The 55,964-nt window shown below is 62.4% G+C and carries 52 protein-coding genes (2 of these 52 cut by a window edge); 23 read left to right on the plus strand and 29 right to left on the minus strand.

The genetic code is table 11. The features are described 5' to 3' along the window. The 4 genes from Q8O69_RS00905 to Q8O69_RS00920 all read right to left on the minus strand — a co-directional run. A protein-coding gene (locus Q8O69_RS00905; protein ID WP_305589018.1) for a GNAT family N-acetyltransferase crosses the window boundary here: on the minus strand, positions 1-278 show its beginning. The gene continues 337 nt to the left of window position 1, outside the view; only the first 278 of its 615 coding nucleotides appear in the window; it begins with the start codon at positions 276-278; its stop codon lies off the left edge, out of view. Beyond that, positions 275-724: an NfeD family protein gene (locus tag Q8O69_RS00910; protein WP_305589019.1), complete on the minus strand. Its 450-nt coding sequence runs from the start codon at positions 722-724 to the stop codon at positions 275-277. Before Q8O69_RS00910 ends, Q8O69_RS00905 begins: the two co-directional genes overlap by 4 nt. A gap of 3 nt (positions 725-727) precedes the next feature. Continuing rightward, a complete protein-coding gene (locus Q8O69_RS00915; RefSeq protein WP_275960318.1) occupies positions 728-1,648 on the minus strand; it encodes an SPFH domain-containing protein in 921 nt (306 codons plus the stop codon). A 123-nt stretch (positions 1,649-1,771) separates the two neighbouring features. After that, a complete protein-coding gene (locus tag Q8O69_RS00920; RefSeq protein WP_305589020.1) occupies positions 1,772-3,358 on the minus strand; it encodes a murein L,D-transpeptidase in 1,587 nt (528 codons plus the stop codon). Between the two features lie 109 nt (positions 3,359-3,467). Here Q8O69_RS00920 and Q8O69_RS00925 point away from each other — a divergent pair, with 109 nt between their 5' ends. Further along, a complete protein-coding gene (locus Q8O69_RS00925) occupies positions 3,468-4,175 on the plus strand; it encodes a murein L,D-transpeptidase catalytic domain family protein (RefSeq protein WP_371136029.1) in 708 nt (235 codons plus the stop codon). A 134-nt stretch (positions 4,176-4,309) separates the two neighbouring features. Here Q8O69_RS00925 and Q8O69_RS00930 read toward each other — a convergent pair whose 3' ends face one another. Both Q8O69_RS00930 and rpiA read right to left on the minus strand, forming a co-directional pair. Further along, positions 4,310-6,094: a GspE/PulE family protein gene (locus tag Q8O69_RS00930; protein WP_305589022.1), complete on the minus strand. Its 1,785-nt coding sequence runs from the start codon at positions 6,092-6,094 to the stop codon at positions 4,310-4,312. Between the two features lie 132 nt (positions 6,095-6,226). Continuing rightward, entirely contained in the window at positions 6,227-6,901 is a 675-nt protein-coding gene (rpiA, locus tag Q8O69_RS00935) for a ribose-5-phosphate isomerase RpiA (RefSeq protein ID WP_305589023.1), read from the minus strand. A 288-nt stretch (positions 6,902-7,189) separates the two neighbouring features. Here rpiA and ilvA point away from each other — a divergent pair, with 288 nt between their 5' ends. Next, positions 7,190-8,704: a threonine ammonia-lyase, biosynthetic gene (ilvA, locus tag Q8O69_RS00940; protein WP_305589024.1), complete on the plus strand. Its 1,515-nt coding sequence runs from the start codon at positions 7,190-7,192 to the stop codon at positions 8,702-8,704. A gap of 26 nt (positions 8,705-8,730) precedes the next feature. After that, entirely contained in the window at positions 8,731-9,171 is a 441-nt protein-coding gene (locus Q8O69_RS00945; RefSeq protein ID WP_305589025.1) for a DUF2269 family protein, read from the plus strand. A gap of 57 nt (positions 9,172-9,228) precedes the next feature. Here the strand turns inward: Q8O69_RS00945 and Q8O69_RS00950 are convergent, their stop codons facing one another. Then, on the minus strand, positions 9,229-9,882 hold the full coding sequence (locus Q8O69_RS00950; RefSeq protein WP_305589026.1) for an HAD family phosphatase: 654 nt from the start codon (positions 9,880-9,882) through the stop codon (positions 9,229-9,231). 155 nt (positions 9,883-10,037) lie between these two features. Here Q8O69_RS00950 and Q8O69_RS00955 point away from each other — a divergent pair, with 155 nt between their 5' ends. Genes Q8O69_RS00955 through Q8O69_RS00965 form a run of 3 tightly spaced genes read left to right on the plus strand, consistent with a single transcriptional unit; the run spans position 10,038 to position 13,698 of the window. Then, on the plus strand, positions 10,038-10,517 hold the full coding sequence (locus Q8O69_RS00955; protein WP_305589027.1) for an RNA pyrophosphohydrolase: 480 nt from the start codon (positions 10,038-10,040) through the stop codon (positions 10,515-10,517). An 18-nt stretch (positions 10,518-10,535) separates the two neighbouring features. Continuing rightward, on the plus strand, positions 10,536-12,815 hold the full coding sequence (gene ptsP, locus Q8O69_RS00960) for a phosphoenolpyruvate--protein phosphotransferase (protein ID WP_275960325.1): 2,280 nt from the start codon (positions 10,536-10,538) through the stop codon (positions 12,813-12,815). Positions 12,816-12,828: 13 nt separating this feature from the next. After that, positions 12,829-13,698 (plus strand): hypothetical protein, encoded by an 870-nt coding sequence (locus tag Q8O69_RS00965; protein ID WP_305589028.1) that lies wholly within the window; start codon positions 12,829-12,831, stop codon positions 13,696-13,698. A gap of 6 nt (positions 13,699-13,704) precedes the next feature. Here the strand turns inward: Q8O69_RS00965 and Q8O69_RS00970 are convergent, their stop codons facing one another. Together Q8O69_RS00970 and Q8O69_RS00975 are read right to left on the minus strand one after the other, a co-directional pair. After that, the gene (locus Q8O69_RS00970) at positions 13,705-14,451 is read right to left on the minus strand and encodes an NRDE family protein (protein WP_305589030.1); all 747 of its coding nucleotides are present in this window, start codon (positions 14,449-14,451) and stop codon (positions 13,705-13,707) included. Between the two features lie 3 nt (positions 14,452-14,454). Next, positions 14,455-14,823: a hypothetical protein gene (locus Q8O69_RS00975; RefSeq protein WP_305589031.1), complete on the minus strand. Its 369-nt coding sequence runs from the start codon at positions 14,821-14,823 to the stop codon at positions 14,455-14,457. Between the two features lie 121 nt (positions 14,824-14,944). Here Q8O69_RS00975 and Q8O69_RS00980 point away from each other — a divergent pair, with 121 nt between their 5' ends. The 3 genes from Q8O69_RS00980 to Q8O69_RS00990 are packed head-to-tail and all read left to right on the plus strand — an operon-like array spanning position 14,945 to position 17,331. Continuing rightward, positions 14,945-15,727, plus strand: coding sequence for a sulfite exporter TauE/SafE family protein (locus tag Q8O69_RS00980; protein ID WP_305589032.1), 783 nt, complete (start codon positions 14,945-14,947; stop codon positions 15,725-15,727). A gap of 9 nt (positions 15,728-15,736) precedes the next feature. Further along, positions 15,737-16,540 carry a prolipoprotein diacylglyceryl transferase gene (gene lgt, locus Q8O69_RS00985; RefSeq protein WP_305589033.1) on the plus strand — a complete coding sequence of 268 codons (804 nt, stop codon included), beginning with the start codon at positions 15,737-15,739 and terminating at the stop codon, positions 16,538-16,540. Next, the gene (locus Q8O69_RS00990) at positions 16,537-17,331 is read left to right on the plus strand and encodes a thymidylate synthase (protein ID WP_305589034.1); all 795 of its coding nucleotides are present in this window, start codon (positions 16,537-16,539) and stop codon (positions 17,329-17,331) included. The genes lgt and Q8O69_RS00990 overlap by 4 nt, the downstream gene beginning before the upstream one ends. A 74-nt stretch (positions 17,332-17,405) precedes the next feature. On the opposite strand, the gene Q8O69_RS00995 is transcribed toward Q8O69_RS00990, so the two are convergent. Together Q8O69_RS00995 and Q8O69_RS01000 are read right to left on the minus strand one after the other, a co-directional pair. Continuing rightward, complete coding sequence (locus tag Q8O69_RS00995) at positions 17,406-18,773, minus strand: GTPase/DUF3482 domain-containing protein (RefSeq protein ID WP_305589035.1); 1,368 nt, start codon at positions 18,771-18,773, stop codon at positions 17,406-17,408. Positions 18,774-18,869: 96 nt separating this feature from the next. Then, complete coding sequence (locus tag Q8O69_RS01000) at positions 18,870-20,264, minus strand: DUF2868 domain-containing protein (protein ID WP_305589036.1); 1,395 nt, start codon at positions 20,262-20,264, stop codon at positions 18,870-18,872. 171 nt (positions 20,265-20,435) lie between these two features. On the opposite strand from Q8O69_RS01000, the gene Q8O69_RS01005 reads away from it, so the two are divergent. The 3 genes from Q8O69_RS01005 (at position 20,436) to Q8O69_RS01015 (ending at position 22,993) form a co-directional block, all read left to right on the plus strand. Continuing rightward, a complete protein-coding gene (locus tag Q8O69_RS01005) occupies positions 20,436-21,611 on the plus strand; it encodes a diguanylate cyclase (RefSeq protein ID WP_305589037.1) in 1,176 nt (391 codons plus the stop codon). Positions 21,612-21,675: 64 nt separating this feature from the next. Beyond that, the gene (locus Q8O69_RS01010) at positions 21,676-22,188 is read left to right on the plus strand and encodes a dihydrofolate reductase (RefSeq protein WP_305589038.1); all 513 of its coding nucleotides are present in this window, start codon (positions 21,676-21,678) and stop codon (positions 22,186-22,188) included. A 157-nt stretch (positions 22,189-22,345) separates the two neighbouring features. After that, entirely contained in the window at positions 22,346-22,993 is a 648-nt protein-coding gene (locus tag Q8O69_RS01015; protein ID WP_305589039.1) for a YitT family protein, read from the plus strand. 49 nt (positions 22,994-23,042) lie between these two features. Here the strand turns inward: Q8O69_RS01015 and ilvD are convergent, their stop codons facing one another. The 7 genes from ilvD to Q8O69_RS01050 all read right to left on the minus strand — a co-directional run bounded on the left by ilvD (position 23,043) and on the right by Q8O69_RS01050 (position 32,617). Continuing rightward, positions 23,043-24,890 carry a dihydroxy-acid dehydratase gene (ilvD, locus tag Q8O69_RS01020; protein ID WP_305589040.1) on the minus strand — a complete coding sequence of 616 codons (1,848 nt, stop codon included), beginning with the start codon at positions 24,888-24,890 and terminating at the stop codon, positions 23,043-23,045. Between the two features lie 265 nt (positions 24,891-25,155). Beyond that, a complete protein-coding gene (mgtE, locus tag Q8O69_RS01025; RefSeq protein WP_305589041.1) occupies positions 25,156-26,502 on the minus strand; it encodes a magnesium transporter in 1,347 nt (448 codons plus the stop codon). A gap of 278 nt (positions 26,503-26,780) precedes the next feature. After that, positions 26,781-27,635 carry an ABC transporter permease gene (locus tag Q8O69_RS01030; RefSeq protein WP_305589042.1) on the minus strand — a complete coding sequence of 285 codons (855 nt, stop codon included), beginning with the start codon at positions 27,633-27,635 and terminating at the stop codon, positions 26,781-26,783. A 10-nt stretch (positions 27,636-27,645) separates the two neighbouring features. Then, on the minus strand, positions 27,646-28,878 hold the full coding sequence (locus tag Q8O69_RS01035) for an ABC transporter permease (RefSeq protein ID WP_305589043.1): 1,233 nt from the start codon (positions 28,876-28,878) through the stop codon (positions 27,646-27,648). 54 nt (positions 28,879-28,932) lie between these two features. Beyond that, the gene (locus tag Q8O69_RS01040) at positions 28,933-30,006 is read right to left on the minus strand and encodes an ABC transporter substrate-binding protein (RefSeq protein WP_305589044.1); all 1,074 of its coding nucleotides are present in this window, start codon (positions 30,004-30,006) and stop codon (positions 28,933-28,935) included. A 26-nt stretch (positions 30,007-30,032) separates the two neighbouring features. Continuing rightward, a complete protein-coding gene (locus Q8O69_RS01045) occupies positions 30,033-31,145 on the minus strand; it encodes an ABC transporter ATP-binding protein (RefSeq protein WP_275960344.1) in 1,113 nt (370 codons plus the stop codon). 275 nt (positions 31,146-31,420) lie between these two features. Further along, positions 31,421-32,617, minus strand: a complete 1,197-nt coding sequence (locus Q8O69_RS01050) for a class I SAM-dependent rRNA methyltransferase (protein ID WP_275960345.1) — start codon at positions 32,615-32,617, stop codon at positions 31,421-31,423. A 185-nt stretch (positions 32,618-32,802) separates the two neighbouring features. Here Q8O69_RS01050 and Q8O69_RS01055 point away from each other — a divergent pair, with 185 nt between their 5' ends. From Q8O69_RS01055 to Q8O69_RS01070, 4 genes are all read left to right on the plus strand, one after another. After that, on the plus strand, positions 32,803-33,615 hold the full coding sequence (locus Q8O69_RS01055; protein ID WP_305589116.1) for an HDOD domain-containing protein: 813 nt from the start codon (positions 32,803-32,805) through the stop codon (positions 33,613-33,615). A gap of 74 nt (positions 33,616-33,689) precedes the next feature. Then, positions 33,690-34,502, plus strand: a complete 813-nt coding sequence (gene mutM / locus Q8O69_RS01060) for a bifunctional DNA-formamidopyrimidine glycosylase/DNA-(apurinic or apyrimidinic site) lyase (RefSeq protein WP_305589046.1) — start codon at positions 33,690-33,692, stop codon at positions 34,500-34,502. 77 nt (positions 34,503-34,579) lie between these two features. Then, positions 34,580-35,158 carry a lysophospholipid acyltransferase family protein gene (locus Q8O69_RS01065; protein ID WP_305589118.1) on the plus strand — a complete coding sequence of 193 codons (579 nt, stop codon included), beginning with the start codon at positions 34,580-34,582 and terminating at the stop codon, positions 35,156-35,158. Between the two features lie 76 nt (positions 35,159-35,234). Further along, positions 35,235-35,573, plus strand: a complete 339-nt coding sequence (locus Q8O69_RS01070) for a multidrug transporter (protein WP_090380255.1) — start codon at positions 35,235-35,237, stop codon at positions 35,571-35,573. Positions 35,574-35,655: 82 nt separating this feature from the next. On the opposite strand, the gene ggt is transcribed toward Q8O69_RS01070, so the two are convergent. The 6 genes from ggt to Q8O69_RS01100 all read right to left on the minus strand — a co-directional run bounded on the left by ggt (position 35,656) and on the right by Q8O69_RS01100 (position 42,169). Further along, positions 35,656-37,368 (minus strand): gamma-glutamyltransferase, encoded by a 1,713-nt coding sequence (ggt, locus tag Q8O69_RS01075; protein ID WP_371136030.1) that lies wholly within the window; start codon positions 37,366-37,368, stop codon positions 35,656-35,658. After that, the gene (locus Q8O69_RS01080) at positions 37,365-37,616 is read right to left on the minus strand and encodes a YfhL family 4Fe-4S dicluster ferredoxin (protein ID WP_090250215.1); all 252 of its coding nucleotides are present in this window, start codon (positions 37,614-37,616) and stop codon (positions 37,365-37,367) included. Before Q8O69_RS01080 ends, ggt begins: the two co-directional genes overlap by 4 nt. A gap of 108 nt (positions 37,617-37,724) precedes the next feature. Beyond that, positions 37,725-38,204: a pantetheine-phosphate adenylyltransferase gene (coaD, locus tag Q8O69_RS01085; protein WP_160013623.1), complete on the minus strand. Its 480-nt coding sequence runs from the start codon at positions 38,202-38,204 to the stop codon at positions 37,725-37,727. Between the two features lie 122 nt (positions 38,205-38,326). Further along, positions 38,327-39,922 (minus strand): GMC family oxidoreductase, encoded by a 1,596-nt coding sequence (locus Q8O69_RS01090; protein ID WP_305589047.1) that lies wholly within the window; start codon positions 39,920-39,922, stop codon positions 38,327-38,329. Positions 39,923-40,136: 214 nt separating this feature from the next. Next, entirely contained in the window at positions 40,137-40,682 is a 546-nt protein-coding gene (locus Q8O69_RS01095; protein WP_305589049.1) for a twin-arginine translocation pathway signal protein, read from the minus strand. A gap of 32 nt (positions 40,683-40,714) precedes the next feature. Next, positions 40,715-42,169, minus strand: a complete 1,455-nt coding sequence (locus tag Q8O69_RS01100; RefSeq protein ID WP_305589051.1) for a coniferyl aldehyde dehydrogenase — start codon at positions 42,167-42,169, stop codon at positions 40,715-40,717. 236 nt (positions 42,170-42,405) lie between these two features. On the opposite strand from Q8O69_RS01100, the gene Q8O69_RS01105 reads away from it, so the two are divergent. After that, positions 42,406-43,065: a TetR/AcrR family transcriptional regulator gene (locus Q8O69_RS01105; RefSeq protein ID WP_305589052.1), complete on the plus strand. Its 660-nt coding sequence runs from the start codon at positions 42,406-42,408 to the stop codon at positions 43,063-43,065. Positions 43,066-43,268: 203 nt separating this feature from the next. Here Q8O69_RS01105 and Q8O69_RS01110 read toward each other — a convergent pair whose 3' ends face one another. From Q8O69_RS01110 to Q8O69_RS01130, 5 genes are all read right to left on the minus strand, one after another. Then, positions 43,269-44,264, minus strand: coding sequence for a hydrolase (locus Q8O69_RS01110; RefSeq protein ID WP_305589054.1), 996 nt, complete (start codon positions 44,262-44,264; stop codon positions 43,269-43,271). Positions 44,265-44,384: 120 nt separating this feature from the next. After that, positions 44,385-44,993, minus strand: a complete 609-nt coding sequence (gene rsmD / locus Q8O69_RS01115) for a 16S rRNA (guanine(966)-N(2))-methyltransferase RsmD (protein WP_305589055.1) — start codon at positions 44,991-44,993, stop codon at positions 44,385-44,387. After that, on the minus strand, positions 44,993-46,474 hold the full coding sequence (locus Q8O69_RS01120; RefSeq protein ID WP_305589056.1) for a pitrilysin family protein: 1,482 nt from the start codon (positions 46,472-46,474) through the stop codon (positions 44,993-44,995). Before Q8O69_RS01120 ends, rsmD begins: the two co-directional genes overlap by 1 nt. Then, on the minus strand, positions 46,467-47,822 hold the full coding sequence (locus Q8O69_RS01125) for a pitrilysin family protein (protein ID WP_305589057.1): 1,356 nt from the start codon (positions 47,820-47,822) through the stop codon (positions 46,467-46,469). The genes Q8O69_RS01120 and Q8O69_RS01125 overlap by 8 nt, the downstream gene beginning before the upstream one ends. A 266-nt stretch (positions 47,823-48,088) precedes the next feature. Further along, on the minus strand, positions 48,089-49,024 hold the full coding sequence (locus tag Q8O69_RS01130; protein WP_305589058.1) for a LysR family transcriptional regulator: 936 nt from the start codon (positions 49,022-49,024) through the stop codon (positions 48,089-48,091). A gap of 108 nt (positions 49,025-49,132) precedes the next feature. On the opposite strand from Q8O69_RS01130, the gene Q8O69_RS01135 reads away from it, so the two are divergent. The 6 genes from Q8O69_RS01135 to rpoH form a co-directional block, all read left to right on the plus strand. Beyond that, complete coding sequence (locus tag Q8O69_RS01135) at positions 49,133-50,875, plus strand: amidohydrolase (protein ID WP_305589059.1); 1,743 nt, start codon at positions 49,133-49,135, stop codon at positions 50,873-50,875. Positions 50,876-50,993: 118 nt separating this feature from the next. Then, positions 50,994-51,770, plus strand: a complete 777-nt coding sequence (locus Q8O69_RS01140) for a TorF family putative porin (protein WP_305589060.1) — start codon at positions 50,994-50,996, stop codon at positions 51,768-51,770. Positions 51,771-51,978: 208 nt separating this feature from the next. Next, positions 51,979-53,412, plus strand: a complete 1,434-nt coding sequence (ftsY, locus tag Q8O69_RS01145; protein ID WP_305589062.1) for a signal recognition particle-docking protein FtsY — start codon at positions 51,979-51,981, stop codon at positions 53,410-53,412. A gap of 1 nt (position 53,413) precedes the next feature. Continuing rightward, positions 53,414-54,082 (plus strand): cell division ATP-binding protein FtsE, encoded by a 669-nt coding sequence (gene ftsE, locus Q8O69_RS01150; protein WP_090250172.1) that lies wholly within the window; start codon positions 53,414-53,416, stop codon positions 54,080-54,082. Then, a complete protein-coding gene (gene ftsX, locus Q8O69_RS01155; RefSeq protein ID WP_275960362.1) occupies positions 54,079-55,098 on the plus strand; it encodes a permease-like cell division protein FtsX in 1,020 nt (339 codons plus the stop codon). The genes ftsE and ftsX overlap by 4 nt, the downstream gene beginning before the upstream one ends. Before the next feature lie 112 nt (positions 55,099-55,210). Further along, positions 55,211-55,964: the 5' portion of an RNA polymerase sigma factor RpoH gene (gene rpoH, locus Q8O69_RS01160; protein WP_167143438.1), read on the plus strand. The gene runs 101 nt beyond the window's last position; only the first 754 of its 855 coding nucleotides appear in the window; its start codon is at positions 55,211-55,213; its stop codon lies off the right edge, out of view.

Genomic DNA, 55,964 nt, shown 5'->3' on the forward strand with positions numbered 1-55,964 from the left:
TGCTGCAGGCTGTGCGGATCGATCTCGTGATGCCCCGGGTTGTAGTAACTCACTCCCAGCAATTGTCCGGCTTGCCAGGCCGCGAGGATAGGCAGCCGGTTGGCGCGATGCAGCTGGTGGTAGATCTGCAGGTAAGCGCGCCTGCGCGGGGCGTAACCGGGTTGTTCGCTGAGCAGATACCAAGCGAGCGTCGGGTCCGAGGCGAATGCCTGGTCGAGCAACTCCAGGGCGGCTGCATCCTGCGCCGCGGGCAGCGGCGCAATCTGCAACGGGCTCATTGGTAGGCTTCTACCTTGAGAATTACCCCGTCCTGGCCGATTACCTTGACCGCGCTGCCGGCCGGCAATTCCGGGCCGCTGACCAGCCATAGCGAGTCGCCGGCCTTAATCTTGCCACGGCCGTCCTGGATGGCTTCATGCAGAACGAACTGGCGCCCGAGAAACTCACTGCCGCGCTGGTTCAGCCCCGGCTGGTCGGAAGGCTTGGCTGCGCTGCGCTGGCGCTGCCACCAGAACACCGCCGTGAGTATCGACAGCAGGCCGAACAGGATGAACTGCGCAGCCCAGGGCAGGCTTGGGAAGATAAAGGTCAGCAGGCCGACGCTGGCGGCGGCCAGGCCGATCCACAGCAGGTAACCGCCGGCACCAAACACTTCGAGGATCAGCAGCAGCGTGCCGAACGCCAGCCAGTTCCAGTACGACAGGTGCTGTAAAAAGTCCCACATGGCTTAACCCTTCTTCTCACCGAAGGTGGCTTTGACAATTTCGCTGATGCCGCCGACGGCGCCGATTACCTGGCTGGCTTCCAGCGGCATGAGGATGACTTTGCTGTTGTTGGCGCTGGCCAGTTGGCCGAGGGCTTCGATGTATTTCTGCGCAACGAAGTAGTTAACCGCCTGCACGTTACCTTGGGCGATGGCTTCGGAAACCATGCGCGTGGCTTCGGCTTCTGCCTGGGCGGCACGTTCGCGCGCTTCGGCTTCGAGGAAGGCGGCCTGGCGCTGGCCTTCGGCCTTGAGGATGTCGCCCTGCTTCTGCCCTTCGGCGGTAAGGATGGCGGCGGCGCGCAGGCCTTCGGCTTCGAGAATCTGTGCGCGCTTGATCCGCTCGGCTTTCATCTGCCCGGACATGGCGGCCATCAGGTCGGCGGGTGGGCTGATGTCCTTGATCTCGATACGGGTGATCTTGATGCCCCAGGGCGCGGTGGCTTCATCAACGGTGCGTAGCAGCTTCTCGTTGATTGCGTCGCGTTGGCCGAGCATGGCATCCAGCTCCATGGAGCCGAGCACAGTACGGATATTGGTCATCACCAGGTTGCGGATGGCGTGTTCGAGGTTGTTCACCTCGTAGGCCGCCTGGGCCGAGTTGATGATCTGGAAGAAGCAGATGGCGTCGATCTGCACCGTGGCGTTATCGGCGGTGATGACTTCCTGCGGCGGAATATCCAGTACGTTTTCCATTACGTTGAGCTTGCGGCCGACCTTGTCCATGATCGGCACGATGATGTTCAGGCCCGGTTTGAGGGTGTTGGTGTAGCGGCCGAAGCGCTCCACTGTCCATTCGTAGCCCTGCGGCACAACCTTGAAGCCCATAAAGACGATGGCGACGGCGAGGCCGACAAAAAGAAAAATGACGCTGCCGATTTCCATGTGATGTAGCTCCTTGGCGAGTGAGGTCTGCTGATTAGCGGTTCAGGTATCTAAGCACAGTTGGCGTTGGCGCAGCTGTCGATGGTGTTGCAAGGTGCGCCGATCAACGGTCATGCATGCGAATCAGTGCACGCTTGGCGCCAGGGCGTTTATCAGGCGGGCGTCACGCGCATAGATATCCGGGTAGTAGCGCAGGGCTCCGCCCTTTGTGGCTTCGGCGGTCCAGTAGGCAATCAGCAGCGGCGCCGGGTGTTGCAGGCGGTACTGCTGCGTCTCGCCGCTGGCGATGCGCGTCTGCACGCTACTCAGCTCATCCGGGCTGAGCAGCCAGGCGAGCAGGGTGTCGACGGCTTCGACCCTTACGCAGCCCGAGCTGAAGGCGCGCGGCGCCTTGCTGAACAGCTGCTGGCTGGGAGTGTCGTGTAAATAAACCGCAAATGGATTGTCGAAGCGCACGGCAACGCGGCCGAGTGGGTTATGGCTGCCGGCCGACTGGCGCAGGCGAATCGGTCCGGGGTTGTCCCAGTCGATGCTGTGCGGGTCGAGCAGGTTGCCGTCGCGGTCGAGTACGCTCATCTGCTGGCGTTCCAGGTAGCTGATGTCGTCGCGAATGGCCGGCAATTTGTCTTCGCGCAGGATGGTCGGCGGCACTGTCCAAGTCGGGTTGAGGGTCAGCCGCACAATGCTGGAGGCGAGCAGCGGCGTTTGCCGTTCGGCGCGGCCGACCTGGGTACGGCTGCGCCAAAGCAGCTGGTTATCGCGCTGCACCTGGATTTCGGCGGCGGCGACATTGATCAGTATTTCGGCATCACCCATGGTGTCGGCCAGCCAGCGCAAGCGTTCAAGATTGGCGCGCAGCTGCTCACGGCGCGTCTGTGCGCTGATATTCAGCTCGGTCAGGCTGGCGGGGCCGAGAATGCCATCCGGGTTAAGGCCGTGGTCGCGCTGAAAATTCTCCAGGGCACTTTGCGTGGCCAGGTCGTAGGTGCTGCCCAGCTCTTCCAGCGGTGCAGCCAGGTAGCCCTGGGCGATTAATCGTGTGCGCAATGCTGGCAGTCGCGCATCCTTACCGCCGGGTTTGAGCTGTGGGCCGCTGGCGAGCGTCGTCCACTCCTGTAGCGGCTGTAGGCGTTGTTGCGCATAAGCGTTACGCAGCCGCTGGTATTGCACGGTAGCCGGCCGCGCACTGGTAAAGGCCAGGGCCGGTGTGTGCAGATGCAGCAGGGCCAGCGAGAGGGTCGCCAGTTGCGGGTCCGGGTTGGTCTGCCCAGGCGCCTGCCACAGTGGTTCCAGGCGCTGTTGCAGCAAACGGCCGCGACGCAGGTGCAGCAGGGCCTGCAGGTAGCTGTGGCTGGTCAGCAGTTCGGCGCAGTCGCGCTGCTCGGCGAAGCTTTCCGCAATCAGGCTGGGCAGCAGATAGTCGTTGGGCTGCAGACCGTCATCGGCCAATTGCGCCAGCTGTTCGCGCAATTGCAGCAGTTGTTCGCTGCTCTGCCAGGCCGGTTGGCCGTCGCGTTGCGCATAAAAAGCGTGCAGCAGGCGCTGAGCATTCTCGTCTAGGCTTGTCGGTAATGGGCTGCAGTGCTGCGTTAGTTGGGCCAGCAATGGGCGCAGATCGGCGCTGGTGGCAAAGGGCGCGTCGGCGGCATTGGCGACCAATGGCAGGCTGAGCAGAGCGGCGCTCAGGTAGAGTGTGCGTTTTTTGAACAATCTACTGCTCCATTCCATGGGCTAAGAACAACTTGGCCGCAGCCAGTATAGGCGGGCGATGGTTGGATCTTGTGACAGGACGTCCGAAGGTACTAGAGGTATTTGCGCAATGTTTGGACGTCTTGGCAGGTTCTGCCTGATTGGCTTATGGCTTTCGTGGATGCCGTTGTCGGTGACCGCCGCGGAGCAGGATGGGCTGCTCAGGGATTTGGCGCGGATTGCCCCTGGGCTTAATCAGCAGGCATTGCAGCATGCGCTGGCGGCCATGCAGTGCGCGGTCAATCATGGCGCTGAGCCTGCGCGCCGACTGGCGGTGATCGATTATTCGCGGCCTTCCACCGAGCGGAGGTTGTGGATCTTCGATCTGCAGCGCAAGCGTTTGCTGTTACGTGATTTTGTCGCTCACGGGCGCAAGTCCGGGGAGAACTTCGCCGAGGCGTTCTCCAATCGGTTGGGCAGCCATCAAAGCAGTCTGGGGTTATTCCGCACCGCTGAAAGCTACAGCGGCAAGCATGGTTATTCCCTGCGTATGGATGGTCTGGAACCCGGACTGAATGATCTGGCCCGCGAGCGTGCCATCGTGATTCATGGCGCCGGTTATGTGAACCCGCGTTGGGCGCAGAAACATGGCCGTATCGGCCGCAGCCTGGGTTGCCCGGCGGTGCGCCCGGAAGTGGCGCGGATGGTGGTCGATCAGCTCAAGGGCGGGCAGTTTCTCTTCGCCTGGCATTCCAATCAGCGCTGGTTGAAAGCCTCCGCGTACCTGGATTGCAAACCGCAGCGGGTGGCGGCGCTGAGTCGTGTCGGGGAAGGCTGAGAGCCTGCTCATGATCTCGCGAGCTAGAGCCATACAAGGCGAAAACAGGCGAGGAAGCGGAGTTTACTGATGTAAATGAGCATTCCGAGCCTGTTTTCAACGCAGTAGGGCCGACGCGCAGCAGATCATTAAGGCTATTTCTGCTCGCTCTGCGGGGTAACCCGCAGCACTTCCTCAATGGTGGTCAGGCCGGCGGCGACCTTCTGCGCGCCGGACAGTCGCAGGCTGCGCATGCCTTCCTTGAAGGCATGTCGACGCAGCGCAATCAGGTCGGTGTCGGCGGTGATCAGCGGTTTCATCGCATCATTGATCAGCATGATTTCATACACCCCCGCGCGGCCGCGGTAGCCGGTGTCGCGGCACTCCAGGCAGCCGACGGCACTGCAGGCCTGGGTCGGCAGCGGCGCACTCCAGGGTTTGGTCAGGCTCTGCCAGCCGTCTTCATCCAGGGTCTGCGGTGCCTTGCAGTGTGGGCACAGGGTACGCACCAGGCGTTGCGCCATCACGCCGAGCAGGGTGGCCTTGAGCAGGTAGTGCGGCACGCCCAGCTCTAGCAGGCGAGTGATGGCGCTGGGTGCATCGTTGGTGTGGAGCGTCGAGAGTACCAGGTGGCCGGTGAGCGCCGCCTGGATTGCCATCTCGGCGGTTTCCAGGTCGCGGATTTCGCCGACCATAATGATGTCCGGGTCCTGGCGCATCAGTGCGCGCACCCCGCTGGCGAAGGTCAGGTCGATATTGCTCTGCACCTGCATCTGGTTGAAGGCCCCTTCGATCATCTCGATCGGGTCTTCGATGGTGCAAACGTTAACCTCAGGCGTGGCCAGTTGCTTGAGCGTGGTGTACAGCGTGGTGGTCTTGCCTGAGCCGGTCGGTCCGGTGACCAGAATGATGCCGTTGGGCTGGCTGGTCATGCTCTGCCAGCGCTTCAAGTCATCGGCGGAGAAACCCAGCTGATCGAAGCTTTTCAGCAGCACTTCTGGGTCGAAAATCCGCATCACCATCTTCTCGCCAAAGGCGGTGGGCAGTGTCGACAGGCGCAGTTCTACTTCACCGCCGTCCGGGGTCTTGGTCTTCACCCGGCCGTCCTGCGGTTTGCGCTTTTCTGCAACGTTCATCCGCCCGAGGCTTTTCAAGCGACTGACGATGGCCATGGTCACCTGGGGCGGGAATTGATAGACGGTGTGCAACACTCCGTCGATGCGAAAACGCACGCTGCCCTGTTCGCGACGTGGCTCGATATGGATATCGCTGGCGCGCTGGGTAAAGGCGTACTGGAACAGCCAGTCGACGATATTAACGATATGCGCGTCGTTGGCATCGGGCTCTTGGTCTTGGGCGCCAAGGTTGAGCAGTTGCTCAAAGTTGCCGGCCCCGCTGATTTTCATATCACCGGCCGAGGCGCCGCTGACCGATTTGGCCAGGCGGTAGAACTCTACGGTAAAGCGCTGGATCTCCGTCGGGCTGGCCACCACGCGCTTGATCGGACGCTTAAGCACATGGATCAGATTGGCTTCCCAGCTGTGCACCAGTGGTTGGCTGCTGGCGATGGTTACACTGTCGTTGTCCACCGCCACAGCGAGAATCTTGTGGCGCTGGGCGAAGGCGTAGGACATCAGCGGGGTGACGGCGGCGACATCAATCTTCAGTGGGTCAATTCGTAGATAAGGCTGCCCGGATTGTTCCGCCAACCAGACGGTCAGATCTTCTAGGTCAAGCTTCTTGCCGGGCTTCTTCAGGTCGTCGAGTTGTTGGGCCGCGAGAAATTCCAGCGGGTGCTGCTTATTGTTGACCGCGCTGCGGCGGATCGTCAGACATTGCTCGGCATTGTCCTGATTGGTCCGACCCTGGGCGACCAGCTCACGCAGCAGATCGGCGAGCTCCAACTGGCGATCATGGGCGGACGAGACGAATGCGGACATAAAACTCCCTAACGATCCTGATTACGTTTTAACGACCTGCTAAGCAATCCCAGCAGCATGACGCCAAGGGCGCGAGCTGTCTGCCGACTTGATCCATTTTTGCACAGCCGCCAGCTATTGCCGCTCTAAGCGTCAGGCGCGCTTGAGCGTTTTCACTCCTTCAGCGGTGCCGAGCAGCAGCAGATCGGCCGGACGGGCAGCGAACAGGCCATTGGTGACCACGCCGACGATGGCGTTGATCTCGCGCTCCAGGGTCACCGGGTCGGTGATGCTCATGTTGAACACGTCGAGGATGATATTGCCGTTGTCGGTCACCACGCCTTCGCGGTACACCGGGTCGCCGCCGAGTTTGACCAGCTGGCGCGCTACATGGCTGCGCGCCATCGGGATCACTTCCACCGGCAGTGGGAAGGCGCCGAGGACCGGCACCAGCTTGCTGGCGTCGGCAATGCAGATAAAGGTCTGCGCCACAGCCGCGACAATTTTCTCGCGGGTCAGGGCCGCGCCGCCGCCCTTGATCAGATTGAGGTGCTCGTCGCTCTCGTCGGCGCCGTCGACATAGAACTCCAGGTCGCTGACGGTGTTCAGCTCATACACCGGAATGCCATGGCCCTTGAGGCGTGCGGCGGTGGCTTCGGAGCTGGCGACGGCGCCGTCGAACTCCATCTTGTGCTTGGCCAGGGCATCGATAAAACAGTTTGCGGTGGAGCCAGTGCCGACTCCGATCACACTCTTGGCGTCGAGTTTGGGAAGAATAAAGTCGACAGCAGCCTGGGCGACGGCTTGCTTGAGTTGATCCTGGTTCATCGTGGGGCCTGGCGTGGGAGTGAGGAAAGGCGCGAATTATAGCGCGGCTGGGCCGGCGACGTTAAAACCCTGCCTGTCAGGCCGCGTGAGAGCGTAGCGAGCGAAGGTCAGGCAAGGCAAAAACAGGCGAGGAAGCGGAGAGTACTGTTGTACATGAGCATTCCGAGCCTGTTTTTAACGCCGCATCAACGAGCGCAGTAGCTCTCGCGTGGTCTGCTTGTATGGTCGTTCGGCGCAACGCTGGGGTAGACTCGCGGACTCCCTGAAAAGCCGCCTGCGATGCCCGCCATGCTCGAACAGTACGTCAAGAAGATCCTCACCTCGCGCGTCTATGACGTGGCGGTGGAAACCCCGCTGCAAGCCGCCAACCAGCTTACCGAGCGTCTGGGCAACCAGATTCTGCTCAAGCGCGAAGACCTGCAGCCGGTGTACTCGTTCAAAATTCGTGGCGCCTACAACAAGCTGGCGCAACTCTCCGCTGAAGAGCAGGCGCGTGGCGTGGTCACTGCCTCGGCTGGCAACCATGCCCAAGGTCTGGCGCTGGCGGCCAAGGTGCTGGGGGTCAAAGCTACCATCGTGATGCCCAAGACCACCCCGGAGATCAAGGTGCAGGGTGTGCGTTCGCGTGGTGGCAAGGTGGTGTTGCATGGCGACAGCTTCCCCGAGGCCCTGGCCTATTCGCTGAAATTGGTGGATGAGAAAGGCTACATCTATATCCATCCCTACGATGACCCGCACACCATCGCCGGCCAGGGCACTGTGGCTATGGAGATCCTCCGTCAGCAGCCGGGCCAGCTCGATGCGATCTTCGTGCCGGTGGGTGGTGGCGGCCTGATCGCGGGAATCGCCGCCTATGTCAAATACCTGCGCCCGGAAATTCGGGTGATCGGCGTCGAGCCGGACGACTCCAACTGCCTGCAGGCCGCCATGGCCGCAGGGGAGCGCGTGGTGTTGCCGCAGGTTGGGCTGTTTGCCGATGGCGTGGCCGTGGCGCAGATCGGCCAGCACACCTTTGATGTGTGCAAGGACCATGTCGACGAGGTGATCACCGTCAGCACCGACGAGATCTGTGCGGCGATCAAGGACATCTACGACGACACCCGTTCGATCACCGAACCGGCCGGTGCGCTGAGCGTGGCCGGGATCAAAAAGTATGTGGAGCGTGAAGGCTGCAGTGGGCGGGTGCTGGTGGGTATCGACTCGGGGGCCAACGTCAACTTCGACCGTCTGCGCCACGTTGCTGAGCGCGCCGAACTGGGCGAGAAGCGTGAAGCGATCATCGCCGTGACCATCCCCGAGCAGCCGGGCAGCTTCAAGGCGTTCTGCGAGGCCATCGGTAAGCGGCAGATCACCGAGTTCAACTACCGCTATCACGAAGATAAGGAGGCGCACATCTTTGTCGGCGTGCAAACCCACCCGGAAAGTGACCCGCGTGCCGCGCTGGTTCAGGGGCTGCGCGACCAGGGCTTCCCGGTGTTGGACCTGACTGACAACGAACTGGCCAAGTTGCATATCCGCCATATGGTCGGCGGTCATGCGGCAGCGGTGCCGGATGAGTGCGTTTACCGCTTCGAGTTTCCTGAGCGTCCGGGTGCATTGTTCAATTTCTTACAGAAATTAGGTGGGCGCTGGAACATCTCGATGTTCCACTACCGCAATCACGGCGCGGCCGATGGTCGAGTGGTCGCGGGCCTGCAGGTGCCGCAGGCCGAGCGCCATTTGGTGCCAGCGGCGCTGGAAGCCATCGGCTATCCCTACTGGGATGAGAGCGATAACCCGGCGTACAAACTCTTTCTTGGATAAGCCGGAAACCCGGTAGGACTGAAACAATGGAACATTACCCATTGCTGAAAATGCTGCACATGCTGCCCGGCATCCTCTTGCTGGTTGGGGTGCTGGTGCATCTGTTTATGTTATGGAAGGCCTCGCGTGGCGGTGATGCCGCCATCTTGCAGCGCAAGCTGAAACGCACCCGCTTGATCAGCATGCCGGTGCTCGGCCTGCTGGCCCTGAGCCTGCCGGTAACCGGCTGGTTGCTGGTTGACCTTATCGGTTTGCCGCTGAGCCAAACCTGGCTGCTGCTTAGCAGCGTGCTGTTTGGTGTGTTGATGGTTGCCGGGCTGCTGCTGGCGGGCCGCCTGAGCACCTGGCAAGCCCTTAATGGCGCGCCAGCACCCAAGCGCCTGCTGGGTTTCTGCGCGGCCTATGCCGTGCTGATCGTGTTGTTGTTGCTGGTGATCATGGGGTTGATGGGCGCCAAGCCAGCTTGATCAATACCGCAATAAAAAACGCCGCCTGATCAGGCGGCGTTTTTATTTGCAGCCAGTTTAGCGCAGCGAGATCACCGGCCAGCCGCGCTTTTCTGCTTCGGCGCGCAGGTTTGGATCGGGGTCGACGGCGAAGGGGTGAGTGACTTGCTCCAGCAGGGGCAGGTCGTTCATTGAGTCACTGTAGAAGTAGCTGTCGTTGAGGTTAAGGCCGCTTTCCGCCAACCAGCGGTTAAGGCGGGTGACCTTGCCTTCCTTGAAGCACGGCACGTCGGTGGTGCGTCCGGTGTAGCGGCCGTCGGCCATTTCACATTCGGTGGCCAGCAGGGTGTCGACCCCAAGGCGCGCAGCAATCGGCGCGGTGACGAAGCGGTTGGTGGCGGTGATGAGCAGCAGCTTGTCGCCGGCTTCGCGGTGCTCGGCGAGCAGCGCTTCACCTTTGGCAAGGATGATCGGCTCGACGCAGTCGCGCATAAACTCGCGGTGCCACTGCTCCAGCTGCACCATTTCCGTGCGGCCGAGGATTTCCAGGCTGAAGTTCAGGTAGTCGGTGATGTTCAGGCGGCCGGCCAGGTAGTCCTGATAGAAGTCATCGTTGCGCGCCTTATAGGCGATGCCGTCGAGGATGCCGCGCTCACACAGGTAATCGCCCCAGGCGTGATCGCTGTCGCCGCCGAGCAGGGTGTTGTCGAGATCGAATAAAGCCAAACGCACGGGAGCACCTTTGATTGCCAGCCACGAAAGGCGGCCAGAATAACGGCTTTTGTAGGTCATTCCTATTACGCGCCCCGCTCGCGTTGCTGCTGCCGCGGCCTTTGTGGAACAATGCCCGCATGTCTTAAATTCAGGCGTTTACGAGGTTGTGTGCCGTGATCGATTCCGATGGTTTTCGCCCGAATGTCGGCATCATTCTGACCAATGATGACGGCCAGGTACTGTGGGCGCGTCGGATAAACCAGGACGCTTGGCAGTTCCCGCAAGGCGGGATCAATGACCATGAGTCGCCGGAAGAAGCGCTGTACCGCGAATTGAATGAAGAAGTCGGCCTGGAACAGCAGGATGTGAAAATTCTCGCCTGCACCCGGGGTTGGTTGCGTTATCGTCTGCCTCAGCGTTTGGTGCGCACGCACAGCCAACCGCTGTGCATCGGGCAGAAACAGAAGTGGTTCCTCCTGCGTCTAACGGGCGCAGAAGACCGGGTACGCATGGACCTGACTGGCAAGCCGGAATTCGACGGCTGGCGCTGGGTCAGTTACTGGTACCCGCTGGGCCAGGTGGTGACATTCAAGCGCGAGGTTTACCGTCGCGCCCTCAAGGAACTCGCTCCGCGCCTTTTGGCTCGGGACTGACACAGGCTAGAGCCAAGCATGCTCAATACGCTGCGCAAGATTGTCCAGGAAGTAAACGCCGCCAAGGACCTCAAGGCGGCGCTGGGCATTATCGTGCAGCGGGTGCGCGAGGCCATGGGCAGCCAGGTCTGCTCGGTCTACCTGCTGGACCCGGAAACCAACCGCTTTGTGCTGATGGCCACCGAGGGTCTGAACAAGAAGGCTATCGGCAAGGTCAGCATGGCCCCCAACGAGGGCCTGGTTGGCTTGGTTGGTACGCGCGAAGAGCCGCTCAACCTCGAACACGCCTCCGAACACCCGCGCTACCGCTACTTTGCCGAGACCGGTGAGGAGCGTTACGCCTCATTCCTCGGCGCGCCGATCATTCACCACCGCAAGGTGATGGGTGTATTGGTCATCCAGCAGAAAGAACAGCGCCAGTTCGACGAAGGTGAAGAAGCCTTCCTGGTCACCATGAGCGCCCAGCTCGCCGGGGTTATCGCCCACGCTGAGGCCACAGGCTCGATTCGCGGCCTGGGCCGTCAGGGCAAGGGCATTCAGGAAGCCAAGTTCGTCGGCGTGCCAGGCTCGCCTGGCGCGGCCGTGGGTACAGCGGTGGTGGTATTGCCGCCGGCCGACCTGGAGGTGGTGCCGGATAAGACCGTCGATGACATCGCCGCCGAGCTGACTCTGTTCAATAACGCCCTGGAAGGTGTGCGCAGCGACATGCGCGCGCTGTCGGCGAAGATGGCCACCCAGCTGCGCCCGGAAGAGCGCGCGCTGTTCGACGTGTACCTGATGATGCTGGAAGACGCCGCCCTGGGTAACGAGGTGGTCAAGGTCATCCGCACAGGCCAGTGGGCCCAGGGCGCACTGCGTCAGGTGATTGGCGAGCACATCAACCGTTTCGAACTGATGGACGACGCCTACCTGCGCGAACGCGCCAGCGACGTAAAAGACCTCGGCCGGCGCCTGCTCGCCTATCTGCAGCAGGCGCGTCAGCAGACCCTGGTGTACCCGGACAACTGCATTCTGGTCAGCGAAGAGCTGTCGCCGGCGATGCTCGGCGAAGTGCCGGAAGGCAAGCTGGTCGGTCTGGTTTCGGTGCAGGGCTCAGGCAACTCCCATGTGGCGATCTTTGCCCGGGCCATGGGTATTCCCACTGTCATGGGTGTGGTTGATCTGCCGTATTCGAAGATCGACGGCATTCAGCTGATCGTCGACGGCTACCACGGTGAGGTGTTCACCAACCCCAGCGAAGTGTTGCGCAAGCAATACGCCGAAGTGGTCGAGGAAGAGCGCCAGCTGGCCCAGGGTCTTGATGCACTGCGCGCCTTGCCGTGCGAAACCCTCGACGGCCACCGCATGCCTTTGTGGGTCAACACCGGCCTGCTCGCCGATGTAAAACGTGCGCAGGAGCGCGGTGCCGAAGGCGTTGGCCTGTACCGCACCGAAGTGCCCTTTATGATCAAGGAACGCTTCCCCAGCGAGAAGGAACAGCTGGCGATTTATCGCGAGCAGCTGGCCGCCTTCCACCCGCTGCCGGTGACCATGCGTAGCCTGGATATCGGCGGCGACAAGGCGCTGAGCTATTTCCCGATCAAGGAAGACAACCCCTTCCTCGGCTGGCGCGGCATCCGCGTCACCCTCGACCACCCGGAAATCTTCCTGGTGCAGACCCGCGCCATGCTCAAGGCCAGCGAAGGGCTGAACAACCTGCGCATTCTGCTGCCGATGATTTCCGGCATTCAGGAGCTGGAAGAAGCGCTGCACTTGATTCACCGCGCCTGGGGCGAGGTGCGCGACGAAGGCACCGACGTGCCGCTGCCACCGGTTGGGGTGATGATCGAGATTCCTGCGGCGGTCTATCAGGTGCGCGAACTGGCGCGCCAAGTCGACTTCCTCTCGGTCGGTTCGAATGACCTGACCCAATACCTGTTGGCCGTGGACCGTAACAACCCGCGCGTCGCCGATCTCTACGACTTCCTCCATCCGGCTGTGCTGCAGGCGCTGCGCCTGGTAGTGGCCGGAGCCCATGCCGAAGGCAAGCCAGTGAGCATTTGCGGCGAGATGGCCGGTGACCCGGCGTGCGCTGTGTTGCTGATGGCCATGGGCTTCGATGGCCTGTCGATGAACGCCACCAACCTGCCCAAGGTGAAATGGCTGCTGCGCCAGATCAGCATGGGCAAGGCCCAGGAATTGCTCGGCCAGGTGATGAGCATCGACAACCCGCAGGTGATTCACAGCACCCTGCAACTGGCCCTGCGCAACCTCGGCCTGGGCCGCATGATCAATCCAGCGTCAGATATCCAGGCATGAGCGCCCGCCGCTCGTGCTGAACCCTGCAGATAAGCTCCTGGCGCTGCGCCAACTGGCTACCCTGCGCCTGTCGGCGGCCAGCGCACTGGTGCGTCAGGGCCAGAGTCTGTGGGTGCTGGCCGACGATGCGCTGGTGCTGCAACGCTACAGCCTGAGTGGCGACTGGCAGGCTGAGCTGACCCTGCTGCCCGGCGAGTTGCCCGAGGATGCCAAGCAGCGCAAACGTCTTAAACCTGACTTCGAAGCGTTGCTGTCATTACCAGGCGACTGCCTGCTGGCGCTCGGTTCGGGTTCGACCAAGCGTCGCTGCCGCGGCTGTCTGGTTGAGGCCGGCAGCGTGCGCGTTATCGACCTCAGCCCCTTGTACCAGGCGCTCGCCGAGCACTTTCAGGACCTGAATATCGAAGGCAGCGTGGTCTATCACGAGCAGTTGCTGCTGGCGCAACGTGGCAACGGTCGAGGTCGGGAGAATGCCCTGGTGCTGCTCGATTTACCCCAGGTGCTGCGCGATCTGCAGGATGGGCAGCTGAGCGCCGCCGCGCTGCAGCGGATTGTGCCGCTGCAATTGCCGGAGCTGGACGGCGTGCCACTAAGCCTCACCGATCTCAGCGTGGCACCCAGTGGCGCGCTGTATTTCACCGCGACGGCGGAGGCTACCGACTCCAGCTACCTCGACGGTGCCTGCGTTGGCAGTGTGCTCGGGCGGCTGGATGCACAGCTGAGCATCGTCGAGCTGAGCCGTCTGACGCCGGTGGTGAAGATCGAGGGGCTGGCTTTCCAGGCCGATGGTCGGCCGCTGCTGGTGGCCGATGCCGACGATCCGACGATTGCCTCGCCGCTGTTTACCCTTGATAAATTCAGCGAGCCCGCGAGCGGCACCTGAGCGGCATCAACACTGCAACACAACCTCACCTAAACAGCTGCCATTGCTGCCGAACGTGCGCTCGGCCAGCACGCGGCTGCCGTCGGCATTGACGATCAACGCAGTACTGGCGCGCGTGCCGTAGGTGACGCTGGCAATAAACACACTGGAGAGCAGGCGTTCGCCGGTCAGGCCGATGCCGGTTTGCGGCAGCTCAGCATCCGTCGCGCGGGTGGGGTCGGCCAGCAGCTTGAGCAGCATCTGCGGCTGTGGCTCATGTATGCCGTTGTGCAGTGCCTGCTTGGCCCGTTGCAGCTTGGGCCAGGGCGTGTCCAGGTCGGCATTCGACAGGCCGTGCACGCCTTCCGCCAATGGTGTGGCGCGCCCGGTTAGGGAGTTGAAGTGCCAGAGTTGCTGGCTGTCACCGAGCAGCAGGTTAAAGCCGCTGTAGTGGTGGCGCCGCTCATGCAGGTCATGCAGAAAATCTTCGATGCTATGGCTGCCGGCGAGAAAGGCCACCGGCAGCTCGCCCCGTGAGCGGCTGCCTTGAGCCTGGCCGGGGTCGCGAATATTGGTCAGGGCGGCAAAACGTCCGTCAGGGCCGACGCCTAGCCAGGTGCCGCCGGCCTGCAGGTCGCGCCCGGCAATTACTCCCGGCACATCGGGCCATTCAGCCAGTGGCTGGCTGGGGCGTTCGTAGAATTCATCGCGATTGGCGGCCAGCAGCAGCGGCTGGGCATGGCCCGGTCGCCAGGCCAGGACGATCAGGCACATGAGTTAGCTCCTTAACTTGGCCAGCACGCCGGCGTTGTCCAGTTCGTTGCCCAGGTGCAGGCGCACCTTGCGCGCGCCGCAGCCGAGGCCGAGTTCCAGCAGGATGCGTTCTTCGACCTGCGACAGGCCGCCTTCCAGGTGCTCCAGCGGTTGAATCAGCAGCTGCGGTGGCCGGCTCAGGCGCAGAAAACGCTTGGGCAGTAGCTCATCGAGGCCGTGCTGCAACAGCTGCTGCGCCGCCGCAAAGTCCGCCACCAGCAGGCGCTGATTGCTGAACGCCGGGTCGGCCTGCAGGTGCAGCGCGCGGCCACTTTGCAGGTGCGTCAGGTGCATCTGGTTACAGCTCAGCTTCAGGTACAGGGTCGGGCGCATGCTGGTCTATTCCACAGGCGATGCTGGCACTTTACGCAAAGCCTGAGCGGACATCCATCGCCCAAAGTAGAGTCTGGCCCTGTGCATCCGTTACCATGCCGGATTGTTTGCGGGGGTGCTGATGGAACTGCTGCTGTATTTGATCCTGGGGGCTGCAGCTGGAACGCTTGCCGGGTTATTTGGCGTAGGCGGCGGCATTATCATCGTGCCAGTGCTGGTGCTGAGTTTTGCTGCGCAGGGCTTTGATCCGATGATTTTGACGCATCTGGCGGTAGGCACCTCGCTGGCGACCATCATCTTCACCTCGATCAACTCGGTGCTCGAACATCAGCGTAAAGGCGCCGTGCTGTGGCCGGTATTTGCCTGGATGACCCTGGGAATTCTGCTCGGCGCCGGGCTTGGCGCGATGACCGCAGCCGCGATTCAAGGGCCGCTGTTGCAGAAGATCATCGGCGTGTTCGCGATCATTATTGCCGTGCAAATGGCCCTGGAACTGAAACCCAAAGCCAGCCGCACTGTCCCAGGCAAGCCGGCACTGACCCTGGCCGGTGGGGTGATTGGCTGGGCCTCGGCAATTTTCGGGATTGGCGGCGGTTCGCTGACCGTGCCGTTCCTGACCTGGCGCAGCGTACCGATGCAGCAGGCGGTGGCTACTTCTTCGGCCTGCGGCCTGCCGATTGCGATAGCCAGCGCCCTGAGTTTTATCTGGCTGGGCTGGGATAAACCCGAGCTGCCGGAGTGGAGCCTGGGTTTCGTCTACCTGCCGGCGCTGGTCGGTATTGCCATCCCCAGCATGTACTTTGCCCGTGTAGGCGCACGCCTGGCGCACAAGCTGTCGCCGCGTCTGCTCAAGCGTCTGTTTGCCCTGCTGCTGTTTAGCGTGGGCCTGAGTTTTCTGATTTGAGGAATTGAAATGCTGCCTTACCCGCAGATCGACCCAGTTGCACTGGCCCTTGGCCCGCTGAAAATCCATTGGTACGGCCTGATGTACCTGATCGGCATCGGCGGCGCCTGGTGGCTGGCTTCGCGCCGGGTCAACGCCTTCGCGCCAAGCTGGAACAAGGAGAAGCTCTCCGACCTGGTGTTCTGGGTCGCCATGGGCGTGATTCTCGGTGGCCGCCTGGGTTATGTATTGTTTTACGATTTGGCCGCCTATATCGCCGAGCCGGTACGCATGCTGCGTATCTGGGAAGGCGGCATGTCGTTCCACGGCGGGCTGATCGGCGTAATGCTGGCCACCTGGTGGTTCGGCAAACGCAATAACAAGAGCTTCTTTGAGCTGATGGACTTTATTGCCCCGCTGGTGCCGATTGGTCTGGGTGCCGGGCGCATTGGCAACTTCATTAACGCCGAGCTGTGGGGCAAGGCCACCGACGTGCCTTGGGCGATGGTCTTCCCTACCGACCCCGAGCAGTTGGCGCGCCATCCTTCGCAGCTGTATCAGTTCGCCCTGGAAGGCGTGGCGCTGTTCACTATCCTCTGGTTCTACTCGCGTAAACCGCGCCCGACCATGGCTGTGTCCGGCATGTTTGCCATGTGCTACGGGATCTTCCGCTTTATCGTTGAGTTCGTCCGCGTGCCGGATGCCCAGCTCGGTTACCTGGCTGGCGGCTGGCTGACCATGGGTCAGGTGCTCTGTGTGCCGATGATCCTCGGCGGCCTGGGTCTGATCGCCTACGCCTACAAACGCCAGGCGGCGCAGGAGGCCGTGCAATGAAACAGTACCTCGACCTGATGCGTCTGGTTCGTGAGACCGGCACCTTCAAGAGTGACCGCACCGGCACCGGCACCTACAGCATTTTTGCCCATCAGATGCGCTTCAACCTGGCCGACGGCTTCCCGCTGGTGACCACCAAGAAGTGCCACCTGAAATCGATCATCCACGAGCTGCTGTGGTTTCTTGCGGGCGACACCAACATCAAGTACCTGAAGGACAACGGCGTACGCATATGGGACGAGTGGGCCGACGAGAACGGCGATCTTGGCCCGGTTTATGGCTACCAGTGGCGCAGCTGGCCGGCGCCCAATGGCGAGTCGATTGACCAGATCAGCAAGCTGATCGAGATGATCAAGAAGAACCCCGACTCGCGCCGCCTGATCGTCTCCGCCTGGAACCCGGCGCTGGTCGAGCAGATGGCTCTGCCGCCGTGCCACGCGCTGTTCCAGTTCTACGTGGCTGACGGCAAGCTGAGCTGCCAGCTGTACCAGCGCTCGGCGGACATTTTTTTGGGCGTGCCATTCAATATCGCCAGCTATGCGCTGCTGACCTTGATGGTGGCGCAGGTGTGTGGGCTGCAACCGGGCGACTTTATCTGGACCGGCGGCGACTGCCACCTGTACGCCAACCATATCGAGCAGACCGATCTGCAACTCTCCCGCGAGCCGCTGCCGCTGCCGGTGATGAAGCTCAACCCCGACGTGAAAGACCTGCTGGCCTTCAAGTTCGAAGACTTCGAACTGGTCGGCTACCAGGCGCATCCGCATATCAGCGCGCCCGTCGCCGTCTGATCGTTAATCGCGGCCATGGGCCGCTCCTACAATGGCAGTTCGTAGGAGCGGCCCATGGCCGCGATGACTTAAAGCTAGAGCAACTCCGCCGCCAACTGCTGCACCTGTTCCTGGCGTTCGCCATCTTCCAGCTGCGCGCCAGGGTTGAGTGACGACCATTCGGGATGTGCGCGGGCTTTGTGCAGGGCCTCCGGCAGTTTGCCTTCGCGCCAGCTGGCGTCCTGTGGAGTGTTCAGGCTGATGGCCTCGACGGCGGCATGGCCGCGGGCTTCCAGCGCTTGCAGTAGCAGCTGTTGACGCAGCGCGAGCAGGCGCAGCACGGCGTCGTCCACGGTCAGCTCGCGCTGGCCCTTGAGCTTGCCTTTCAGCCGCGCACCATAGCCGCGCAGGGTCTGCGCGCTGCCGCCGAGCACGGCACCGATAAGCGCCGCCGCGCCAAGGGTAATGCCACCGACCAGCAGATCGACGCCGACCCCGGTGGCCGCGCCCGCCGCCATGCCACCGCCGATATTGATGCCGAGTTGTTTGAGGGTTTCCGGGTTGAACAGATCGTCACCCCAGCGGCCACCGAGCAAGGGTAGGTCGCCGGCCTTGGCGTCGTTCTGACGGAAGGCGTACAGGCGCAGCAGGGCTTCCACGCAGCGTTGTTCGCGTTGGCGAATGGTTTGATGCAGGTCGCGGATGGCGCCTTGTTCCAGCACGGCTTGCGCCGCCACGCTACGGCGGCAGGCGGCGCAGTCGAGCAGCAGTTCGGCAATCAGTCGCGCGCCGCTGCTTTTGCGCAATTGGCGTTGCGCCAGGTGATCGTCGATCAGCCGTTGCAGTTGCGGGCGGGCTTTTTCCTGCAGCAGCGCCAGGCTGTCATACAGGCGGCGCTCGCCATCTAGCGGTGGCGCCACGCTGTCGAAACACACCAGGGCATGCAGGCCGAGGCGGGCGAGGGCATCGCGCCAGTCCTGCTCGCGGTGTTGGCTGCTGCTGACGAAGTTCAGCACCGGCAACAATGGCCGGCCGCACATGCTCAACACAGCCAGCTCATCACGGTATTTGGCCAGCACCGGTTCGCGGGCATCGATCACGTAGAGGCCGGCATCCGAGGCCAGCAGCTGGCGCAGTACCTTGGCTTCCTGTTCGAAACGCTGGCGCGCTTCGCTGCCTTCGAGAAAGCGCGCCAGCCGTGCTGGGCCATCCAGGCGTTCGCCGGGGCGATCCAGGCGTTCCAGATAGTCCAGCAGGGCGATGGCGTCTTCCAGGCCGGGGGTGTCGTACAGCTCCAGCAGCGCCTGGCCATCCACCGACAGTCGTGCGCCTTCGACGTGGCGAGTGGTGCTGGGGCGATGGGACACCTCGCCGAAGCCGACGTCGCGGGTCAGGGTGCGCAGCAGCGAGGTCTTGCCGACATTGGTGTGGCCGACCACGGCCAGCTTGAGCGGGCTGTTCATGACAGACCTCCAGTAGCCCGGATAAGCCTTGGCGTAATCCGGGGCCATGGTTCACCGGATTGCGCTGCGCTTATCCGGGCTACGAAGTGATCGATGTCAGTCATGGCCATGCTCCAGCCAGCTAAACGGCGCACTGCCGCTGTAGCTGAGCTGCAATTGTTCCAGTGCGCGGTGCCAGTCGCCCAGGCGGGCGCTGTCCAGTGCTTCACCGGGCGGCGGTGGCAGCAGCCAGATCCGTGTGGCGCTGGCCGTGCGTGCCAGTTCACCGAGCAGTGCCAGGCTGCCCCGGTCCGGCGAGCGGCGTGGGTCGCAGGCGATCAGCAGGCGCGCCGGCGGGAAGCGGTTGAGCTGGTCGAGCAGCTGATTGCGCTGCTCGCGGCTGTCGATCACCCCGGCATCGCCGATGCCCTTGGGTAGAGCGGGTGGCCAGTTGCGCTGCGGGTCCAGTTCGACTGCTACCAATAACGCGCCCTGGCTGCCTTCGCTGTGGTTGCCAGCCTGCGGTTGATGCAGCTGCGTTGGCGCTGCATCGAACACGCCGAGGCGTTCGCTACTCGGTTGCAGGCGTTCGCGCAGCAGGCTGTAGCCAGGCAAGCTGAGATCCAGGCTTAGTGCGGCGCAACCGCGGCGCCAGCGCCATAGGCAGAGCAGCAGCAGGCCCAGGCGCGGCAGTATGCCGTAGACCACCAATACGCCGACCAACCAGCCGGCCCAGCTCAGCCGCGCGCTTTCGTTGGCCAGGGCGCTGTCGCCGCTGGCGCGGATCAGTTCAGCATCCGGCAGGCTGAAACCGAGCAGCGCCGGCAGGCTGCCGATGGCCTGAATCATGGCGATAAAGCTGTCGCCGCCGAGCAGGGTGCTTTCCCAGACAAAGCCGTAACGGCGGGTGGCCAACAGGGCCAGCAGGGTCAGCAGGGCGGTGATTAAGGTCAGCAGCCAGAAACCCTGCACCAGTACGCCCAGCCCCCAGCGACTGAGGCGCTGGCGTTGCAACATCAGCAGCAGGGCGGGTGCCAGTTGTGCGGCCTGGGCATCACGGGCAAGTTTGGCGCTCAGCCATAACCACAGATGGCCGAGGGCGCCCGCGCTGTCGCGGCTTAGCAGCAGGCCCAGTGCCCAACCCAGCAGCAGGAGCAGGTTCAGCCCGAGCAGACTGCCCAGGGCCCAGAACACATTGACCGGACGCAGGCCATCGCCCAATGCCGCCACCGCCAGGCCGCTGCCGCTAAGGATGGCCAGCAATACCAGCAGCAGCCCGGCCAGGCGTGCGCCCTGTAGCCAGTGCTGCAGCGCTTGCACCTGGCCGTCGCGCTCGCCCAGCCACCAGGCGCGGGTCTGGATGCGTTCGTCGAGTGCGCCACCTTGGGCCTGGGCGCGGCGGTTGGCTTCGCTGTCCTCCAGCGGGCCAGCATGCTCCTCGCGCAGGCGGATGCTTTCACTGAGCCAGAGGCGTTGCAGGCGGTTGGGCGTGGGGTGGTCGAGTGGGCTCACGCGGTGTTCCATAAACGAGTGGAAAGCAGAGCATAACCGCAGCGGCCGGCACATGGCACAGCGCTGCGCGCGTGTACTCCTGTGGCCAGTCCGGCTAGGCTGCTGGTAGTGGGCGGCCGGGTGTCTCGGTCAGCAGCCGCTGAACACATAACAATAAAAGCGAGTGCCATCGTGAAGTTACCGCATCTGGAGTGGGTCAATCAGGATTCGCCGTACCTGCGTCAGCATCAGCAGGGCTTTCGCGCGCTGAGTTTTGACGATGAACTGGAGCAGGCGTTCAAGCGTTATCACGCCAACGTGTTCCTGCGGCGTATGCGCTGGTCATTGCTGGTGGCGACGCTGCTGGCGTTGCTGTTTGTGCTGCTGGATGCGATAAATCTGCCGGACCCACTGCGCGGTCGGATACTCGCCCTGCGCCTGGGGATAATCCAGCCGATGCTGCTGCTGGCCTGGCTGGCCACCTATCGACCGGGCTTGCGTGATCACCTGCAGCTGATCGGCGGCATTGTGGCGCTGCTCTCCGGCCTCGCGGTGGCGGGCATCATCGGCTTGGCCCGTTATCACAGCTTTGCCTTGCCCTATGAGGGCATCATCCTGGTTACGGTGTTCTTCTACTTTCTCACCGGTCTGCGTTTTGCCACCGCCGTGCTGTGCGGCTGGGGGACCTTCGTGGCATATCTGGCGGTGGAGTTGAGCATCGGCCTGGCGGGCGAGGCGCTGCTGAACAATGCCTTGTTTCTCGCCCTGGCCAATGTCATTGGCTCGGTGGGCTGCTATTCCCTGGAATATGCCACGCGGCAGAATTTCCTCGCCCATGGCCTGCTGCAGGACCTGGCTGAGAAGGATTTCCTCACCGGGCTGCTCAATCGTCGCGCCTTTACCGAGCGTGCCGAGCGCAGCTGGCGCCAGGCGCAGCGGGAAAAGCAGGCCCTGGGCGTGGTGATGATGGATGTCGACTTCTTCAAGCGTTACAACGACCACTATGGCCACGCGGCCGGTGACGAGGCGTTGCGCCAGGTGGCCCGGGTGATCGGCGAGCATGCCCGGCGGCCGCTGGATTGTGCGGCGCGTTATGGCGGCGAGGAGTTTGTCGGCGTCTGGTATGGCCTGGATGAAGCGCAACTGCTGGCGATTCTGCAGGACATCCGCAGCGCCATCGAAGCCCTGGGCCTGACGCATGCCCATTCGGATGCCGCCGGCGTGGTTACGCTGAGCATCGGCATGGCCTACCTCACGCCACAGCCGCATCAGAGCCTGGGCGATGCCCTGCGCCTGGCGGATGTCGCGCTCTACCTGGCCAAGGAACAGGGACGCAACCGTGTGGTGGGCAAGCGTCAGGATGGTTAAGGGTACTGAGCCGGTTCTGAGGCAAGGCTTCAATGATCGCCACGCAGACGGTATTCTCGCGCCTATGAAAAATTCCCTGCCTCTCTGCATGATCGCCGCCCTCGCGGAAAACCGCGTGATCGGCCGCGATAACCAACTGCCCTGGCATTTGCCGGCGGATCTCAAGCACTTCAAGGCGCTGACTCTGGGCAAGCCGATCATCATGGGTCGCAAGACCTGGGATTCCCTCGGCCGGCCCTTGCCGGGTCGGCTTAATCTGGTGGTCAGCCGTCAACCCGGTTTGCAGCTGGAAGGCGCGGAAGTGTTCGCCAGCCTCGACGCTGCGCTCGAACGTGCCGAGGCCTGGGCGCGCGAAGAAGATGCCGAGGAGCTGATGCTGATTGGCGGCGCACAGTTGTACGAATTGGGCCTGGCCCAGGCCGACCGTCTATACCTGACCCGCGTCGGTATCAGTCCCCAGGGCGATGCCTACTTCCCCGAAGTGGCCGATGCTGACTGGCACCTGTCTTCCGCCATCGAACACCCGGAAGGGCTGGAAACGCCGGGCTATGTGTTTGAGGTGTGGGATCGCAAATAGCCCGTACGGGCTGAGTTTTTCCGCGCTGCATTGATCTCCGCCAGAGTGGGCGCCGATAGGGCGTGCCACTCTGCGCGTCGTTGTTGCGTAGCGTTAACGCATGCTTTGCTGGCCGCTACGCTGTCTATTGTTGTTTTCCCTCTACAGGTTGTTCCCCATGCATGACGCTGATGCCGATCACGCCGAGCCGGATCGTATTGCTGCGATCTTTATTCGCCATCCACTTTGGGAGGATGGTCTGGCGCTGCTGCTGGGTACGGCCATGGTGGCGTTGGGGATCACCCTCTACAGCCAGGCAGGTCTGCTGACGGGCGGCACCGTTGGCTTGGCCTTTCTGATGAAGTACCTGCTCGGCTGGCCGTTCGGTCTGGTGTTCTTTCTGATCAATCTGCCGTTCTACGCCCTGGCCATCTGGCGCATGGGCTGGCCGTTCACTCTGCGCACCTTCTGCGCGGTGGGGCTCGTTTCGCTGCTGGCTGAACTGACGCCGCAGTGGATTGGCTTCACCCACCTGAACGTGGTGTATGCCGCGCTGTTCGGTGGTTTCGCCATGGGCCTGGGGTTGCTGATGCTGTTCCGTCACCGCGCCAGCCTGGGCGGGGTGAATATCCTCGCGCTGTACCTGCAGGAGCGTTTCGGCCTGCGTGCCGGCAAGGTGCAGATGGGCATAGACGTACTGATCGTACTGGGTGCGGTAATGGTCGTGCCGCTGGACAAGGTGGCGCTGTCGATCCTCGGCGCGCTTGCGCTGAATATGGTGCTGGCGATCAACCACCGCGCCGGGCGCTATATGGGCGTGAGCTAACAACAAAAAGCCCGGCACTAGGCCGGGCTTTTGTTTGCTGCGTGCTGGTTTACGGCATCAGTTTGTCCAGCATCGCCTTGTCGCGTACCGCGCCTTTATCGGCGCTGGTGGCGAGCAGGGCGTAGGCCTTGAGCGCTGTGGTGACTTTGCGCGGGCGCACTTCCACCGGCTTCCAGCCTTTCTTGTCCTGCTCGTGGCGGCGATGGGCGATTTCTTCATCGCTGACCAGCAGGTTGATGGTGCGGTTGGGGATGTCGATCAGCACCTTGTCGCCGTCACGCACCAGGCCGATTGCACCGCCTGCAGCCGCTTCCGGTGAAACGTGGCCGATCGACAGGCCCGAGGTGCCGCCGGAGAAGCGGCCGTCGGTGAGCAGGGCGCAGGCTTTGCCCAGGCCTTTGGATTTCAGGTACGAGGTTGGGTAGAGCATTTCCTGCATGCCTGGGCCGCCTTTCGGGCCTTCGTAGCGGATGATGACGATGTCACCAGCCTGCACTTCGTCGGCGAGGATGCCGCGCACGGCGCTGTCCTGGCTTTCGAAGATTTTCGCGCTGCCTTCGAAAACGTGGATCGACTCATCGACGCCGGCGGTTTTCACCACGCAGCCGTCGAGGGCGATGTTGCCGTAGAGCACTGCCAGGCCGCCTTCTTGCGAGTACGCATGCTCGACGCTGCGGATACAGCCGTTTTCACGGTCGTCATCCACCGTATCCCAGCGGGTGCTCTGGCTGAATGCGGTCTGGGTCGGGATGCCGGCCGGGCCCGCACGGAAGAAGGTGTGCACGGCTTCATCGTCGGTCTGGGTGATGTCCCATTTGGCAATGGCTTCGGCCATGGACTTGCTGTGTACGGTCGGCAGGTCGGTGTGCAGCAGGCCGCCACGGGCCAGGGAGCCAAGGATGGAGAAGATGCCGCCGGCGCGGTGCACGTCTTCCATATGGTACTTCTGGATGTTCGGTGCGACTTTGCACAGCTGCGGCACTTTGCGCGACAGGCGGTCGATGTCGCGCAGGTCGAAATCGACTTCGCCTTCCTGTGCGGCGGCCAGCAGGTGCAGGATGGTGTTGGTTGAGCCACCCATGGCGATGTCCAGGGTCATGGCGTTTTCGAACGCCTTGAAGTTGGCGATGTTGCGCGGCAGCACCGACTCGTCGCCTTCACCGTAATAGCGTTTGCACAGCTCGACGGCAGTGCGCCCGGCTTGCAGGAACAGCTGCTCGCGGTCGCTGTGGGTGGCCAGAGTCGAGCCGTTACCCGGTAGTGCCAGGCCAAGGGCTTCCATCAGGCAGTTCATCGAGTTGGCGGTGAACATGCCGGAGCAGCTGCCGCAGGTCGGGCAGGCGCTGCGCTCATATTCGGCAACTTTTTCGTCACTGGCCGAATCGTCGGCGGCGATCACCATGGCATCGACCAGATCCAGGCCGTGGCTGGCCAGCTTGGTTTTGCCAGCTTCCATCGGGCCGCCGGAAACGAAGATCACCGGGATATTCAGGCGCAGGGAGGCCAGCAGCATGCCGGGGGTGATCTTGTCGCAGTTACTGATGCAGACGATGGCGTCGGCGCAGTGGGCGTTGACCATATATTCGACGGAGTCGGCGATGATCTCGCGGCTCGGCAGCGAATAGAGCATGCCGTCATGGCCCATGGCGATGCCGTCATCGACTGCGATGGTGTTGAATTCCTTGGCCACGCCGCCGTGTTTCTCGATCTCGCGGGCCACCAGCTGGCCCATGTCCTTCAGGTGTACGTGGCCGGGCACGAACTGGGTGAAGGAGTTGGCGATGGCGATGATCGGCTTCTTGAAGTCTTCGTCCTTCATCCCGGTGGCACGCCACAAGGCGCGAGCGCCGGCCATATTGCGGCCGTGGGTGGAGGTCTTCGAGCGGTAATCAGGCATGGCGATAAATCCTGCAAAGGCTATTCAGGTCACGCGTGCACAGGCGAGGGCGCTGTGCGGGCAACGGGCTGTTGGTGCGTATGTTGAGCCGGGTTCAGGCCCAAGGCAAACGCAAGTGCGCATCTACCGGGCCGGGGCGCTGCCTGGCGCGGGGTGGGCGCTGGCGTGGCTGGGCTACAAGGTCTGCCTGGATAGGGCAGGAGAGCGCCGATTCTAATCCTTCGGCGCGCTCGCAAGGAAGGCCGGTATGCCCAGCGGTGTGGGCTCAGTTCAGGCTCAGCACCTGGCTGGCGATGGCGAAGTACACCAGTACGCCCGAGGCGTCGGCGATTGAGGTGATCAGCGGGGCGCTGGCGGTGGCGGGATCGAGGCCCAGGCGGTGCAGCACGAAGGGCAGGCTCATGCCGATCAGGCTGCCGACTATGACAATCACCACCATGCTGCTGGCGACCACCAGGGCGATCTCCGGGCCGCCGCGTAGCAGGCCGAGCAGGGACACGGCAACAGCCATGGTGATGCCCAGCGCCAGGGCTACCAGGCATTCGCGGCGCAGCAAGCCGAGCCAGTCACGCAGCACCACCTCGCCAGTGGCCAGGGCGCGGACCATCAGGGTGGCCGATTGCGAGCCGGCGTTGCCGCCACTGTCGACCAGCAGCGGGAGGAAGAACACCAGGGCAATATTGGCCGCGATCACGTCTTCAAAGGCGGCGATGCCGGCCCCGGAAAACAGGTTGCCGAACACCAGCAATACCAGCCAGAACACCCGCTTGCGGTAGAGCAGGCTGATGCTGGCGTCCTTCAGGTTGCCGATCAGGGTGCTGACGCCCGCGCCTTTGTGGAAATCCACCGTGGCTTCTGCGGTTACCACATCCATGGCGTCGTCGTAGGTGACGATGCCCACCAGTTGCGCGCCGCCATTGGTGATCGGTAGCGCCAGCAGGTCATAGCGCTCGATCAGTTTGGCCACCTGCTCCTGGGGCGTGTTGACCTGGGCGCTGATCACCTCGCGCACCATTAGCTGGCTGATCGGTGTGTCGGCCGGTGCGAGGATCAGCTGGCGCAGTGACACGGTGCCGAGCAGCCGTCGCTGGTTGTCGATGACATAGCTCTGGTACAGGGTTTCCGCATCCGGCGCACCCAGGCGCAAGGCGTCGATGGCTTGGTCTACGCGCATATCCGCGCTCAGGGTGGCGTAGGCCGAGGTCATCAGCGCACCTGCGCAGCCTTCGGGGTACTCGGCCAGTTTGCACAGGTCTTCGCGTTCAGCCTGGGCCAGGGCCGGTAGCAAGGTGGCGCGCAATTCGTCATCCATCTGGTTGAACAGGTCGGCACGCTCGTCGGCAGACATAGCGGCGACCAGTTCCACCAGTTCAGCACGCTGCAGGTGGTGGCTGAGGGCCAGTTGCTGGGGCGTGGCGCAGTAGCCGAAGACATCGGCGCGACGCTTGGCCGGCAATTGCTCGAGTACGCGCCAGGCCAGGTGGGTTTCCAGCAGATCGAGGGTGTCAGCGAGGTCGGCCGGCTGCAGGCTGTGCACGGCCGCCAGGGCGCTGCTTAGGTCGTTCTGCTGCAGGGCGACGCGCAGGTTTTGCGCAAGGGTGAAGACATTCATTGTTGCTCTCCTGGGCACACGCCATGCGCGCCTGGAGAGCCGTGATCAGAACGTGCTGATACGGGCCTGCAGACGTGCCGTTGACGGGTACGCCGGTTGCCAAGTTGTAGCCACTAAGGGGCAATAACTGGGAAGGTCCATTAAGGTCTGATCTCTGATACCGCTTATGCGGCGGCGCGATGGTAGGCAGCGAGAGGTGGTCGGTCAACCGACTGGAGAGGCTTTGGCGCAGTCGTTCAGGTCAGGTTCAGCTGGCCTGAACGACGCAGGGGCAGAGGCTATTCGATCAGCTCGATCCCGCGCATGCGCTCGGCGCGGCGGCGCAGCAGTTCGATGGTCACCAGCAGGGCGATAGACACCAAGATCAGCAGGGTGGCGATGGCCAAGATGCTCGGGTTGATCTGCTCGCGCAGGCCCGAAAACATCTGCCGGGGGATGGTGCGTTGTTGTGGGCCGGCCATAAACAGGATCACCACCACCTCATCGAACGAGGTGATAAAGGCGAACAGCGCGCCGGAAATCACCCCAGGGCGGATCAGCGGCATGATGATGTCGAAGAACACCCGCAGCGGCGTGGCGCCCAGGTTCAGCGCCGCGCGAGCCAGGCTGTAGTCGAAACCGGTGAGGGTGGCGGTCACGGTGATGATCACGAACGGCGTGCCCAGCGCGGCGTGGGCGATGATCACCCCGAGGTAGTTGCCGGCCAGACCCAGATCCGAATAGAAGAAGAACATCCCTGCGGCGGTAATGATCAGCGGCACGATCATCGGCGACAGCAGCAGCGCGGTGATCAGCCGGCGCATCGGCATATCATCGCGGGCCAGGCCGACCGCCGCGCAAGTACCGAGCACGGTGGCGATCAGGGTGGCGAAGATGCCGATCAGAAAGCTGTTCTTGATCGCCAGCAGCCACTTGTCGTCACTGAAGATGGCGCTGTACCAGCGCAGTGAATAGGCTTCGGGCTGCAGGGTGAGCATGCCTTCGGTAAAGCTGAAGAACGGCTCGACGTTGAATGACAGCGGGATGATCACCAGGATCGGCAGAATCAGAAACAGCAGCACCAGCCAGGAGCTGGTCTTCAAGAGCCAGGCGCCGAGGTGATGCCAGAAGCCGTAGTAGGCGGGAATCTTCATTGTCTGTTCCTTAGCCCAATTTGATATTGCTGGCGCCGACAAAACGGTCGTACAGCCAGTACAGCAGCAGGATCAGGCCGAGCAGCAGGGAGCCCAGCGCGGCGGCCAGTTCCCAGTTGTTCGAGCGCTGCATATGGAAGGCGATGATGTTGCTGATCATCTGCCCATCGGTGCCGCCTACCAGTGCCGGGGTGATGTAGTAGCCCACGGAAATGATGAACACCAGCAGCGCGCCGGCGCTCAGGCCCGGCAGGGTCATCGGGAAGTAGATGCGCAAGAACGCCGGAATCGGCCGCGCGCCCAGCGACAGCGCCGCGCGCAGGTAACTGGGGTCGATGCCGCGCATCACGCTGTACAGCGGCAGGATCATAAACGGCAGCAGGATATGGGTCATCGCCACCACCGTGGCGAACGAGGTGTAGAGCATCTCGATGGGTTGGCCGATTACGCCGATGCCGAGCAGGAAGGAGTTGATCACCCCGTTGGTCTGCAGCAGGGCGATCCAGGCCGTGGTGCGCACCAGCAGCGAGGTCCAGAACGGCAACAGCACCAGTACCAATAACAGGTTGGCGCGGTTCTCCGGCAGGCCAGCCAGGTAGTAGGCCAGCGGGTAGCCGAGCAACGCACAGAAGATGGTGATGACCAGCGCCATGGTCAGGGTCTTGCTGTATAGCTGCAGGTAGATCTGCGTGTCTTCGCGCACCTGAATGCCATGCTCGGGGTGCAGTTCCAGGTCGAGCGCGGTCAGGTAATAGTCATAGGTGTAGGGTTTGCCTGCGCGCTGGATGGCGTACCAGATTTCCGGCTTGCTCCAGTTGCGGTGCGACTTGAGCAGGATGTCGGCGCCTTCCTGCTGCAGTTGTGCATCTTGCAGTCGGCTGAGCTTGCGCGCGCTGGCCTTGACCACGCTGGACATGCCCGCCGAGGCGCGGTTGAACTCTTCGGCCAATTTGCCGGACTGGCGCTCTTTGGCCAGGCTATGCAGCTCCTGGGCGAATACGCTCAGGGTCTGTTGATCGGGTGTGGCTTTGCCGTCCCAGCGTTGCAACTCGTGCAGGGTCAGCGGAATCAGGGCGGCCACCGTCGGGTGATGGACGCTGCGCCAGAGCATGCTGGCAATCGGTGCGACGAAGGTCAGCAGGATAAACACCAGCAGCGGCACGACAAACAGAAAGGCGGTGAGGCGCTTCTTGTTGCGGGCACTGGAGGCTTGGCTGGCTTCGGTAGACGTAAGGGAGGACAAGGCGTTACTCCGAAAATCCTGACCCCTCTCCGGCAGGAGAGGGGTCATAGCGGGTTACTTCAACAGCCACTCGTTGAATTTCTCACCGAGGGATTCGCCATAGTCAGCCCAGAAGTCCGAACCGGCCTGGATGCCTTTGCTCAGGTGAGCGGTCGGCAGGTGCGGTGCGGCGCTTTGGTCAGCCAGCGGCATGGAGGATTTGCGGGTTGGGCCGTAAGCCACGTCCGGCATGCCGGCCAGTGGGGTGGAGCCAGTGGCGTAGGCAATGAACTTCAATGCCAGGTCCTTTTTCGGCGAGCCTTTGACGATTGCCCAGGCGTCGAGGTCGTAGACGTGGCCGTCCCAGACAATAACGAAGGGTTTGTTTTCCTGGCGGATGGCGTCATAGAAGCGGCCGTTGGCTGATTGCACCAGCACCGCGCCGCCATCGTTGAGCAGCTGTGGAGCCTGCGACCAGGAGTCGAACCAGACGATGTCCTTCTTGATAGTGTCCAGCTTGGCGAACGCGCGAGCCTGGCCTTCTGGGGTGGACAGCACGTCATAGACTTCGGCCGGTGGCACGCCATCAGCCAGCAGCGCCCATTCCATGTTCACCTGTGGGCGTTTGCGCAGGGCGCGCTTGCCGGCGATTTTGCTGGTGTCGAAGAAGTCGGTGATGCTCGCGGCCTTGGTGCCGCCGATGGTTTTCTCGTTGTAGGCGAACACCACCGACCAGACGATATTGCCGACCGCGCACTCACTGGCCAGGGCTTCGGGGATAAAGTCCTTCTCGGCCGGTACGCCGTCCACGCCTGGTGGCAGGATGTCACGCGGGATGCTTTCTAGCAGGCCTTCGGAGCAGGCGCGCTCAAGGTCGATCACCTCGAAGTCGACCACGTCCCATTGAATATTGCCGGACTCGACCTGGGCTTTGATCTCGGCCACACCGCCGGTGTAGTCCTCGAACAGCACCTTGTTGCCGGTGTCTTTCATAAACGGGTCGATTACGTGTTTCTGCTGGGCCGCGCCGTAGGCACCGCCCCATGACACCACGGTGAGAGTTTCCTGCGCGCTGGCGGCGAAACTTGCCGTGCCTAGCGCGGCAGCTAAAGCGAAGGTGGAAAAGCGGGTGGTCAGTGTTCTAGCCATTGCTGTGCTCCATTGCTTCTTATAGGTCAGGGGGTTGTTACGGGGCGATCCAGGGCCTGGCTGTCTTGCGGCAGCCAGGCCAGGGCGACTTCTTCCTTGGCACTGAGTTGCGGGGCGCTGCTGTCATTCATGTTCTTCACCACCAGCTCGGTGCCGTCGGCGGTTTCGAAGTGGTAGCGGATGTATTCGCCGACATAGTGGCGGGTGACGAAACGCGCCATCACCTGGTTGCCGGCGGCGCCCAGGCGGTCGGTAAAGGTGAGTTTTTCCGGGCGTATCGACACCGTGGTGGGCAGGCCGACTTCCGTGCAGTTGGCCTTCAGCGAATTGACCATGGCGCCGTCGTCCAGGCGCACTTCGACGGTCTCAGAACCGACCGATTCGATCACACCCTTGAGCTTGTTGCTCTCGCCGATAAAGTCGGCGACGAACAGGTTGGCCGGGCGCTCGTAGAGCACATGGGGCGGCGCGCATTGCTGAACGATGCCGTTATTGAACACGGCGATGCGGTCGCTCATGGTCAGGGCTTCGGTCTGGTCGTGGGTCACGTAGATCACGGTGAAGCCGAGCTGTTCGTGCAGGCGCTTGATCTCGAACTGCATCTGCTCGCGCAGCTTCTTGTCCAGGGCGCCGAGGGGTTCATCCATCAATACGATATCGGGGGCGAAGATCAGTGCGCGGGCCAGGGCCACACGCTGACGCTGGCCGCCGGAGAGCTGGCCGGGGAAGCGGTTGCCGAAATCCAGCAGCTCGACCAGCGACAAGTACTCGTCGACCTTAGCGCGAATTACTTCTTTGGGCTGCTTGCGGATTTTCAGCGGGTAGGCGAGGTTTTCGCGCAGGGTCATATGCGGAAACAGCGCGTACTGCTGGAACACCATGCCGATATTGCGCTGGTAGGGTGCGATGCTGGTGACCGAGCGGCCGTTGATCAGGATCTCGCCGCTGGTCACGTCCTCGAACCCGGCGAGCATCATCAGGCAGGTGGTTTTACCCGAGCCGGACGGGCCGAGCAGGGTGATAAATTCGCCCTTGGCCACATCCAGGTTGAAATCCTTGACCACTAGATTTTTGTGGTCGTAAGTCTTCTTGACGTTGGTGAATTGCAGGAACGGTTTGTCCCCAGCCAGGTCAGCCATACCCCTCCCCAAATGTGCTCTGAACAGACAGCAGCTTGTGGCCGTTATCTGAATGCTTGAATCCGCGCGCCCGTTTCTATGCTGTAACGGGTACTTGTTTGAATGTTCAAGTTACGCAAGCACTGTGCCAGGCAGCTGCGGCACATCGCGAGCGCTGCGGTGCTGGGGTCTAAGCCTAGTCCAGGCGCGGGGTTGCGCCAGGCGGGTGTGGGGAGTGGTAACAACGCGGGAGAGAAAGAAGCACCTGCCGACGCGCACTCGGCAGGTGCAGGTGCTCAGCTATTGGGCAGCAGGCGCACGGTCAGGCTCTTGATATAGCGGGTCTCGTTGATGGCCGGGTGTACCGGATGATCCGGGCCCTGGGCGCCGCGTTCGAGCAGCTGGATGTTGCGGTCCAGATGGCGCGCGCTGGTCAGCAGGATGTTCTGCAGGTTGTCTTCTTCCAGGTGCATGGAGCAGCTGGCGCTGATCAGGATGCCGTCCTTGTTGAGCAGGCGCATGGCCTGTTCATTAAGGCGGCGGTAGGCGCCTTCACCGTTCTTCTGGTCTTTCTTGCGTTTGATAAAGGCGGGTGGGTCGGCGACGATCACGTCGAAGCGTTCTTCCGCGGATTTCAGCTGTTTCAACGCCTCGAACACATCACCCTCTACGCAGGCGACCTGGTCGGTCAAACCGTTCAGCGCGGCGTTGCGCTCCACGCCGTCGAGGGCGAAGCCGGAGGCATCCACACACATCACGTCACTGGCACCAAAGGCCGCAGCCTGCACGCCCCAGCCGCCGATATAGCTGAACAGGTCGAGCACGCGCTTGCCTTTGACGTAGGGCGCCAGGCGCGCGCGGTTCATACGGTGGTCGTAGAACCAGCCGGTCTTCTGCCCTTCGATCACCGGGGCTTCAAACTTCACGCCGTTCTCTTCCAGGGCAACCCACTCCGGCACCACGCCGAACGGGGTTTCCACATAACGCGCCAGGCCTTCGGCATCGCGGGCGGCGGAGTCGTTCTTGAGCAGGATGCCGCTGGGTTTGCACACCTGAATCAGGGCTGCGAGCACGTCATCCTTATGGCGTTCCATGGTGGCGGAGGCCAGTTGCACCACCAGGATGTCGAAGAAACGGTCGACCACCAGGCCCGGCAGCAGGTCGGAGTCACCATACACCAGGCGGTAGCAAGGCTTGTCGAACAGTCGCTCGCGTAGCGACAGGGCCACATTGATACGGTGCACCAGCAGGGATTTGTCCAGCACGTGTTTGACATCACGCGACAGCAGGCGCGCGCAGATCAGGTTGTTCGGGCTCATCGCGACGACGCCTAGCGGCTTACCGCCGGTCGCCTCAAGGATCGCCTGGTCACCGGCAGCAAAGCCGCTGAGCGGGGTGGCGGCGACGTCGATTTCATTGCTGTAGACCCACAGATGGCCGGCGCGCAGGCGTCGATCGGCGTTGGCTTTCAGGCGCAGGCTGGGCAGGGACATGCTGGGGACTCCGAAAAAAGAGCGGAATTATAGCGGGTTCATAAGGGGTGCGTCGGTTACAAAAGTCGCCTGTGGAAGTGCCGAGGGTTTAGCTAGACTGTGGCTCACTTCTCATTCCGGTTGTCCCCGTCATGTCCCAAGAGCTTTCCGCCGAATATATCCAGCAAGTGCTGCAGGGCATCAGCGTGCCGCCGCAGCCGCAGATCATGGTGGATTTGCAGATGGAACAGGTGATGCCAAGCCCGGACCTGCGCGCCATCGCCAAGCTGATAGGGCAGGACCCGGGCCTTTCCGGCGCGTTGTTGAAACTGGTGAATTCGCCGTTTTTCGGCCTGACCAACCGCATCGCCTCGATCCAGCAGGCGGTCAACCTGCTGGGCTGCAACACGGTGATCAATCTGATCAATGCGCAGTCGATCCGTGGCGAACTGACTGATGAGGCCATCGTCACCCTCAACCGTTTCTGGGACACCGCCCAGGATGTGGCCATGACCTGCCTGACCCTGGCCAAGCGCATCGGCTATCACTCGCCGGATGAGGCTTACACCCTCGGTTTGTTCCACAACTGCGGCATCCCGCTGATGATCAAGCGCTTCCCCAATTACATGACGGTGCTGGAGGAGGCCTACGCCAGTGCCACCGGTGAGCGTCGTGTAGTGGACACCGAAAACCGCCTGCTCAATACCAACCACGCGGTGGTCGGCTATTTCACTGCCAAGTCCTGGAACCTGCCGCTGCATCTGTGCGAGGCGATTGCCAGCCACCACAACGCCCTGGCGATTTTCACCGAGGACTCCAGCCGCGATGCGCAGCTGAAAACCCTGCTGGCGATTTTGAAGATGGCCGAGCACATCTGTGAAAGTCATCTGGTGCTGGGTAATCAGCCGGATGACCATGAGTGGCAGAGCATCGAACAGCTGGTGCTGGAGTATGTCGGCCTGTCCGAATATGACTTCGAAAACCTACGCGAGAGCATTCGCGACCTTGGGGCGAACTAACAGGCTGCCTCGTCGCTGCGGGGCGATCCTGCTAAGGTAGGCGCCCGCTCGGATTGCTCAGCTGATCACTCGTTATGCCAGAACTTCCTGAAGTAGAAACCACTCGCCGCGGCATCGCGCCGTACCTTGAAGGCCAGCTTGTCAGCCGGGTGATCGTGCGTGAACGCCGCCTGCGCTGGCCGATCCCCGAAGACCTGGATATTCAGTTGTCCGGGCAGCGTATCGAGTGCGTCGAGCGGCGCGCCAAGTACCTGCTGATCAAGGCCGAAACCGGCAGTTTGATCAGCCATCTGGGCATGTCCGGTAGCCTGCGACTGGTCGAAGTGGGTTTGCCGGCGGCCAAGCATGAACATGTGGATATCGAGCTGGAATCCGGTTTGGCCCTGCGCTACACCGATCCACGGCGTTTCGGCGCGCTGCTGTGGAGCAGTGATCCGTTGAGCCATGTGCTGCTCAGCAAGCTGGGGCCGGAGCCGTTGACCGCGTTGTTCGATGGCGAGCGATTGTTCCAGCTGTCCCGTGGTCGAGCCATGGCGATCAAGCCCTTTATCATGGATAACGCCGTGGTGGTTGGGGTCGGCAATATCTACGCCAGCGAAGCGCTGTTTGCTGCTGGTATCGACCCGCGCCGAGAGGCTGGCTCGGTGTCGCGGGCGCGCTATCTGACGCTGGCGGATGAGATCAAGCGCATCCTCGCCCACGCCATCGAGCGCGGCGGCACCACCCTGCGTGACTTTGTCGGCGGCGATGGCCAGCCGGGGTATTTCCAGCAGGAACTGTTCGTCTACGGGCGCGGCGGTGAATTCTGCAAGCACTGCGGCAGCACCCTGCGCGAGGTCAAACTGGGCCAGCGCGCCAGCGTTTATTGTCCGCGCTGCCAACGCTAGGGATTTTTCGCCGGGCTAGATTTGGCCTGTCTGCCCGAACCGATTACACAACAATAAGAAAGACCGAGGTTTTTTTGATGTCCGGTAACTATCTGCCCCGCAACCCTCTGGCTGAGTGGGTCGGCCGTGTGGCGCTGAAACTGATGGGTTGGCGTATCGAAGGCCAGCTGCCGAAGCTCGACAAGTTTGTGGTGATCGGCGCGCACCACACCTCCAATTGGGACTTTGTGATTTTTATCGCAGTGAAATTCGTGCTGCGTCTAAATGCCCGCTGGTTTGGCAAGCACACAATCTTCCGCTGGCCCTTTGGTGCGCTGATGCGGCTGTGGGGTGGTATCGCCATCCGCCGCGAACGTCAGGGCAATACGGTTGAGCAGGCGGTGAGGGCCTTTAGCGAACATCAGCAGTTTATGCTGATCCTCTCGCCGGAAGGCACGCGCAAGAAGGTCGAACGCTGGAAGATGGGCTTTTATCACATCGCCCTCGGCGCAGGCGTACCTATTGTGCTGGGTGCGTTGGACTATCAGAACAAGCGGGTTTTTATCGGCCCGACCTTTACGCCGAGCGGGGATGAAACGGCCGATCTCAAGGAGATTCTGGCGTTTTACCGGCCCTTTATTCCGAAAAAACCTGAATACGCCTTTTATGGCGATTGACGGCCGTCACGCTGACAATTACCAATGCGCTGTTATAGTTAGTCTCACCGCCTCCTAATAGCTGAAGGATCGCCCCATGAAACTGTTCCGCTCAACCGCTGCTGCTCTGGCGCTGACCACTGGCCTGCTGGCGCTGCCGGCTTATGCTGACGTAGCGCAGCAGAACACTAGCGGCGACCCTCTTTATACGGCTAACGCACCCAAAGCCTTTTCGATGATTGGCGATCTGCTGATTGCCCGGCCATTGCTGATTGGCGCAACTGCCATCGGTGCTGTGGCATTTGTGGTGAGCCTGCCGTTCACGGCTGCTGGCGGCAATATTGGCGAAGCGGGCCATGCACTGGTCGTTGAGCCAGGCAAGGAAGCTTTTGTGCGCTGCCTGGGCTGCACCACCAGCGGTTACAAGCAGAACTGATTGCTTTATCTGCTTCTGGGCTGCCGCGCTGTTTGCTTTGGCAGCCCTGAGACGTTCTCATCAGGCGCGTCAGTGATCCGCATTACTGCGGTACAGCTGGAGTGACCACCGCAGTACCGATCCCGCGCGGATCGCTTGCCGCTGCAACCTTCCCGTCTTGTTTGTCCCAAAGCAGCACCTGCTGATTGCCGTATTGCCTGCCTGTTGATTTCAATTGATGCCCGAGCGCCTCTAGCGCCGTGATTTCTGCTGGGCTGAACGTATCCGGCTCATGCTCGATCAGGTCCGGACGGAACTGGTGGTGGTAGCGGGCGACGCTGGGCCAGCGCTTGATCGGTTGCTGATCCAGGTATTGCAGCATCGCCAGCAGCACCATGCTGGGAATCCTGCTGCCGCCCGGGGTGCCGAAGCTGGCGAAGTCTTCGGCGCTTTCGATAAAGCTTGGGCTCATGCTCGACAGCGGCCGTTTGCCGGCTGCAATGCTGTTGGCCTGGCTACCGCTTAGGCCGTAAGCATTGGCTCCTTGAACATCAGCGGCAAAGTCATCCATTTCATTGTTTAGCAGTACCCCGGTACCGGGTGCGGTAAAGGCGGCGCCGAACGGCAGGTTGACCGACAGGGTTGCGGCCACCGCATTGCCCTCGGTGTCGAGTACCGAGAAGTGGGTGGTGTGGTCGCCTTCCTGCCAGGTTTTGCTGGGTGGCAGGCTGTCGCTCGGCGTTGCGCGATGCAGGTCGATGCTGCTGGCCAGCTGTTTCAGGTAAGCAGGGGCCAGGAGTTGCTGCGCTGGGTTGCGCACAAAGCCGGGGTCGCCCAGCAGGCTACGATCCCGGTAGGCGCGACGCAGCGTCTCCACCACCAGGTGAGTGCGCTGCACGCTATCAGCCTGTTGCCAGGGCAGTTGCTGCAGCATCAGCAGGCTTTGTCCCAGGGCAATACCACCGGCTGACGGCGGTGGCGCGCTGATCAGCTCGCGACCCTGATCCAGCGGAACGCGCAGCGGCTGGCGTTCAACGATGCGGTAGTCGGCCAGGTCCTTGAGGGTCCAGATACCACCGGCATCACGCACTGCCTTGACCAGCTGTGCGGCCACCGTTCCGGCGTAGAAGCCCTGAAGGCCCTTTGTACCCAGCTGCTCCAGGGTGCGGGCCAGCTCCGGTTGGCGCAGCAGACCAAACTCTTCGGGTAATTCGCCTTTGTCGAGGAAGATTCTCGCGGTTTCTGGGTTCTGGCGTATGGCCTCGAGCCGCCAGCCGGCGCGTTCCCGGTAAACCCGGTCGATGCTGACGCCGCTGCGGGCCAGGCGAATGGCCGGCGCCAGTGAATCGCGTAGCGGTAGGCGGCCGAAGCGTTCGGCCAGTTCGACCAATGCAGCTGGCAGGCCAGGAATAGCCGCGGCCAGTGCGCCATTTAGCGAAAGATCTTTGCTGATCTCGCCGTCGACCCGGTACAGATCGGCATGGGCTGCTTGCGGGGCACGTTCGCGGGCATCGAGAAAACGGTAGGTCGGTGATTCGCCGGCTTCGCGCAGCAGAAAGAAACCGCCGCCGCCCAGCCCGGAGCCGTAGGGTTCGACCACCGCCAGGGCGGCGCTGATGGCCACGGCCGCATCAAAGGCATTTCCACCCAGGGCCAGGGTTTCCTGACCGGCTACGGTGGCGGCGGGGTGTGCGCTGGCAATAGCGATGCGTTCAGGCTGTGCTGCGGCATGCAGCTCAAGGGCGCAGAGTAGAGCAAGCGCACCGACTAGGGTGCGCCAGGGGTAATGGCCGCGGATCAGGCGGCCGGTCTTCATGCTTTGCCAGTAATGATCAGATACTTCTGCATCAACTCATCCTTGCTCTCGACATTGTTCTCATCGAGCGGGATGCAATCGACCGGACAGACCTGCTGGCACTGCGGCTCGTCATAGTGGCCGACGCATTCGGTGCACAGGTTGGGGTCGATCTCGTAAATCTCTTCGCCCTGGGAAATCGCAGCATTAGGGCATTCGGGTTCGCAGACGTCGCAGTTGATGCAATCGTCGGTGATGATCAGGGACATTACGCACTCCTGCTGCGCCCTCTTGGGTACAGCCATAAAACTTGGGGAAGCAATGCGCAAATTGTGCCGCATCGGGGCCGCGCATGCACGCGGCCATGCGGTAATGGCTCAGCGCTTGAAGCGTTCGGTCAGTGCGGCAGCCACGGCCGGATGCACGAAGTTGGAGATATCACCGCCCAGGGCGGCGATTTCGCGGACCAGGGTCGAGGAGATAAACGAGTACTTTTCCGACGGGGTGAGAAACAGGCTTTCCACATCCGGGGCCAGCTGGCGGTTCATATTGGCCAGTTGGAATTCGTATTCGAAGTCCGATACCGCGCGCAGGCCGCGCAGAAACACATTCGCGCCTTGTTCTTTGGCAAAGTGCGCCAGCAGGGTGGAGAAACCGACTACTTCAACGTTGGGCAGGTGCTGGGTAACTTCCCGGGCCAGCTCGACGCGTTGCTCCAGGCTGAACAGCGGGTTCTTCTTCGGGCTGGCGGCGACCGCAATGATCACGCTGTCGAACAGCCGCGCGGCACGCTCGACCAGGTCGCCGTGCCCCTTGGTGATGGGGTCGAAGGTGCCTGGGTATAACACTCGATTCATCGTGACGTCCTGGCGGGTCCGTTGGGGAGTCGGATGGTAGCGCAGCGCATCCCCGTGGCCAAGTCGACCGCGGCTTATCCAGCCGATTCACGGGCGCAGAATGGCCCGTGAATACCCTGATATCAGGCGTGCTTGAGGCGTTCGGCGAGTTTTGTCGCGAGTTTGGCGGTTAGCCCATAGATCGACAGCTGCGGATTGGCGCCGATGCTGGTGGGGAACAGCGAGCCGTCATGGATCGACAGGTTGCTCAGTTGATGGTGACGCCCCAGGCTGTCGGTAACAGCCTGCTGCGGGTCTTCACCCATGGCGCAACCACCCATTACGTGGGCACTGCCGAGGCGAGTGCGGTACAGCTCAAGGCTAAGGCTGTCGATCAGGCTTTTCGCTTCGGCGAGGGTCTTTACGTAACCGGCGTCTGCATGCAGCGGTAGCACTGCCTTGGCCCCAGCGGCGAACTGGATCTCGGCCATGGTATGGAAGGCGCGGCGTACGCCGTCCCAGGTGTAGTCGGTCATCTGGTAATCGAGCACCGGGCTGCCGTCGCCGCGCAGTTCCACTGTGCCTTCGGCGCTGTCCGGGTGGAAACCGTCGCGCAGCAGGGCCAGCATCACGTTGGTATTGGGCAGTTGCTCCATGCGCATGGCGTTGTCGATGCCGAAGCGGCCGAGCAGGGTCGCGGTCAGTGCCGGCTGCAGCGGTGGTACTTCGAGCTTGTAGGACAGGCGCCCAGCGGTGCCGTCATCCCATTGGAAGTGGTCGGAGTAGATCGACTGCGGCGCGCCGTAGAAGGGGTTGATCACCTGATCGAACAAGGCCGCGGAGAAATTCACCAGGTGCAGGAAGGTGCGCTTGCCGGTGCGCTGGTGCGGGTCCGGTGCATTCGAGCGCAGGAGAATCCCCGGTGTGTTGATGCCGCCACCGGACAGTACGTAATGCTTGGCCTTGACCGTGATCTTGCGGCCATTGGGGGCGACGCTGCGCTCATCCATGCCGAGGCACTCGATGCCCGTGACCTGGTCACCCTCGATTAGCAGACGTTCGGCACGGGCCAGATAGAGCAACTCGCCGCCTTTATCCAAGGTCGCCGGGATGGTCGTGACCAGCATCGACTGCTTGGCGTTGGTCGGGCAGCCCATGCCGCAGTAACCGAGGTTCCAGCAGCCGCGCACGTTGCGCGGAATCGTCTGCCACTCGTAACCGAGCTTGTCGCAGCCGCTGCTGATTACTGCGTTGTTGGCATTCGGCGGCACGACCCAGGGTGCGACGCCCAGGCGCTGTTCCATCTGCTCGAACCAGGGCGCCATTTCTTCGGGGCTGTGGCCTTTTACACCGTGTTCCTTGGCCCAGTGTTCCAGGGTTGGCGCGGGCGTGCGAAAGCTTGAGGTCCAGTTGATCAGCGTAGTGCCGCCGACCGCGCGGCCTTGCATGATGGTGATTGCGCCATCCTTGCTCATGCGGCCGATGCCTTCCTGATAGAGACTGGCGTAGGCCTTGTCTTCGAGCATCTTGAAGTCGTCGCTGGTCTTTAGCGGGCCTTCCTCGATCAACAACACCTTGAAGCCGGCCGCGCTGAGGATTTCCGCGGTGGTGCCACCACCTGCGCCGCTGCCGACGATGGCCACGTCGGCTTCCAGGGTCAGATCGCTGTCCAGGCGCGAGCCGTTATAGGTCTTCCAGCCACGGGCCAGGCCTTCTTTGAAACTGTCGGGTACAGGCATTTGAGGATCTCTTTTTTATGATCGCGCTGCATAAAAGGTTGAGCGAGCTAGAGCCAGGCTAGGCGCAGATGCGCGAGGACGCGGAGTTTACGAGCTGTAAATGAGCAGTACTCGTTTCACTCGCCCTTGCGGGCCGCCCTCCGGGCGTTCGGTGACAAGTCACCGTCCAAACACATCTGCTACAACGCCTGGCCGACGCGCAGCCAGCCGTTAGTCAGACCGTCGGAGGGCCGGGGTAGCCGCAGTGGGCCCATGATTCGGCTCGGCTATACCAGCTCATCATCACCAGCTGCAGCAGCGAGGCGTGGCCCATTTTCAGCAGGCCAATCGAGCTGTTCTGCCAGCGCTCGAGAAACGCCTGCACATCTGCGGGCGATGCGTTTTCCCAGCTGCCCCAGACTCCGGTCAGCGGACCACGGGTGATCGGCATGGCGAGCACGTCGAACAGCTGCACGGTCAGCTTGAGCAATTCCGGCGAGACGTGATTAAGGCTGTAGTCGAGGCTGGCGAGGGTGCCTTCGACGGCTTGCGGCATCTTCTCGGTCGTTACCGCGCCGGCCAGCATCACCGGGATCAAGGCATGCAGAAAGGCCAGATCGGACTCGCGGATCACCGCAAAGCCGGCTTTCGGCGTACTCGCCGAACAGCCGCTGAGGCTGGCAGTAAGGCCGGCGGTGGCGAGAAAGGCTGAGCCCATCAGGCCGACCTTGAGCAGGTTGCGCCGAGTCAGGGCCGGCGCTTCAAGCGTGGTGTTGTGCATTTATTGTTATCACCGAATCAGGCCATTTTGGGTTAGCGAACGAACAGCTTGTACACCAGCTTCTGCAGGGCTTTGCCATAGGGCGGATATATCAGCTTGGCGGCGTTGAAGCGCTGCTTGATAAACACGCCCTTGGCCTTGCTGAAGGTGAGGAAGCCTTCATGGCCGTGGTAATGACCCATGCCGGACGGGCCGACGCCGCCGAATGGCATGTCGTCCTGGGCCACGTGCAGCAGGGTGTCGTTAAGGCACACGCCGCCGGAGTGGGTCTCGTGCAGCACACGCTGTTGCTCGCCCTTGTCATAGCCGAAGTAGTACAGCGCCAGTGGCCGGTCGCGCTCATTGATAAAGGCGAAGGCATCTTCCAGCTTGTCGTAGGGGATGATTGGCAGCAGCGGGCCGAAAATCTCGTCCTGCATCACCTTCATTTCATCCGTCACGTTCAGCAGCACGGCCTGCGGCATGCGCCGGCCCTGGGCTTCGGGGTACAGCGGGATGATGGTCGCGCCCTTGCTCTCGGCGTCCTGCAGGTAGCCATTGAGGCGCTGCTGCTGGCGCTCGTTGATGATCGCGGTGTAATCCGGGTTGTCCTTGAGTTGCGGGTAAAAACTCTGCACCGCGTTGCGGTAAGCCTCGACAAAACCCTCCACACGGTCTTTCGGCACCAGTACGTAATCCGGTGCCACGCAGGTCTGGCCGGCGTTCATGGTCTTGCCGAAGGCGATGCGCTCGGCGGCGTCACTCAGCGGCACGGATGCCGAGACGATGGCCGGCGACTTGCCGCCCAGCTCCAGGGTGACCGGGGTGAGGTTTTCGGCCGCGGCGCGCATCACGTGTTTGCCGATGCTGGTGGCACCGGTGAACAGCAGGTGGTCGAACGGCAGTTTGGAGAAGGCCATGCCGACTTCCGCCTCGCCCAAAACGACGGTTACCAGGTCCTCGGGGAACACCTTGGCGAGCAGGTCCTTGACCAGTTGCGAGGTGGCCGGGGTCGACTCGCTCATCTTGATCATCACCCGGTTGCCGGCCGCCAGAGCGCCGACAAGCGGGCCGATGGCGAGAAACAGCGGGTAGTTCCACGGCACGATCACCCCGACTACGCCCAGCGGCTGGTAGATGACCTTGGCCGAGGCCGGCATAAATTGCATGCCCACGCTGCGCCGTGAAGGCTTCATCCATTTCTTGATGCGCTTGGTCGCGTAGTGGATGCCATGCAGGCTGGGCATCAGCTCGGCGAGCAGAGTTTCGTCGGCGCTGCGGTTGCTGAAATCCTGGGAGATGGCGCTGATCAGCGCGTCACGCTCATTGCTGAGCAAATCGCGCAACACGTTGAGCCACTGGATGCGCTGCTCGGCCGAAGGCATGGGATTGGCTTTGAACGCCTGGCGCTGACGGGCAAAGCTGCTCTCCAGCTGGCTGAGCTGCTGTTGGCTGCGTTGCAGGCTTTGTTCCAGGCTTTTATCAAAGGCGGCGACGTTGGCGACCATGGTGTTGCTCCTCGGCATTCCAGCAATGCAGTGCGTCAGATGAGCTGAGGCTGCTGCAGAAAAGGTGTGCTGGATTTTTAGAGCAATTGCTCTAATCTGTCAAATAGCATGGCGCTGTCAGCCGACGGACGCAGCCCAACGAAAAGTTAGCGCATGTTTCCGCGGCTTTTTCCGGTAACACTTCTGCCGTTTCTGCCTGTACCTTTGCCGGGCTTTTGAGTCGAGAACGAGTCGTTATGTCAGCCCCACTGAAAACCCGCGAACGCATCATTCAGGAGAGCCTGGCGCTGTTTAACGCCCAGGGCGAGCGCAGCGTCACCACCAACCATATCGCCGCGCACCTGGGGATTTCACCGGGCAACCTGTACTACCACTTCCGTAACAAGCAGGCGATCATCGCCGAGCTGTTTGCCCTCTACGAAAGCCAGGTGGATACCTTTCTGCGCCGCCCCGAGGGCCGCGCGCTGACGGTGCAGGACAAGACCTTCTATCTGGAAGCACTGCTCGCCGCCATGTGGCATTACCGCTTTCTGCACCGCGATCTGGAGCACTTGCTCGACAGCGACGCCGAGCTGGCCGAGCGCTACAAGCTGTTCTCGCAGCGCTGTCTGCAGCGCGCGCAGGGCATTTATCAGGGCTTTGTCGAGGCCGGCATCCTGTTGATGAATGCGCCGCAGATCGAGGCGCTTACCCTCAACAGCTGGATCATCATGACCTCCTGGGTGCGCTTTCTCTGCACCACTCGCGGCAATCCCGGCGACCTCAGCCAAGAGATGCTGCGCCGTGGCATCTACCAGGTGCTGACGCTGGAAGGCGGCTATATCGCCCCGCAAGCGCGCGAGGCGGTGGAGGCGCTGTACGCCAAGCTGCATGTGCCGCTAGAGCAGGTGATCTAAGAACGACTCGCCAAGTTTGTAGCCCGGATAAGCCTTGGCGCAATCCGGGGTTGCTGTCCCGGATTGCGCTGCGCTTATCCGGGCTATGGGTTGAGTTGTTGTTTCAGTCGTAGGGTGGGCAACGCGAAGCTTGCCCACCGTCACCTACACAACCACTCGACTATCACCTGCCCTATTGGTGGATGATAAGAGCGTCATCCACCCTACAGCAGTTTCGCGGCCTGCTCGGCCAGCCACTGCGGAATGCGCCGCTCCAGGTAATAACCCGGTTTACCCAGGCTGCCTTCGACAAAGCCGACATGGCCGCCGTGGGCGTGCAGTTCGAATTCGATACTAGGCGATAGCTCGCAGGCTTCGGGCAGGCTGTGGGCGAAGACGAAGGGGTCGTCGGCGGCCTGGATAATCAGCGTCGGCGTCTCGATCTGGCCGAGGAAGTAGCGGCTGGAGGCGCGGCGGTAGTAGTCCTCGGCATCGGCGTAGCCATGCAACGGTGCGGTGATACGGCCGTCGAAATCCCAGAAGGTGCGCATATTGTCCAGCGGGCCGAGTTTCTCCAGGGTGGACAGGCGGTCGCTCATGCCCTGGTGGGCGAACAGGCGCTGCTTGTCCTTCACGTAGACCACCATCTCGCGCATAAAGTGACTCTGGTAAACCTTTGAGAAGCCCATGCCGATGCGGTCGGCGCACTGATCCAGACGAAACGGCACCGACACCGCCGCTGCGCCTTGCAGCTGGCTGTCTGCCCCGGTTTCACCGAGGTACTTGAGCAGCACATTGCCGCCCAGGGAATAACCCACGGCATACAGCGGCGCCATCGGCCGCTGGGCGCGCAGGTGGCGTACGGTTTCTGCCAGGTCCTCGCTGGCCCCTGAGTGGTAACCACGGGCCAGCAGGTTCGGCTCGCCCGAACAGCCGCGCCAGTTCAGCGCCACGCTGGCCCAGCCATGGGCTGCCAGTTGCTGCTGCAGCCCCAGCACGTAGAGCGAGTCGGATGAACCCGTCAGGCCGTGCAGCACCAACACCAGCGGTGCGTCGGCCTGATGCGGACCGTGCCAGTCCAGATCAAGAAAGTCGCCATCCTCCAGCCACAGCCGTTCGCGCGTGCGCTCAAGCTTCGCCGGCTGGCGACACATCGGGTTCCACAGAGTTTGCAGGTGCGGGCCGGGTAGCCACCAGGCGGGTTTGAAGGACGTTTGCATGACAAATATCGGTTGGGAAAGCGCTCAGGCTAGGGCCTGAGGCGGTGAAACGGAAGTTAAATGAGTGGGGCGAATAACAGAACCTGACCGGGCTTCACGCCGTGAAGCCCGGAGTTCCCCTCAGGCTGCGGCCGTGCGCTGCCATAGCGCGTAGTACACCTGGCCCGCCTTCTGTTCGCGGTGTAGGCGCCAGTTGCCGGGCATGCCGAGGCTGGAGGGTGAGTTCTCGCTTTCGGTATAGACCCAGGCATCCGCCGCCAGCCAGCCGTTCTGTTCGAGCAGGATGCAGGCAGGGAGCAGCAGGTTCTGGTTGAACGGCGGGTCGAGAAACACCAGGTCGAACGGCGTCGCGGTAGGTTGTTGCAGGTAGAGCAGGGCATCGGTCTGCTGCAGCTGGCCGTTGTCGCAGTTCAGCGTTTGCAGGTGGCTGCGCAGGTTGGCGATGGCGGCTGGATTGAGGTCCAGGGCCAGGGCGCTGCCGGCGCCGCGTGACAGCGCTTCAAGAAACAGCGCGCCGCTGCCAGCGAACAGGTCGAGCACCTTGGCGCCCTCGACATAGGGCGCCAGCCAGTTGAACAGGGTCTCGCGCACGCGGTTCGGCGTCGGCCGCAGGCCAGCGGCCATGGGGAAGTTGAACTGGCGCGAGCGCCATTGTCCGCCGATGATCCGCAGTTGGCCATCGCCGCTATGGGCGGGGTTGGCTTTCGGCGGCTTAGGTCGCTTGCTCATCAGTGCTCCGGGACGCCAGTGGGTTGCTCGGCTGGGTTGTCGGTGGGCGGCGGCAGTTCTTTCTGCGCCACGCTCGGGCCGGCGGTGACGATCACCAGAGCCTCGGGGTTGAGGTGCTTGGCCATGGCGGCCTTGACCTGTTCCACGCTCAGCGCTTCGACGTCGCGCATAAAGTCTTCCAGGTAGCTCAGCGGCAGGTCATAGAAACCCATGGAGCCCAGCTGGCCGACGATAGCGGCATTGCTCGCGGTGGACAGCGGGAAGCTGCCGGCCAGCTCGCGCTTGGCGTTGTTCAGCTCTTCTGCAGTCGGGCCGTTGTTGATGAAGTCGGCGAGCATGCTTTTGACCAGTTGCAGGGTGCCGTCGCTGAGTTCGGCGCGGGTTTGCAGGTTGATCATAAAAGGGCCGCGCGCCTGCATGGCGCTGAAACCGGAGTAGACGCCATAGGTCAGGCCGCGCTTCTCGCGAACTTCGGTCATCAGGCGGGTGCCGAAACCACCGCCGCCGAATACCTGGTTGCCGAGGTAGAGCGCGGCGTAGTCCGGGTCGCGGCGGTCGATGCCGAGCTGGGCAATCATCAGGTGGGTCTGATTCGAGGGGAACTCGATATGTTGCAGGCCCGGCTTGGGCTCTTCCGGCTGGGCGATACGCGGCAGCGCCGGGCCTTTCGGCAGGGCGGCGGACACCTGGCTGGCCAGGGCTTCGGCGTCGCTGCGCGAGAGGTCGCCGACCAGCGCGATGATCGCGTTATTGGCGGTGTAGGCCTTGGCGTGGAAGGCCTGCAGCTGCTCACGGCTGATGGCCGGGATCGACTCGGCATTACCGTCGCTTGGGTGCGCGTAAGGATGCGCGCCGTACAGACGCTCGAACAACGCCAGGCTGGCCAGCTTGCCGGGGTTCTGCTTCTGGTATTCGAAGCCCGCCAGCAACTGGTTCTTGATCCGCGCCAGGGCGTCGTCCGGGAAGGTCGGTTGGCCGAGCACCTGATTGAACAGCTGTAGCGCCGGTTCGCGTTTGTCTACAGCGCTGAGGCTGCGCAGGCTGGCGATGGCCATGTCGCGGAACGCGCCGTTGCCGAAGTTGGCGCCGAGGTTTTCGAAGCCGGCGGCGATTGCGCCGACATCCTTGCCCGGCACGCCCTCATTGAGCATGGCGTTGGTCAGCATGGCCAGGCCGGCGGTGCCGTCGTCATGGCTGCTGCCAGCGGCAAAGGTCAGTTGCAGGTCGAACATCGGCAGCTCGCGGGCCTCGACGAACAGCACCTTGGCGCCTTCGGCGGTTTGCCAGGTCTGGATATCCAGATTACGGCGGCTGGGCGGCTGATCGCCAAGGGCGGCCAGGGATTCGATGCTGGTCGATTCGGCGGCCGGAGCCGCGGTTGGGCTGCTATCCGGGCGGTTGATCACCAGGGCCAGCAATGCCAGCAATATCAGTAGCGCCAGGCCGAGCAGGCCGTAGCGCAGGCCATTGCGCTCACTCATTGCGCTTCTCCTCAGGTAGAACATGGGCGACGCTCAGGCGGTCGCGGGTAAAGAAGGTACTGGCGGCTTGCTGGATATCAGCCGGGGTGACGGCTTCCAGTTCGGCCAGTTCCTGGTCGATCAGCTTCCACGACAGGCCGACGGTTTCCAATTGGCCGATGGCGGTGGCCTGGCTGGTGATCGAGTCACGCTCGTAAACCAGGCCGGCGATCACTTGCGCACGTACGCGGGCCAGTTCCTCAGCGCTTGGCGGGGTGTTTTTCAAGTCTTCCAGCTCACGCCACAGGCCGGCTTCGACCTGCTGCAGAGTCTTGCCGGTCTGCACGTTTGGCGTGGCGGAAAGGATGAACAGGCTGTCGCCACGGGAGAAACCGTCGTACCAGGCCGATGCGCCGGATACCAGTTCCTCGCCACGTTCCAGGCGCGTGGGCAGGCGGGCGCTGTAGCCGCCATCGAGCAGGGCGGCAGCCAGGCGCAGGGCATGCACCTGGCGCGGCTGTTCGGCGGTGGCCAGGCCCGGCACGTTAAAGCCCATCATCAGATTCGGCAGCTGGGTTTTCAGATACAGGGTGATACGCCGTTCGCCGGGAGCGGCCAGCTCACGCGGGATCTTGGCGATAGGCACGTTGCGCTTGGGGATGGCGCCGAAGTAACGCTCGGCGAGGATCTTCACCTCGGCGACGCTGACGTCACCGACCACCACCAGGGTGGCGTTGTTCGGCGCGTACCAGGCTTGGTACCAGTCGCGCAGCTCCTCGACGGTCATGCGCTCGAGGTCGGCCATCCAGCCGATGGTCGGCGTGTGGTAACCGCTGGCAGGGTAGGCCATGGCCTTGAAGCGCTCATAGGCCAGGCTCGATGGTTTGTCGTCGGTGCGCAGGCGGCGTTCTTCCTTGATTACCTCGATTTCCTTGGCGAACTCATCGGCCGGCAGCTTGAGGCTGGCCAGACGGTCGGCTTCCAGTTCCAGGGCAACGGCCAGGCGATCGCGGGCTAGCACTTGGTAGTAGGCGGTGTAATCGTCGCTGGTAAAGGCGTTTTCCTCGGCGCCCAGCTCGCGCAGGATGCGTGAGGCTTCGCCGGGGCCGAGCTTGCGGCTGCCCTTGAACATCATGTGTTCGAGGGCGTGGGACAGGCCGGTCTGGCCGGGCGTCTCATAGCTGGAGCCGACCTTGTACCAAAGCTGGGAAACCACCACCGGGGCGCGATGGTCTTCGCGCACGATGACCTTGAGGCCGTTGTCCAGGCTGAATTCGTGGGTCGGCTGCGGCTCGGCGGCCAGGGCCAGCAGCGGGCAGGAGAGTACGCCGAAACATAGGGCGGCGACACGATGGGCAAGCGTTGGCATGGGAGTCTGTTCACCGTAAATGACATGTTGCCGTGGCGCGGAGGGCGACTCGGCACGCTGTGAAGCGCAGGTATGAGGTGTTGGGCAAAACCTGCGGCAGAGTATGGCGTGTTGCGGCAGTCAATCCATAGAACCTGTTTGTGATCTGCATAGCCTCGGCTTTCCGGGCGGCTCAGGCAGGGGCGGATTCTAACGGCAAGCGGCGTGCAACAGAACCGTGAGACCTTGCCGCTGTGGGCCGGTTCCACCTGCGTCGCCGATAATGCTCAGGCCTCGGCGGCGCAATTGAGGCCCAGCCCGCGGGCGTCGAGAAACGCTGCCAGGTAATCGATAAAGGCCTGCACCTTGCGCGTGGCGCGCCGGTGGCTGGGGTATACGGCGAGGATCAGTGGGCCGAAGGCGTCCGGGTCGAAGTCATATTCGCTCATCACCTGCAGCAGTTGGCCGCTGTCCAGATAGGGCTGCACGCTCCAGGTTGGGCAGCCGTACAGGCCGGCGCCGCTCAGGGTATTGGCCAGCAGCAGGTCGTAGTTGTCGCTTTCCAGGCGGGCATTAGGCACCGGGACGCGCAGGCGCACGCCGTTCTGCGCCAGCCACCAGAAGTGCTGATCCAGCGATGGGTGGCGGTAGAGCAGCCACTGGTGCTGGGCGAAGTGCTCGGGGCGCACCGGCGCTGGGTTGGCGGCCAGATAGGCCGGGCTGGCGCACAGCACGATACGGTTGTGCCCTAGGGGTTTGGCGATCAGCCCCGGCAGGTCGCTGCGGCCCTCACGCAGGGCCAGGTCATAACCGCCTTCGACCAGATCGACAAAGGCGTCGCTTAAATCCACCCGTAGGCGGATCTGCGGGTTGGAAGCGAGAAAGCCACCACACGCCTCATCGAGAAACGCCCGGCCAAAGCCCAGCGGCGCGGTCAGACGCAGGTTGCCATGCAGGCCGTGCTTGAGCTGGCCGATTTCTTCGCCGGCATCGTGCAGGCGTTGCAGCACCTGGCGCGCGGTGTCCAGATAGAGCCGCCCGGCTTCGGTCAGCGCGGTACGCCGGGTGCTGCGCTCGAACAGCTGCGCGCCCAGCTCGGCTTCCAGATGGCTGACCGCCTTGGTCAGGGCCGAAGGCGTCTTGCCCAGCTGCTCGGCCGCACGGCTAAAGCTGCCGTGCTCGGCGGTGGCGACAAACATGCTCAGGGCGCTGAGCTTGTCCATAAAGTTTTTCCTATTTGGCAAAAGCGTTTTGCTTAGCGCTGCGGTTCTGCACCGCTGCGCCAGGCGCTAGTCTCGCGGCGAAACCAATAAGAACAAGAGGCTAAGGCAATGCAACGATTTATTCCAAGCCTGTTGGCCGCCGCCATGGCTTTTTCCTCGATGGAAGCCATGGCTGCCGCCGACCTGCTGTTATTTAACGGCAAGGTGTACACCGCCGAACCCGGCCAACCTTTGGCGCAAGCGGTCGCGGTGGCCGATGGCAAGATCCTCAAGGTGGGCAGCAATGCCGAGATCAAGGCCCTGGCCGATGCCGATACGCAGCTGATCGACCTGGCCGGCAAGGTGCTGATGCCGGGCATGATCGACACCCACAGCCACCCGGTGGTAGCCGCCTACGACAGCATGGGCTCCAACCTGTATGACGAAGTCAAACCGCTGGCCGAGCTGGAGCAGTGGATCATCGCCCAGGATCAGGCCGGCGCGGCGCGGGTGGGCGATATCATCGTCATCTCCGGCGCCAGCTCGGGCTATTGGGAGCAGAGCGCCGGGCTGGGCAAGATCTTCAACCAGGGCCGCTGGGCTGATCAGCCGGTGGTGCTGAATGGCATCGACGGCCATACCGGCTGGGCCAACAACGCCATGCTGAAGCGGGTGAAGATCGACGCGGCGCTGGTGAAAAGCCTGCCGGAGAAGGAGCGCAACTATATCGGCCACGCCGCCGACTTCACGCCCACCGGCTACCTGGCGGAAAACGGCTGGGATCGGGTGCGCAGCCAACTGCCCGCACCCACCGAGGCGGTGATGCTTAACGCGGCGCGTGAGGCGGTGAAGGTCAATAACCAGGTCGGCGTTACCGCCTGGATGGACGCGGCGGCCAATGCCGGCAGCGGCGATTCGCTGTTCGAGCTGCGCCCCACCGAGCAGGATGTCGGCGTACTGCCGCTGTACCGCAAGCTGGCCGAGAACGGCGAGTTGAGCGCCCACGTCGCCGCATTGCTGATTACCCATCCGCAGAGCACGCCGGCCGACCTCGAAGTGCTGGGCAAGGTTATGCAGCAATTCCAGGGTGTGCCGAATCTGACGTTCCCAGGGATCAAGATATTCGCCGACGGCGTGATGGAGTTCCCCGGCCAGACCGCTGCGGTGATCGACCCGTTCAAGAACAGCCTCAAACGCGGTGAGCTGCTGATCGACCCGAAGAACTTCGGCAAGCTGGCGGTGGCGGCTGAGCAGCGCGGTTGGATCATGCATGTGCATGCGGTCGGCGACCGCGCGGTGCGTGAAGCGCTGAATGGCTTCGAGTACGCCCGCTCGCTCAAACCGGCGCTGGTGCCACACAGCATCAGCCACCTGCAGCTGGTCAATCCCAAGGAGTTTGCGCGCTTCAAGCAGCTCGGCGTGATCGCTTCGATGCAACTGCTCTGGGCCACCGCCGAGACCTACACCGAGGAGCTGGTCAAACCCTACGTCAGCGCCGCCGCTTACCAGTATCAGTATCCGGCGCGTTCGCTGCACCAGGCCGGTGCGACCATCGCCGGGGCCAGCGACTGGCCGGTATCCAGCCCCAATCCGTGGAATGCCATCGCCCAGGCCAGCACCCGCAAGGGCCCGATGGGCGTGCTGAACGCCAAGGAAAGCATCGATCGCGAAAGCATGTTCCAGGCCTACACCCTGAATGCCGCCAAAGCCCTGCGCCTGGACAGCCAGATCGGCTCCCTGGCGCCCGGCAAGCAGGCTGACCTGATCGTCCTCGACCGCGATGTGTTCAAGGTCAGCGATGAAGAGCTGTTCGACACCCAGGTGCTGCGCACCTTCTTCGCCGGCAAGCAGGTTTACGCCAGCGAGTCCTGAGCCCGTTCCAGCCCCGTCTTACCCATAACAATTCACAGCCACCCTGCTCCGCGTACCGCGCGGGGCTTGGCGCTGCTTTGTCGCATCTGCCCACACCTATAAAAACAGGAAGATTCGTATGCGCACCTTACCCACCGTGTTTCTCAGCAGCCTTGTCCTGGCCCCACTGAGCTGCGTTCAGGCGTTCGAGCTGAATCAGCAGTTTCGCCTCGACGTCACCCCAGCGATTGTCAGCGACTACCGTGCCAGTGGGCTTTCGCAAACCCAGGGCGATCCGGCGGCCCAGCTGAATCTCGTGCTCAGTCACGCCAGTGGTCTATACGCCGGGGTGTGGACCTCCAGCGTCGACTTCGGCTTCGACTCGAAAACCCGCCAGGAACTGGAGTATTACGCCGGTTACTACTGGCAGATCAGCGAGAACATCAGCCTCGACACCTACTACACCCGGTACGATTTCCCCCGTGAAAGCGATTACAACCAGAGCGATGTGCAGGCCCTGCTGGATGTCTATGGCGTGCTGCTGGGCGCCAAGTACGTCAGCAATATCAAAGGCCCTGACGCCTGGGACGAAGAAGGTAATTTCTATAAAGGTGACAAGGATGAAGACCTGGCCTCGTTCCTGATCGGCTACCGCACTCAGCTACCGGGCGAAGTCGGCCTGGAGGTGCGCTACGAATACGTCGATTACAAGGACGAGGTGTTTTTCCGCGACGAGGAGCAGGGTCGTGCGCAATACCGCAACTGGGAGGTCAAACTGAACCGCGATTTCGTTGGCGTGACCTGGGGCCTGAGCTACATCGACACCGACCTGTCGAAAAGTGAGTGTGCAAGCTTTATGGGTTATGACGACCTGTGCGGGCCGACCCTGGTCGCCAGCGCCAGCAAGACCTTCTAAACGGCAGTACAAGCTGTCGGACGCGCCCGCTTGGTCTTAGCGCCGGCGGGCGCGGAGGTGCTAGGATACGCATCCGTTTTACTGGCGGCCGTGTCTGCTGGGGCATCTGGGTATTACTGCGCACACTCTTCAGCTCTGTTGCGCTGCGTGGGTAATACTTTCTGAGCCTTGTACCGGCGTGTCGCACCTTTCGAGATAGCCGTCCTCCATGTTTGGTCCCAACGACGACAAAAACACTCCCGCGCCTTCTGCCCCTGCCTCTACCGAGAAGCCTGCGGAGAAGAAAGACCTGTTCGGCTGGCTGCGCAAGAAGCCGCAAGCACCGACCAGCCCTGAGCCGCAACCGACACCCGTCAGCGAGCAGCCTGGTGCTCCGACTGTCGCCGAGCCCACCCCTACGCCCGTTGCGCCGGTAAGCGAAGTCGCTGCGCCAGTCGTAGAACCGGTGATTACCGCTGAGATCGTTGTCGAGCCGCAGGCTGCGCCGATAGCCCCTGTCCCGGTTGAGCAGACTGTTGCTGTCGCTCCCGCGCTGCCTGAAACCAGCGCAGCCAACCCCCAGCCACGGCCGTCGCGTTTCCGTATCAATGCCGGCAGCGAAGTGCTGCATGCCCATATTGAACAGCCTGCGGTGGTTGAGCCGGTCGTCGTGCCACCAATGGCCGAGCCTGCAGTCGTGCAACCTGTCGCCACTCCGGTCAAAAGCGCCGAGGAAACCCGGGCGGGCTTTCTCGAACGCCTCAAGCAGGGCCTGTCGAAAACCAGTGCCAGCCTTGGCGAAGGTATGGCCAGCCTGTTTCTCGGCAAAAAGGTTATCGACGATGACTTGCTCGAAGACCTGGAAACCCGCCTGCTGACCGCTGACGTGGGCGTCGAGGCTACCACCGCGATCATCGGCAACCTGACCAAGCGTGTCGCGCGCAAGGAGCTGGCCGACAGCGGTGCGTTGTACAAGGCTCTGCAAGATGAGCTGGTGGCGCTGCTCAAACCGGTCGAGCAGCCGCTGAAAATTGATAGCAGTAAGCAGCCCTATGTGATTCTGGTGGTCGGCGTTAACGGCGCGGGCAAAACCACCACCATCGGCAAGCTGGCGAAAAAACTCCAGCAGGATGGCAAGAAGGTCATGCTCGCCGCTGGCGATACCTTCCGCGCTGCGGCCGTGGAGCAGTTGCAGGTGTGGGGCGAGCGCAACCAGATTGCGGTAATCGCCCAGCACACCGGCGCGGATTCCGCTTCGGTGATTTTCGATGCCGTGCAGGCCGCCAAGTCGCGCGGCATGGACGTGCTGATCGCCGACACCGCCGGGCGCCTGCACACCAAAGACAACCTGATGGAAGAGTTGAAGAAGGTCCGTCGGGTGATCGGCAAGCTGGACGACACCGCGCCGCACGAAGTGCTGCTGGTGCTGGATGCTGGCACCGGGCAGAACGCGATCAATCAGGCCAAGCAGTTCAATCAGACGGTCAATCTCACCGGTTTGGCGCTGACCAAGCTGGATGGCACCGCCAAGGGCGGGGTGATCTTTGCCCTGGCCAAGCAGTTTGTATTGCCGATTCGCTATATCGGGGTGGGTGAGGGCATTGATGACCTGCGCACCTTCGAGGCCGAAGCCTTTGTTCAGGCGCTGTTCGCGGAGAAATAGGATGATCAAGTTCGAGCAGGTCGGTAAACGCTACGCCAACGGCCACATCGGGCTGCACGAGCTGAGCTTTCATGTGCGCCGCGGCGAGTTCCTTTTCGTCACCGGCCACTCCGGCGCTGGCAAGAGCACCTTGCTGCGCCTGCTGCTGGCGATGGAGCGGCCGAGCAGCGGCAAACTGCTGCTGGCCGGGCAGGATTTATCGCATATCACCAATGCGCAGATTCCCTTCCTGCGTCGGCAGATCGGCGTGGTGTTCCAGAACCATCAGCTGCTGTTCGACCGCAGCGTATTCGACAACGTGGCGCTGCCGCTGCAGATTCTTGGCCTGTCCAAGGATGAGATCGGCACCCGTGTGCGTACTGCGCTGGAGCGGGTTTCCCTGGCCGACAAGGCTGAGCAATCGCCTGGCGACCTGTCCACCGGTCAACAGCAGCGCGTCGGCATTGCCCGTGCCATCGTGCATCGGCCGGCCCTGTTGCTGGCGGATGAGCCCACCGGTAACCTCGATCCGCGCCTGGCCGCCGAGATCATGGGCGTGTTCGAGGACATCAACCGGCTCGGCACCACCGTGCTGATCGCCAGCCACGACCTGGCGCTGATCGCGCGCATGCGCCACCGCATGTTAACCCTGCAGCGCGGCCGCCTGATCGGCGACGGGGAGGCCGCATGAGCGCCACCCGCATGCCGCCTCCGCAGCCCGCGCAGCGCGTCGGTGCTGCACCGAAGAAATCCGAATCGCCAACGCCGGGCGATGATGGTCCAAGCTTTACCCACCAGTTGCACGCCTGGCTGGAAAATCACCGCGCCAGCCTGGTCGACAGCCTGCGCCGTCTGGCTAAACAGCCGATTGGCAGCTTCTTTACCTGCCTGGTGATGGCCGTGGCCCTCAGCCTGCCCATGGGCCTGGCGCTGCTGCTGGATAACGTCGAGCGTCTGGGCGTGTCCTGGCAGCGCGCGGCGCAGATTTCCCTGTTTCTGCAGATCGACGCCACGGATGCTCAGGGCCAGGCGCTGCGTGAGCAGATCGCCGAGATGGACGATGTGGAAGAGGCTGAGTGGATCAGCCGCGAACAGGCCTTGGCCGAGTTCCAGCAGCAGTCCGGCCTCGGCGAAGCGCTTAAGGAACTGCCGGACAACCCGTTGCCTGGAGTGATCGTGGTCACCCCGCAGCAAGTCGATAAAGTCGCCCTTGAGGCCTTGCGCTTGCGTCTGGCCGAGTTGCCGCGGGTGCAGCAGGCGCAGCTGGATCTGCTCTGGGTCGAGCGTCTGAGCGCCATGCTCAAGCTGGGTGAGCGCTTCGTCTTCGGCCTGACCCTGCTGCTGGTGATGGCGTTGCTGTTGGTGATCGGCAATACCATTCGTCTGCATATCGAGAACCGCCGCACCGAGATCGAAGTGATCAAGCTGGTCGGCGGCACCGACAGCTATGTGCGGCGGCCCTTCCTCTATATGGGCACGCTGTACGGCTTGGGCGCCGGCCTGCTGGCTTGGCTGCTGCTGGCTTACGGCTTGGGTTGGCTGAATGACGCCGTGGTGCGCCTGGCCGGCTTGTACGGCAGCGACTTCGCCTTGGCGGGCGTGCCGATAGCCGATGGTCTATCCCTGCTGCTCGGCGCGGTACTGTTGGGCTATATTGGCGCCTGGCTGGCGGTCGCACGGCACTTGAGCGAACTGGCCCCTAGATAGTAAGTTATTGTTTTGCTTGATATTGACTATGTGTAAGGGAACTTGTACCCCGGTATAAAGTCCCATGGAGCAGTGCTAGACTGCTCCACGATTCGTAAGTCGGAGGATTCAAATGTCCACTTCTTTGCAACCTGTTCATGCTCTGGTTCCGGGTGCCAACCTGGAGGCATACGTGCATGCGGTAAACGGCATCCCGCTGTTGACCCCCGAGCAGGAGCGTGAACTGGCGGAAAGTCTCTTCTACAAACAAGACCTCGAAGCCGCCCGGCAAATGGTGCTGGCTCACCTGCGTTTTGTTGTGCATATCGCCCGCAGCTACTCCGGTTATGGCCTGGCCCAGGCCGACCTGATTCAGGAAGGCAACGTCGGCCTGATGAAAGCGGTCAAGCGTTTCAACCCGGAAATGGGTGTGCGCCTGGTGTCGTTCGCCGTGCACTGGATTCGCGCCGAGATCCACGAGTTCATCCTGAAAAACTGGCGCATCGTCAAAGTCGCCACCACCAAGGCGCAGCGCAAGCTGTTCTTCAACCTGCGCAGCCAGAAGAAGCGTCTGGCCTGGCTGAACAACGACGAAGTGCATGCCGTAGCCGCAAGCCTCGGCGTTGAGCCGCGTGAAGTGCGCGAGATGGAAAGCCGCCTGACCGGCCATGACATGGCCTTCGATCCCGCTGCCGAAGCGGACGACGAAAGCGCCTTCCAGTCGCCGGCGCATTACCTGGAAGACCACCGCTACGACCCGGCACGTCAGCTGGAAGATTCCGACTGGAGCGACAGCTCCACCGCTAATCTGCACGAAGCGCTGGAAGGTCTGGATGAGCGCAGCCGTGACATCCTTTATCAGCGTTGGCTGGCCGAGGAGAAAGCCA

Source organism: Pseudomonas sp. (genome assembly GCF_030690725.1).
Classification (GTDB): Bacteria; Pseudomonadota; Gammaproteobacteria; order Pseudomonadales; family Pseudomonadaceae; genus Aquipseudomonas.

Coding starts and splice junctions, on each gene's coding strand:
- Q8O69_RS01065 (WP_305589118.1), top strand. CDS start 34,580: ATGTCCGGTAACTATCTGCCCCGCAACCCTCTGGCTGAGTGGGTCGGC.
- Q8O69_RS01110 (WP_305589054.1), bottom strand. CDS start 44,264: ATGCAAACGTCCTTCAAACCCGCCTGGTGGCTACCCGGCCCGCACCTG.
- Q8O69_RS00910 (WP_305589019.1), bottom strand. CDS start 724: ATGTGGGACTTTTTACAGCACCTGTCGTACTGGAACTGGCTGGCGTTC.
- Q8O69_RS01040 (WP_305589044.1), bottom strand. CDS start 30,006: ATGGCTAGAACACTGACCACCCGCTTTTCCACCTTCGCTTTAGCTGCC.
- mgtE (WP_305589041.1), bottom strand. CDS start 26,502: ATGAATGTCTTCACCCTTGCGCAAAACCTGCGCGTCGCCCTGCAGCAG.
- Q8O69_RS01080 (WP_090250215.1), bottom strand. CDS start 37,616: ATGTCCCTGATCATCACCGACGATTGCATCAACTGCGACGTCTGCGAA.
- ptsP (WP_275960325.1), top strand. CDS start 10,536: ATGCTCAATACGCTGCGCAAGATTGTCCAGGAAGTAAACGCCGCCAAG.
- Q8O69_RS01050 (WP_275960345.1), bottom strand. CDS start 32,617: ATGTCCCTGCCCAGCCTGCGCCTGAAAGCCAACGCCGATCGACGCCTG.
- Q8O69_RS00945 (WP_305589025.1), top strand. CDS start 8,731: ATGGAACATTACCCATTGCTGAAAATGCTGCACATGCTGCCCGGCATC.
- mutM (WP_305589046.1), top strand. CDS start 33,690: ATGCCAGAACTTCCTGAAGTAGAAACCACTCGCCGCGGCATCGCGCCG.
- ftsE (WP_090250172.1), top strand. CDS start 53,414: ATGATCAAGTTCGAGCAGGTCGGTAAACGCTACGCCAACGGCCACATC.
- Q8O69_RS00925 (WP_371136029.1), top strand. CDS start 3,468: ATGTTTGGACGTCTTGGCAGGTTCTGCCTGATTGGCTTATGGCTTTCG.
- Q8O69_RS01130 (WP_305589058.1), bottom strand. CDS start 49,024: ATGGACAAGCTCAGCGCCCTGAGCATGTTTGTCGCCACCGCCGAGCAC.
- coaD (WP_160013623.1), bottom strand. CDS start 38,204: ATGAATCGAGTGTTATACCCAGGCACCTTCGACCCCATCACCAAGGGG.
- Q8O69_RS01100 (WP_305589051.1), bottom strand. CDS start 42,169: ATGGTCGCCAACGTCGCCGCCTTTGATAAAAGCCTGGAACAAAGCCTG.
- Q8O69_RS01125 (WP_305589057.1), bottom strand. CDS start 47,822: ATGCCAACGCTTGCCCATCGTGTCGCCGCCCTATGTTTCGGCGTACTC.
- Q8O69_RS01120 (WP_305589056.1), bottom strand. CDS start 46,474: ATGAGTGAGCGCAATGGCCTGCGCTACGGCCTGCTCGGCCTGGCGCTA.
- rsmD (WP_305589055.1), bottom strand. CDS start 44,993: ATGAGCAAGCGACCTAAGCCGCCGAAAGCCAACCCCGCCCATAGCGGC.
- Q8O69_RS01135 (WP_305589059.1), top strand. CDS start 49,133: ATGCAACGATTTATTCCAAGCCTGTTGGCCGCCGCCATGGCTTTTTCC.
- ftsX (WP_275960362.1), top strand. CDS start 54,079: ATGAGCGCCACCCGCATGCCGCCTCCGCAGCCCGCGCAGCGCGTCGGT.
- Q8O69_RS00980 (WP_305589032.1), top strand. CDS start 14,945: ATGGAACTGCTGCTGTATTTGATCCTGGGGGCTGCAGCTGGAACGCTT.
- ilvA (WP_305589024.1), top strand. CDS start 7,190: ATGCTCGAACAGTACGTCAAGAAGATCCTCACCTCGCGCGTCTATGAC.
- ftsY (WP_305589062.1), top strand. CDS start 51,979: ATGTTTGGTCCCAACGACGACAAAAACACTCCCGCGCCTTCTGCCCCT.
- ilvD (WP_305589040.1), bottom strand. CDS start 24,890: ATGCCTGATTACCGCTCGAAGACCTCCACCCACGGCCGCAATATGGCC.
- Q8O69_RS01045 (WP_275960344.1), bottom strand. CDS start 31,145: ATGGCTGACCTGGCTGGGGACAAACCGTTCCTGCAATTCACCAACGTC.
- Q8O69_RS01105 (WP_305589052.1), top strand. CDS start 42,406: ATGTCAGCCCCACTGAAAACCCGCGAACGCATCATTCAGGAGAGCCTG.
- lgt (WP_305589033.1), top strand. CDS start 15,737: ATGCTGCCTTACCCGCAGATCGACCCAGTTGCACTGGCCCTTGGCCCG.
- Q8O69_RS01015 (WP_305589039.1), top strand. CDS start 22,346: ATGCATGACGCTGATGCCGATCACGCCGAGCCGGATCGTATTGCTGCG.
- Q8O69_RS01095 (WP_305589049.1), bottom strand. CDS start 40,682: ATGCACAACACCACGCTTGAAGCGCCGGCCCTGACTCGGCGCAACCTG.
- Q8O69_RS01070 (WP_090380255.1), top strand. CDS start 35,235: ATGAAACTGTTCCGCTCAACCGCTGCTGCTCTGGCGCTGACCACTGGC.
- Q8O69_RS00995 (WP_305589035.1), bottom strand. CDS start 18,773: ATGAACAGCCCGCTCAAGCTGGCCGTGGTCGGCCACACCAATGTCGGC.
- ggt (WP_371136030.1), bottom strand. CDS start 37,368: ATGAAGACCGGCCGCCTGATCCGCGGCCATTACCCCTGGCGCACCCTA.
- Q8O69_RS01140 (WP_305589060.1), top strand. CDS start 50,994: ATGCGCACCTTACCCACCGTGTTTCTCAGCAGCCTTGTCCTGGCCCCA.
- Q8O69_RS00970 (WP_305589030.1), bottom strand. CDS start 14,451: ATGTGCCTGATCGTCCTGGCCTGGCGACCGGGCCATGCCCAGCCGCTG.
- Q8O69_RS01010 (WP_305589038.1), top strand. CDS start 21,676: ATGAAAAATTCCCTGCCTCTCTGCATGATCGCCGCCCTCGCGGAAAAC.
- Q8O69_RS00990 (WP_305589034.1), top strand. CDS start 16,537: ATGAAACAGTACCTCGACCTGATGCGTCTGGTTCGTGAGACCGGCACC.
- Q8O69_RS01030 (WP_305589042.1), bottom strand. CDS start 27,635: ATGAAGATTCCCGCCTACTACGGCTTCTGGCATCACCTCGGCGCCTGG.
- rpiA (WP_305589023.1), bottom strand. CDS start 6,901: ATGAACCAGGATCAACTCAAGCAAGCCGTCGCCCAGGCTGCTGTCGAC.
- Q8O69_RS00975 (WP_305589031.1), bottom strand. CDS start 14,823: ATGCGCCCGACCCTGTACCTGAAGCTGAGCTGTAACCAGATGCACCTG.
- Q8O69_RS00930 (WP_305589022.1), bottom strand. CDS start 6,094: ATGTCCGCATTCGTCTCGTCCGCCCATGATCGCCAGTTGGAGCTCGCC.
- Q8O69_RS01090 (WP_305589047.1), bottom strand. CDS start 39,922: ATGCCTGTACCCGACAGTTTCAAAGAAGGCCTGGCCCGTGGCTGGAAG.
- Q8O69_RS00915 (WP_275960318.1), bottom strand. CDS start 1,648: ATGGAAATCGGCAGCGTCATTTTTCTTTTTGTCGGCCTCGCCGTCGCC.